This is a genomic window from Streptomyces sp. NPDC000229, from assembly GCF_040300825.1.
Lineage (GTDB): Bacteria > Actinomycetota > Actinomycetes > Streptomycetales > Streptomycetaceae > Streptomyces.
Genome location: NZ_JBEPEL010000024.1, coordinates 1 through 56,687, shown reverse-complemented (window position 1 = coordinate 56,687; position 56,687 = coordinate 1). Strand labels below are relative to the sequence as shown.

Sequence of the window (56,687 nt, the reverse complement as noted above, 5' to 3'; positions counted from 1 at the left end):
ACGGCTGGGTCGAGGCGCTGCGCCGCGACGCCGCGCTCGCCAAGGGCCTCAACACCCATGACGGCAAGGTCGTCTACAAGGAGGTCGCCGAGGCCCACGGCCTGGAGCACGTCGAGCTGAGCTCGCTCATCGGCTGACCCACCGGCTGACCGTCAACGGTTGCCGTCAACCTCACACATCCGGCCGGACCTCGTACGACGAGGTCCGGCCGGACGTGTGTCCGCCGAGCCCCTGACCGTCGCTCAAGTCGTCTCGAACGTAACCCTTTAACCGTTTCGCACACCCGGGAAACGTGTCGATGGACGGCCGCGCGCCCTTGACACGGGACTGTTTCTTTGCCGACACATCGGCCTGCGTCCGGGCGATTGTGTTGCTGCGGAGCGGTGACACGCCATAGAGTCGCAAACCGTCGGCATGGTGCCACGCTGACCTATCGATAAGTTTCCTGGTCACATCCAAGGAGGTAAGACGACTTGTGAATGAGTCGACATTTACTCCTGGGGGTGGTCAGTCAGGAACGGTCGGCGATGCCGGCTCGGTCGCTGTCCGAACCTTCGCGGCCGGCCAGCAGCACAGGACGACAGCCCACACGATGAAGATGATGGACGGCCAACACGTGAACGCCATGGCCGGCAACGAGAGTGGCCGAGAGTCCACCCACTTCGCCGCCTACGAGGAAGTCCCCGAGGGGCACTTCTACGACCCTGACGCCGAGTACGAGCCCGATCCGGAGTACGCGGCCACCCTCGCCCCCGACGCTGCCCGCCAGCGCCGTGAGCGGATCGGCCCCACCGGACGGCCCCTGCCGTACTTCCCGATCCCGGGACCCCTGACCGACCACGGTCCCGCGAAGATCATCGCGATGTGCAACCAGAAGGGCGGCGTGGGCAAGACGACGTCGACCATCAACCTGGGCGCCGCGCTCGCGGAGTACGGACGACGGGTGCTGCTCGTCGACTTCGACCCGCAGGGAGCCCTGTCGGTCGGCCTCGGCGTGAACCCGATGGAGCTCGACCTCACCGTCTACAACCTGCTCATGGAGCGGGGCATGTCGGCGGACGAGGTCCTGCTGAAGACCGCCGTGCCCAACATGGACCTGCTGCCCAGCAATATCGATTTGTCAGCCGCTGAAGTGCAGTTGGTCAGCGAGGTCGCGCGCGAGTCCACGCTGCAGCGGGCACTCAAGCCGCTGCTGAACGACTACGACTACATCGTGATCGACTGTCAGCCCTCGCTCGGTCTGCTGACCGTGAACGCGCTGACCGCCGCTCACAAGGTGATAGTGCCGCTGGAGTGCGAGTTCTTCGCGCTGCGTGGCGTCGCGCTGCTCACCGAGACCATCGAGAAGGTCCAGGAGCGGCTCAACCCGGAGCTGGAGCTCGACGGCATCCTCGCCACGATGTACGACTCGCGCACGGTGCACAGCCGTGAGGTGCTCGCCCGTGTCGTCGAGGCCTTCGACGACCACGTGTACCACACGGTGATCGGCCGGACCGTGCGCTTCCCGGAGACCACGGTCGCGGGTGAGCCGATCACCACGTACGCCTCGAACTCGGTCGGTGCCGCCGCCTACCGCCAGCTCGCCAGGGAGGTGCTCGCCCGGTGTCACGCCGAGTGAGTCTGCCCGGTGCCGACGAGTTGTTCCGTACGACAGGGGGCATGGCGCTGCAGTCGTCCACCCCGCGGCGGCAGAACGGCGAGCCGCGGGTGCCGGCGCCGGCGGGCGAGAGCGACCCGGCGGCGTCCGCCCCGGCCTCCGCGTCCGCCCCCGCCCCGGCTCCCGAGGAGCACGCGGCCGCCGAGGCGGACGCCGCGGAGCCCCGCAGCCGTGAGGCGGAGCCGCCCGCGAAGGCTGCCCCGGCCCGGCGCCGTGGCCGCTCGGCGAACCGGCGGCCCAGCGGGCGTGAACGGCACGACGAGAAGATCACGGTGTACGTCTCCGCCGAGGAACTCATGGACCTGGAGCACGCGCGCCTGGTCCTGCGCGGCGAGCACGGCCTGGCCGTCGACCGCGGGCGCATCGTCCGCGAGGCGGTCGCCGTGGTGCTGGCCGATCTGGAGTCGCGGGGCGACGCGAGCATCCTCGTGCGGCGCCTGCGCGGGCGCTGACGGTAGCCTGCGCGGGCCGCCGCCCGTTCTCGCTTCGCCCCAGGACCAGGATGCCCCCGACCGACGCTCCCACCCCCCGCCGCCGCGCCCTCGGCCGCGGCCCGGGGGTTTCCCGGCCGGAGGGCCCCCCTGCCGCGGCGCCTCCCGTTCCGGTGCCGGACGGCCCCGCCGCCCCGGACACCGCCCCCGAGCCGGCACCCTCCGGCGCGCCGGACGAAGCCCCCGAGCCGGCCGCCGCCGCCGTTCCGGAACCCGCTCCAGGGCCCGTCCCGGAGCCAGTCCCCGACCCCGGCCCGGCCGCGTCCGACGCGCCGGCCGCGGCCGGTGACGGCGGCGGGCGGTTCACCGTCCGGCTGGCGAACTTCGAGGGGCCGTTCGACCTGCTGCTCCAGCTGATCTCCAAACACAAGCTGGACGTCACCGAGGTCGCCCTGTCCAAGGTCACCGACGAGTTCATGGCGCACATCCGCGCCATGGGGCCCGACTGGGACCTGGACCAGACCACCGAGTTCCTCGTCGTCGCCGCGACGCTGCTCGACCTCAAGGCCGCCCGGCTGCTGCCCGCCGCCGAGGTGGAGGACGAGGCGGACCTCGCGCTGCTGGAGGCGCGGGACCTGCTGTTCGCGCGGCTGCTCCAGTACCGCGCGTACAAGCGGGTCGCCGAGATCTTCAGCGAGCGGCTGGAGAGTGAGGGGCGGCGTTATCCCCGTACGGTCGGGCTGGAGCCGCACCACGCCGAGCTGCTGCCCGACGTCGTCATCAGCATCGGCGCCGAGGGGTTCGCCAAGCTGGCGATCAAGGCCATGCAGCCCAAGGCCAAGCCACAGGTGTACGTCGAGCACATCCACGCCCCGCTGGTCAGTGTCCGCGAGCAGGCCGAGGTGGTCATGGCCCGGCTGCGGGAACGCGGCGAGGCCAGCTTCCGGGAGCTGGCCGAGGACGCCCCGGACACCCTCACCGTCGTCGCCCGCTTCCTGGCCCTGCTGGAGCTGTACCGGGAGAAGGCCGTCGCCCTGGACCAGGACGAGGCCCTGGGGGAGCTCACCGTGAGATGGACGGGCGGGGAGAGTATCGCCGTGACGGACGAGTTCGACCAGGAGGATTCGTGATGGAGCTGAAGCCGGCCCTGGAGGCGGTCCTCATGGTCGTCGACGAGCCGGCCACCGAGGAGCACCTCGCCAAGGTGCTGGAGCGTCCGCGCCGCGAGGTCGCCGACGCGCTGCGGGAGCTGGCCGACGAGTACGACGTACAGCGCCGGGGGTTCGAACTGCGGCTGGTCGCCGGGGGGTGGCGGTTCTACACCCGGGCCGAGTACGCACCGGCCGTCGAGAGCTTCGTCCTGGACGGCCAGCAGGCCCGGCTCACCCAGGCCGCGCTGGAGACCCTCGCGGTCGTCGCGTACCGCCAGCCGGTGAGCCGGTCGAGGGTCTCGGCAGTGCGCGGAGTGAACTGCGACGGGGTCATGCGCACCCTCCTCCAGAGGGGTCTGGTGGAGGAGGCGGGCGCGGAACCCGAAACAGGTGCGATCCTGTACAGGACGACGAACTACTTCCTGGAGCGGATGGGCCTTCGCGGCCTGGACGAGCTCCCCGAGCTCGCGCCCTTCCTCCCCGAGGCGGACGCGATCGAGGCCGAGACGCAGGAAGGGGTCCCGTCGTTCGATCCGGACGCTCCGGATTCCGAGCACGCAGACGACAAGACGGAACTTTGATGCGAAGCAGCAGCGGCAGGAACAGCAGCGGAAACAACGGCGGGAGCCGTGGTGGCAACAGCGGCGGCCGCGGCAGCAGCGGCGGCCGTGGCAATTACCGGGGTGCCGGTAACAGCCGCGACGACCGAAGCAAGGGCGCGAGCAACCCGCGCCGCCCCCGCCCCGAGGAGCGCAGCTACGACGTGGGCGCCCCCGGCGAGGCCGGCCCCAAGCGCGGGCGCGGCGCGGCGGCCCGTGGCGGCGCCAAGGGCGGCCCCCGCCAGTCACCCCAGCGCGGCGGCGGGCGTACGACCCCGGCACGCCCGCGTGAGCTCGACGCCCGGATCGAGGAGCGCAACCGCGAGCGGTACGCGAACAAGCCCGAGATCAAGACGCCCAAGACGTTCGGCGACCAGGAGGGCGAGCGGCTCCAGAAGGTGCTCGCCCGCGCCGGCATGGGCTCGCGACGCGCCTGCGAGGAGATGATCGACGCCGGCCGGGTCGAGGTCAACGGCAAGATCGTCATCGAGCAGGGCACGCGCGTCGACCCGGAGAAGGACGAGATCAAGGTCGACGGCCTGACCGTGGCGACCCAGTCGTACCTCTTCTTCGCGCTGAACAAGCCCGCCGGTGTGGTCTCCACGATGGAGGACCCGGACGGCCGCCAGTGCCTCGGCGACTACGTCACCAACCGTGAGACCCGGCTGTTCCACGTCGGGCGGCTCGACACCGAGACCGAGGGCATCATCCTGCTCACCAACCACGGTGAGCTGGCCCACCGCCTCACGCACCCCAAGTACGGCGTGAAGAAGACCTACCTGGCGGCCATCACGGGCCCGCTCCCGCGCGAGGTGGGCAAGCGGCTCAAGGAGGGCATCCAGCTGGAGGACGGCTATGCCCGCGCCGACCACTTCCGGGTGGTCGAGCAGACCGGCAAGAACTACCTGGTCGAGGTGCAGCTCCACGAGGGCCGCAAGCACATCGTGCGCCGGATGCTCGCCGAGGCGGGCTTCCCGGTCGAGAAGCTGGTGCGGACCGCGTTCGGTCCGATCCAGCTCGGCGACCAGAAGTCGGGCTGGCTGCGGCGTCTGACGAACACGGAGGTCGGCATGCTGATGAAGGAAGTCGGCCTGTAGGAGCCCATATCCGTACGAAAGCCCGTGGCCTGCGCAAGGCCGCGGGCTTTCGTGCTTGTGGGGAACCCTCGCCCGCCTTTATAGTCAAGGTGACTCTTAAGGGGGCGGTGTGCGCACCACCGAGAAGACCGTCTTCATCACCTCCGCCGCGTGCGGCCGGTGGACCTGGACCCACGGGGGTGGCTCAGGCTCCGACGCCCGCGCGGCGGGGGTGGTGAGGACCCGCACGGCACGTGGGGCGGAGGAGCCGGCATGACCACCGCCCGCCGCCCCGAGGGCTACGACCCGTACGCCTTCGAGCCCTTCGCCGTCACCGTCGACCTCGCCGTCTTCACGGTCCGCGACGAACGGCTCCAGGTGCTGCTCGTCGAACGCGGTCAGGAGCCCTACCAGGGCTGCTGGGCCCTGCCCGGGGGCTTCGTCCTGCCCCGCGAGTCCGCCGGACAGGCCGCCCGCCGCGAACTGGCGGAGGAGACCGGCCTGTCCGACACCACGGTCGCCCACCTCCACCTGGAGCAGCTGCGCACCTACAGCGAACCCGACCGCGACCCCCGGATGCGGGTCGTGTCGGTCGCGTACACCGCCCTCGTACCGGACCTGCCCGAGCCGCGCGGCGGCGGGGACGCGGCGCACGCCCAGTGGCTGCCCTACGGGTCGTACGGGCCCCTCGCCTTCGACCACGACACGATCCTCGCCGACGCGCACGAGCGCGTGGGCGCCAAGCTCGAGTACACCTGCCTGGCCACCGCCTTCTGCCCGCCCGAGTTCACCCTCGGCGAGCTGCGCCAGGTGTACGAGACGGTGTGGGGCGTCGAACTCGACCGCCCCAACTTCCGGCGCAAGGTCCTCACCACACCCGGCTTCGTCCAGGCCGTGGAAGGACCGCCGCGCCTCACCGGCGGACGGGGGAAACCGGCCGCTCTCTACCGGGCGGGGCAGGCCACGTCCCTGCACCCGCCACTGCTGCGACCGGAAGGAAGGCAGGAATGATCACCGCCAGGACCACCACCAAGCAGGCGGCCACCGGCTCGCTCATCGGGCTCGCACTCGGCGACGCGCTGGGCTTCCCGACCGAGTTCAACGACGTGCCGTCCATCCTCGCGAAATGCGGCCCGTGGCGGGAGATGGCCCTGGCCAGGCCCGCCATCGTCACCGACGACACCCAGATGACCCTCGCGGTCGCCCGTGCCGTGCGCACGGCCCTCGCTCGCGGCGTGCTCGCCCCGCAGCGGCTGGTCCGCCCGCTGCGCGACGAGTTCGTCGACTGGTACCACTCGCCGGAGAACAACCGGGCGCCCGGCCGCACCTGCCTGGTCGCCTGCCAGAAGCTCGACGGCGACCGGCCCTGGCAGCAGGCCAGCCAGATCGGCTCCAAGGGCTGCGGCGCCAACATGCGGGTCGCGCCGATCGGGCTCGTCCCCGGACTCAGCCAGGAACAGCGGGCCGGCGCCGCCCAGCTCCAGGCCGCCCTCACCCACGGCCACCCCACCGCGCTGGCCGCCTCCGACCTCACCGCCCGGGCCGTGCACCTGCTGTCGCAGGGCGCCGAGCCGCTCGGCCTGGTCGGGCAGCTGCGCTCGTACGCGTACGAGAACCGCTCCCGGTACCGCGAGCAGTGGCTCGGCGACCTGTGGACGTACTCCCACGACCGGACGCCGCAGGCGTTCATCGAGCGCGGCTGGGACGAGTGCCTCGACGCCCTCAAGATCCTCGAGTCCGCGCTGCGCACGGCCGACCCGGAGACCGATCCGTGCCTGCTGACGGGCGAGGGCTGGATCGCCGAGGAGGCGCTGACCACCGCGCTGCTCTGCTTCCTGCAGTTCCCGGAGGAGCCGCTCACCGCCCTGCGCCGCGCCGCCTGCACCAAGGGCGACTCCGACTCCATCGCCTGCCTCACCGGAGCCTTCGCCGGGGCCCATCTGGGGGCCGGGGCGTGGCCGAGGGAGTGGGCGGACCGCATCGAGTACGGCAGCGAGCTGCTGACGCTGGGGGCGCTCTGGGACGCTTAGGCCCATGACCGAACTCCTGGCCCTTCCCGACCTGGCCTCCGTCGTCGCCGAGCAGCCCGACCGGCTGCTGTTCGCCACCGTCTCCGGCGCCCACCTGTACGGCTTCCCGTCCCGCGACTCGGACGTGGACGTACGAGGCGTGCACCTGCTGCCGGTGGACGCGCTGATCGGGCTGCGCGAGCCGGAGGAGACCCGCTCCCGCATGTGGGAGCGGGACGGGGTCGAGATGGACCTGGTCACGCACGACCTGCGCAAGTTCGTACGGCTGATGCTCCGGCGCAACGGATACGTCCTGGAACAGCTGCTGTCCCCGTTGGTCGCCCACACCACCGACGCACATACGGAGCTGGCCGACCTCGCGCCCGGTGTGCTCACCACCCACCACGCCCACCACTACCGTGGGTTCGCCGCCACCCAGTGGCGGCTCTTCGAGAAGAGCGGCGAGCTCAAGCCGCTGCTCTACACCTTCCGGGTCCTCCTCACCGGCATCCACCTGATGCGTACGGGAGAAGTGGTGGCCCACCTGCCGACCCTGCTCGGGTCGGTGCCGGCGCCCGAGTACGTGGCCGAGCTCATCGCGGCCAAGGCGGACGCCGAGCACGGGGCGGCCACCGGGGTGGACACCGAGCGGGTGCGGGCCGACGTCGAGGCGCTGCACACCGTCCTCGACGAGGCACAGGCCGCGTCGGCGCTACCGGACGCCCCGGCCCCCGCCACGTACGACGCCCTGAACGACTTCGTCGTACGGGCCCGCCTGGAGGGCTGACGCCCGGCGCGTACGGAACAGGAAGTCCTCGACCGCCCGCCGGTCCGGCTCCGGCGGGAGCGGCGAGCGGGGAGCCGCCTCGTCGGCCTCGTAGGCGAGGCGGGCCATCCACGACTCGACCTCCGGCCACGTCACCGCGCCCCGCTTGACCGCCAGCAGCCGCTCCCGGTCGTCGCCCACGTCGATCACCAGCTCGCCGGTGCGCAGCAGGTCGCGGCAGCTCGCCAGCAGCCGCAGCAGGTGCATGGCGTGCTTCCAGCGGGGAGCGCCGTACTGGCGGACGTCCGCGTCGAGCTTCTTGCGCTGACCGGTCGCGTACCGGACGAAGGTCTGGTGGGCCCGGCGGGAGAGGAACGCGGAGCGCAGGGCCAGCAGTTCGCGGCCGGTGTCGTCGACGCGCTCGACGATCGGGGAGTGCAGGCACTCCAGGATGTTGGGGTTGGCGCGCAGGGCCAGCTCGCAGAACCGCTCCAGCTCCCAGCTGAACTGCTCGTCCGCCGGGCCCTCTATGTGGGTGGGGGGCTTGTCGAAACGCCACTGGAGCGGGGTGGGGGCCAGGAACACACCACGCCGGTCGGTGTCGCTGCCGTCCGTGGCCAGCCCGAAGGCGCGCGAACCCATGACACAGGAGTAGACGGTGTGGTCGCGCACCAGTTCATCGGGGGTCGGCATGCGCCAGAGACTATGTCAGGCGGATGCTGTCCCCCTCCACGGTGATCTGCTCGGCAGGCAGCGGCCGGGTCGCCGGGCCCCGGGCGACCGAGCCGTCCGCGATACGGAACCGGCTGCCGTGGCAGGCGCAGTTGATCGTGCCGTCCTCCACCGTCGCGACGATGCAGCCCTGGTGGGTGCAGACCGCGGAGAACGCCTTGAACTCGCCCTCCTGCGGCTGCGTCACCACGACCTTCCGCTCCTTGAGGATCCGGCCTCCGCCGGAGGGGACGTCGGCCGTCCGGGCCAGCTCGCCGTCCGGCGGCTCCACCGTCGGACTGGGGCTCGGGCTGGGGCTGGAGGGAGGCGTGGGGCCGGCTGGGGACGTGGGACCGACGGTGGCCGCCGGGGCGTCGCCTCCGTCGTCACCGCAGCCGGCCGCGCACACGACGGTGGCGGTGGCGGCGGCCCTGAGGACGGTACGGCGGGGGGTGGGGGGTGGACTCATGGGGGGCATCCTGGCCCCGCAGAGCCCCGGGGCGAAGCACCCGCGCGGACGCTTACGCCCAGGGGGCGAGCCCCGTGACACGGCCGGCCGCATCGCGGCGGATCTCCCGCACGCCCGTCACGGCGGCGCGGTCGACCGGACCGTACACATGCGGGAAGAGCCGGTCGCCCGTGCCCTCCCGGCGGACCTCCGCGGTCAGCAGCGCCTCGTCGAGCGTCAGCAGCAGCAGCGGGCCCGGCACGTCCCGGTAATGGGCGCCGGCGACGGCCAGCGCCGTCTCCTCGTCGCCCGAGCAGTGCACAAAACCCTCGCGGGCGAGGGAGGCCGGGCGGTACGGGTTCTCGGCACCGGCAGACCATTCCGGCTCCGGCACGACGTGAAGCAGCATGCCGACAGTTCTACATGCCGGACAGATCCGGCGCGGTTCCCCGGGCTGACTAGGCTGAACGACAGCACTCGCGTCGAGCGGCAAGGTGAAGGAGCGGGACGTGGCGGTACGAGCGGTCCGAGGGGCCGTCCAGCTGGAGCGGGACGACGCCGGACACATGCGGGACCAGGTCGGCGAGCTGCTCACCGCCGTACTGGAGCGCAACAGCCTGGCCCCCGACGACCTCATCAGCATCTGGTTCACCGCCACACCCGACCTGCACAGCGACTTCCCCGCCGTGGCGGCGCGCGAGCTGGGCATCGTGGACGTACCGCTGATCTGCGCGCAGGAGCTGGACATCGCCGGTGCGATGCCGCGCGTCGTGCGCCTGCTCGCCCATGTCGAGACCGACCTGCCCAAATCCGCCGTCGCGCACGTCTACCTCGGCGCCGCGGCCGCCCTCCGCAAGGACATCGCCCAGTGAGAACCGCCGTCGTCATCGGAACCGGGCTGATCGGCACCTCGGCCGCCCTCGCGCTCACCGGGCGCGGTGTCACCGTCCACCTCGTCGACCACGACCCCTCCCGGGCCCGTACCGCCGCCGCACGCGGCGCGGGCACCGAGGAGCCGCCCGAGGGCCCCGTCGACCTGGCGATCGTCGCGGTGCCGCCGGCGTACGTCGCCACCACCCTCGCCGACGCCATGCGCGGCGGTATCGCCCGTGGCTACCTGGACGTGGCCAGCGTCAAGGGCGGGCCCAAGCGGGAGCTGGAGGCGATGGGCCTCGACCTGTCCTCGTACATCGGTACGCACCCGATGTCCGGCAAGGAGCGCTCCGGTCCGCTGGCCGCGACGGCCGACCTGTTCGAGGGCCGCCCGTGGGTGCTGACCCCGACCCGGGACACCCACACCGAGGTGCTCAACCTCGCCCTGGAGGTGGTCGCGCTGTGCCGGGCGGTGCCGGTCGTCATGGACGCCGACGCCCACGACCGGGCGGTCGCGCTGGTCTCGCACACCCCGCAGCTGGTGTCGTCGATGGTCGCCGCGCGGCTGGCGGAGGCGGACGAGACGGCGGTACGGCTCTGCGGGCAGGGCATCCGCGACGTCACCCGCATCGCGGCCTCGGACCCGCGCATGTGGGTCGAGATCCTGTCGGCCAACCCCGGACCGGTCGCGGACGTCCTCGCCGGGGTGGCCGCGGACCTCGACGAGACGGTCCAGGCCCTGCGGTCCCTGCAGTCCGCCGACGAGGACAAGCGCCGCGACGGCGCCACGGGCGTCGAGGACGTCCTGCGCCGCGGCAACGCCGGCCGCGCCCGCGTCCCCGGCAAGCACGGCGGCGGCCCGGTCGCCTACGAAACGGTCGCCGTCCTGCTCAGCGACCAGCCGGGCGAGCTCGCCCGCATCTTCGCGGACGCGGGCCGGGCGGGCGTCAACATCGAGGACGTCCGCATCGAACACGCCACGGGCCAGCAGGCGGGTCTCATCCAGCTCATGGTGGAGCCCGCCTCGGCCCCGGTGCTGGCCGCGGCACTCCGCGACAGGGGCTGGGCGCTGCGGCAGTAGGGGCGCCGGGGGCCGGCGGGGCGGCCGGGGGAGGGGTGTAGCCCGAATGGGTGCAAGGGGTGGCGGCAGCAGTCGGTAACCTTGTGCAGGGCCCCTTGGCAACCGGCCGGCCCACCCCCGCGTACCAGGAAGGTGTCCGACACCGTGGAATCCGTGATCGTCGCCATCGACGGCCCCTCCGGTACGGGCAAGTCGAGCACCTCCAAGGCGGTCGCCGCCAAGCTGGGGCTCAGCTACCTGGACACCGGCGCGCAGTACCGGGCGATCACCTGGTGGATGATCACCAACGGCGTGGACGTCGACGACGCCGACGCCGTGGCCTGCGCCGCGGGCAAGCCCGTCATCGTCTCCGGCACCGACCCGTCCCACCCGACGATCACCGTCGACGGTGTGGACGCCTCCGGCCCCATCCGTACGCAGGACGTCACCTCCAAGGTCAGCGCCGTCAGCGCCGTGCCCGAGGTGCGCGCCCTGATCACCGACCTCCAGCGGTCCATCGCCGCCAGTGCCGAGCAGGGCATCGTCGTGGAGGGCCGGGACATCGGGACCACCGTCCTGCCCGACGCCGACCTCAAGATCTTCCTGACCGCGTCGCCCGAGGCCCGCGCCGCCCGCCGCTCCGGCGAGCTCAAGGGAGCCGACGTCCACACCACCCGCGAGGCGCTCATCAAGCGGGACGCGGCCGACTCCAGCCGCAAGGCGTCCCCGCTCGCCAAGGCGGACGACGCCGTCGAGGTCGACACCACCGACCTCACCCTCCAGCAGGTCATCGAGTGCGTCGTCACGCTCATCGAGGAGAAGCGGGCCGCCAAGTGACCCCACCCTCCCGGAAGGGCGCCGCGGTCGGCCGGGGCATCGGCATCGGACTGATGTACGGGCTGTGGAAGCCCCGCGTCCTCGGCGCCTGGCGGGTCCCGGCCTCCGGCCCCGTGATCTTCGCCGTCAACCACGCGCACAACCTCGACGGCCCCATGCTGATGGGCACCGCGCCCCGGCCCGTGCACTTCCTGATCAAGAAGGAGGCCTTCAAGGGGCCTCTCGGGCCGTTCCTGGAAGGCATTGGGCAGGTGAAGGTGGACCGCGGCGCACCCGACCGCACCGCCATCACCGGAGCCCTGGAGGTGCTGGCCGACGGCGGTGTGCTGGGCATCTTCCCGGAGGGCACCCGAGGCGAGGGAAACTTCGCCTCGCTCCGGGCCGGCCTCGCCTACTTCGCCCTCCGCAGCGGCGCCCAGATCGTCCCCGTCGCCGTCCTGGGAAGCACCGACCGCCGTGGACGGTTGATAAAGGCGCTGCCCCCACTGCGCAGCCGTGTGGACGTCGTCTTCGGCGACGCCTTCCAAGCGGGGGACGGCTCCGGCCGCCGCACCCGCAAGACGCTGGACGACGCCACCGTACGCATCCAGGACCGGCTCACCGCCCACCTGGAAAACGCCAGGCGCCTCACCGGGCGCTGAGCGAGACTGAGTCTTGAGTAGCGGATCACCTGATCCGCCGATGACGATGATGAACGAGGAACGGACTTCATGAACGACCAGCACGACCACGGGGCACTCGGCGACACCGAGTACACGGAGTTCATGGAGCTCGCCGCCGAAGAGGGCTTCGACATCGAGGACGTCGAAGGCGCCATCGAGGAGGCCGGGCACGGCCCGCTCCCGGTCCTCGCCGTCGTCGGCCGGCCGAATGTCGGCAAGTCGACCCTGGTGAACCGCATCATCGGCCGCCGCGAGGCCGTCGTCGAGGACAAGCCCGGCGTCACCCGCGACCGCGTCACCTACGAGGCCGAGTGGGCCGGGCGCCGCTTCAAGGTCGTCGACACCGGCGGCTGGGAGCAGGACGTCCTCGGTATCGACGCCTCCGTCGCCGCCCAGGCCGAGTACGCCATCGAGGCCGCCGACGCGGTCGTCTTCGTCGTGGACGCCACCGTCGGCGCCACCGACACCGACGAGGCCGTCGTCAAGCTGCTGCGCCGGGCCGGCAAGCCCGTCGTCCTCGCCGCCAACAAGGTCGACGGCCCCTCCGCCGAGGCCGACGCCGCCATGCTCTGGTCGCTGGGCCTCGGCGAGCCGTTCCCCGTCTCCGCCCTCCACGGCCGCGGTACCGGCGACCTCCTCGACGAGGTCCTCAAGGCGCTGCCCGAGGCCCCCGAGCAGACCTTCGGCACCGCCGTCGGCGGCCCGCGCCGCATCGCGCTCATCGGCCGCCCGAACGTCGGCAAGTCGTCCCTGCTCAACAAGGTCGCGGGCGAGGAGCGCGTCGTCGTCAACGAGATGGCCGGCACCACCCGTGACCCGGTCGACGAGCTCATCGAACTCGGCGGCACCACCTGGAAGTTCGTCGACACCGCCGGTATCCGCAAGAAGGTCCACCTCCAGGAGGGCGCGGACTACTACGCCTCGCTGCGTACCGCCGCCGCCGTCGAGAAGGCGGAGGTGGCCGTCGTCCTGATCGACACCACCGAGTCCATCTCCGTGCAGGACCAGCGGATCATCACCATGGCCGTCGAGGCCGGACGCGCACTCGTCATCGCGTACAACAAGTGGGACGAGCTCGACGAGGAGCGCCGCTACTACCTGGAGCGCGAGATCGAGACGGAGATGCAGCAGGTGGCCTGGGCCCCGCGCGTCAACGTCTCCGCCCGCACCGGCCGCCACATGGACAGGCTCGTCCCGGCGATCGAGACCGCGCTGGCCGGCTGGGAGACCCGCGTCCCGACCGGACGGCTGAACGCCTTCCTCGGCGAGCTGGTCGCGGCCCACCCGCACCCCATCCGGGGCGGCAAGCAGCCGCGCATCCTGTTCGGTACGCAGGCGGGCACCAAGCCGCCGCGGTTCGTGCTGTTCGCCTCGGGCTTCCTGGAGCACGGCTACCGGCGGTTCGTCGAGCGCCGGCTGCGTGAGGAGTTCGGCTTCGAGGGCACGCCGATCCACATCTCCGTGCGGGTGCGCGAGAAGCGCGGCCGCAAGAAGTAGAGCGGCGGCAGATCATGACGGCGGGGCCGGAGCGAATCGTTCGCTCCGGCCCCGCCGTCGTCCGCTCACAAACCTCTGCGAGGCGCCGGTGGCAACGCCGCCGGGACGTGGTGATGCCCGGTGCCGCGGCGCACACCGACCTGCTGCCAGCTTCCCGTGTAGCCGCTGCCGTGCTGCGTCTGATACGAACCGCTGCCGCCCGACCCGAACGTACCGAACCCCCGGAAGTCGAGGTCCTCCTCGCCACTGCGGTCGCCCGGCAGCGTCCGGAACGACCTGAGGTACTCGGAGTACAGCGCGTCGTAGATCGGCGTGGCCGACGGGGCGGACAGTCCGTCCTGCGTGGAACGCATCGCGGGAATCTGCTGGTACGGCTGGCGGGAAGGCTCGTATGCGTGCACGTATGAGCCAACGACCTCACCGCTCTTCGGATGCGGCCCGGGGGAGGAAAACGCCGGTCGCGGCGCGGCCGGCGCACGCGCGGGCCGTACGGCGGGGCGTGCGGCCGGGTCCTCCACGGCCCGGCCCTCCGTGGCCCTGGAGTGCATCAGGTACCGGCCAGCGGCATCGCGGCCGCCACCAGCCGGCCGTTCGCCGCCGCCTTCTCCAGTGCGTCACGCAGCAGGTCCTCGCGCGGCTGCTGGCCGATGGAGCCGACCGGGGCCGCGAAGACCAGCACCGTGTGCGACTTGTTCGCCGCGGCGCGCCAGCCCTCGGTCACCTGGAGCGGCTGGTGGGCCTGCCACCAGGCGACGGGGCTGCCACCGCCCGTGCCCGGCTGGAGGATGGCGTGCAGCTGGCCCATGGCGAGCAGCACCGACCAGCCGGCGATCGGGCCCGGCCTCCGGTTCACGTCGCCGACCGGCTGGAAGCCCTGCTCCATCAGCAGCGGCAGGAACTCGTCGCCGCCGCCCGTCGAACCGGGACGGGCGATGGGCGCGGTCGGCTCGACGACGAGCGCCGGGTGCAGCTCGTTGTCGATCAGTACGAGGCCGCTGGTGACGCCCAGGACGGCCTGGTCACCGGCGGGCACGGGGGCCGCGGGGGCGGCGGGGGCCGCCTGCGCCTCCGTACCGGTGATGGACCGGACGGCGCCCTGGAGCTGCTCCTCGGCGACCTTGACGACCTGGGAGGGGATGCAGGTGGCGTGGGCGAACGCGAGGACGGCGGTCTCCTCGCCCACGAACAGGACGGTGCTGGTGCGCTCCTGCTCGGAGTCGCCCGGGGTGCGGCAGGAGGTGCAGTCGTAGCTGCCCGGGGCGTTCTCGCCGGCGAGTAGCCGGTCGGCTTCCTCGTCGCCGATCTCGGCGCGTACGTCCTCGCTGACGTCGAGCATGCGGGGCACGGGTGGCTCCTCGGACTCGTTGCGTGCGATGCCGGGCGGATCCCGGCTCGTCTCATGAAGAGTTCAACGGGTGATCTGCGGCCGGAGTCACGGGTCGGCTGCCGTCTCGGCGCGTCGGCCGACCGGGTGGGTCTCGCCGCAGCCCCGCGCGGCGGCGGCGAGGAGCGGCACGACGCCCCCTAGCGTGGGCCGATGCCGAAGATCCGCTTGTGGCCGGCCGTACTGCCCGCCGTGCTTCTGTCCGTGGCCGGAACGACGAGCGCGGGCGCGGCGCCGGACGCGCGCGGCGCCCACCCGCCACCGCCCGCGCCCGGCCCCGGGGCCCAGCCCTTGCCCGCCGCGGGCTGCGCCGGCGACCAGTGGCCGTGGGGCTGCGTCGCGGAGTGCGAGAGCGGCGGCCGCTGGAACCTGAACACCGGCAACGGCTTCTACGGCGGACTGCAGTTCAAGCAGTCCACCTGGGAGACGTACGGCGGCCTCACCCACGCCCGCCGCGCCGACCTGGCGACCCGGGCGCAGCAGATCTCGGTCGCCCAGGAGGTGCTGCGCTGGCACGGCTGGGCGGCCTGGCCCACCTGCTCCAAGAAGTACGGGCTCTCCGGCCGCGCCCATACCGTCCAGCACCACGACACCCTGACCTCGGTGGCGCGGCGGTTCAAGGTGCCGGGCGGCTGGAAGGCGCTGTACAAGGCCAACCGGAAGGTCGTCGGGGCCGACCCGAACCTGATCCGGCCGGGGAAGATGCTGTCCCTCCCGGGCCTCAAGCCCGCCCCGAAGGCGGCTTTTGTGTCGCCGGAGCGCGGGAAGTGAGCTCGGCCAGCTCGCCGCTGAAGGACAGGGTGCCGCGCCGCAGTTCATGAGCCAGGGTCCCGCGCGGGAGACCGGCCGGCGGGCGCTGCTCGGCCACCACGACCGCCGCGCCCCGTTCGCACAGGCCGCTCAGCAGCCGGTAGGTACGGGCCGCGACGGCGGGCGACATGCCGAGGGCCGGCTCGTCGACGAGGACGACGGGCGCGGGTGCGAGCAGGGCGCGGGAGAGCGCGAGCATCCGCTGCTCGCCGCCGGAGAGCGTGCCGGCGCGGCGGGCCAGCAGCGGACGGAGCTCGGGGTACGCGTCGATGGCGGGTGCGAAGTCCCGGGTCGGGGCGGCCAGCCCCAGGTTCTCGGCGACCGTGAGCGTGGCGTACACGGCACGCCGGTCCGGGACGAAGCACAGGCCGCGGCGCGCCCGGTGGTGGGCGTGCAGCCGCGTCACGTCGGCGTCCCGCCACAGGACGTGCCCGGCGCTGAGCGGCACCGTGCCGGCGAGGGCGCGCAGCACGGTCGTGCGCCCCGAGCCGTTGCGGCCGAGCAGCACGGTGACCGTGCCGGACGGGACGGGCAGGTCGACGCCGTGCAGGGCCTCCAGGGGGCCGTAACGCACGTGGGCGGCGCGCAGTGCGATCTCGACGCTCATGACACGATCCGCCCCGCCTCCATGACGTGGACGGTGTGCGCGATGTCCGCGACCAGGTCGAGGTCGTGCTCGACGACGAACACGGCCGTCCCGTCCGCGGCGAGCGCCTTGAGCACGCGGGCGAGGGCGGCGGTCTCGTCGGCGTCCAGCCCGGCGGCGGGCTCGTCGAGCAGGAGCGTGTGCGGCTGCCCCGCCAGGGCGCGGGCGACCTCGACGCGGCGGAGGGCGCCCGTGGACAGCCCCGCGGCGGGCAGGTGGCGGGTGCCGGTGAGGCCGAGGAGGCGCAGGGCCCGCTCGACCGCGTACGGATCGTCGCGTACGCGGCCCTGCTCGCCGCCGATGCGGACGTTCTCCTCGACGGTCAGGGACGGGAACACGGCCAGCTCCTGGAACGTCCGGGCGATCCCCATCCGGGTACGGGCGTGCGCGGGGCGCGCGGTGATGTCGGTCCGGTCCAGGCTGACCCGGCCGGAGGTGGGGCGGGTGGTGCCGGCCAGGCAGTGGAACAGGCTGCTCTTCCCGGCGCCGTTGGGCCCGACGAGGGCGGTGACCCTGCCGGGTTCGACGAGGAGGTCGACGCGGTCGAGGGCGGTGAAGCCGGCGTAGCGGAGGGTGAGGCGGTGGGCCGCGAGGCCGTGCGTGGGGGAGGGGTGCGGTGCGGGTGCGGTCGTGGTCCGGCGGGGATGCGTCCGGCGTCGGGGCGGGCCGGAGTCCCCACCCGCGCGGGTGGGGCGGCCGGGTGCGGGTCCCGCCGCGGGGGGCGGGGCGCCGTCGGCGGCCGTGGGTGGGGTTTCGTCTCCCGCCCGGCCGGAGCCACGCGCGTGTGCCGGGGGCCGCGGGTGGGGCGGAGGGGCCGTACGGAGCCAGGGGCGACCGGTGGACGGCAGCAGTGACGTCAGCGGGGGGACGCGGGCCGTGAAGGCGGCCAGGAGACCGATCACCGCGGCAGCCGCGCCACCGCGGGCGCCCGCGTCGAGGCCGACCAGGAGGGCCGCGGCCGCCAGCGGGGACAGCAGGCTGTCCGCGCCCAGGACCAGGACCGCGGCGAACCACAGCAGGCCGCGCACCGGGTCGTACGCCGCCGGGTCGAAGGCCTGGACACCCATGCCGAGCAGGCCGCCCCCGAGCGCCGCCAGGGCCGCGCCCGCCACGAACGCGACGACCTTCAGGGCCGGGACGGGCACGCCCGCCGCCTCCGCGCCCGCCTCGTGGTCGCGCAGCGCGGCCAGCGCCCGGCCCGTGCGGCCCCGGCGGAGGGCCGCCACGCACAGCAGGGCGCACGCCAGGACGGCGAGCTCCACCGCGTAGTACGCCCGGTCCGACACCAGGCCGGCCGGGCGGGACAGCGACAGTCCCGCCGTCGCGTACGGCTGGGCGAAGACGAACCGGCTCACCGCCACCCCCACCGCCAGCGTCGCCAGCGCCAGGGCCAGGCCGTGGCGGCGGATCGCCGGCCAGCCGGTCAGCAGGCCGAGCGGGGCGACCAGCACGACGGCCACCAGGAGAGCGGTGAGTTCCGGGAGCCGGGGCAGGCCCGGGAACCGGCCGGCCGCCAGCAGCGCCGTGAACAGGGCGCCCAGGCCCGCGTACGCCGCCTGCCCCAGCGAGATCTGGCCGCCCCGGCCGGTGACCACGACCAGGGACAGCAGGACGACGGCGAGCGCCGGGACCTGGACCGCCGTCTGGAGGTCGCCCCCGGCGAAGCCGAGCGGCAGCAGGAACAGCACCCCCGCCGCCACCCACAGCCCGGCGGGGACGCGCGCCCCCGCCGTCGAGGTGCGCGGCAGGGCGTCCCGAGCCCCCACACCCGGCAGCACCAGCGCGGCGACCAGCAGGGCGACGACGAACAGGTTCGTGGCGACCGCCTGGACCAGCGGGCCCGCCCAGCCCTCCGGGTGGAAGCGGGTCAGCTGAGCCTGGGCGACCCCGATGACCAGCGCCGTCGCCACCGCCACCGGCAGGCTCCGCATCCGGGCGGCCACCGCCACCGCGATCACCTCGACGACCAGCAGCGGCAGCCCGTACGGGTCGAGCCGTACGTACGGCGCCAGCAGCACACCCGTCAGCCCCGCCGTGAACGAGCCGAACGCCCAGCCCACCGCCGACACCCGGTCCGCGTCGATCCCGCCGAGCACCGCCAGCTCCCGGTTGTCCACCACCGCCCGCAACTGACGCCCCAGCCGGGTCCACCGGGTCACCGCCCCCACCGCGCCGCCCACCAGCAGCACCGCGGCCAGCTGCACCCAGGGGTCGTCGCCCAGCAGCACCGGCGCGTCCGCCCGCGCACCACCGCCCCACAGCAGCGCGGCACCCCCGACGAGCAGCACGAACACGCCGATCGAGGCCACCAGCGTCCGCGCCGGGTCCAGGTCGAGCACCGCCGCCGGCCGGAACACCGCCCGGTCCAGCACCAGCCCGATGCCGGGCGCCACCCCCAGCAGCGTCACGCACGCGGCGAGCGGCAGCGGCCAGCCCCACTCCACGACCAGGTGCCGCAGCACGTACGCGCAGACCATGGCGATCGCGCCGTGCGCGAGGTTCAGCACGCCCGTCGCCCGGTACGTGACGATCAGTCCGATCCCGGTGAGGGCGGCCGCGCTGCCCACCGCGAGCCCGGCCAGGACGAGTTCGTACGTCAGCGAGGACACCGGGGCGTCAGCTCCCGGGCTCGCACACCGGGCACGGGTCCAGCGCCGCGTCGCCGACCGGCACCGCGTCCGCCTTGCCCGCCACCAGCGGGCAGTCCGGGCGGTGCGCCAGCGTCCCGCCCGGCACCCGCACCGGCGGGGCGTCGGACGAGGGCCGGTCCGCCACGGCGGCGGGCCCCTCGGGCCGGTCCCCGGCGGGGCGCCGCAGTGGCACCCCGGACAGCAGGACCGCCCCCGCGACCATCAGCGCCGCGCCGGGCACCGTGCAGGACGCCAGGTACGGAATCTGCCGTTCCGCGAAGCGCTCGCCGGACACCCCGTACCAGCCCAGCACGCACAGCACCGCCCCGGTGGCGGCGGCCACGATCCCGCTCCACCACAGCACCCGCGATGTCGGCATCCCGAATCCTCCGGCTGGCGATGTGCCTCGATTCCTTGCACTATGCCCAAGAAGGCCCAATAAGGCACAGACCCCGGAACCCGGTGGTGAGCCAGATGGTCCACAAGCCTCTTCGCAAGCATCCCCGCACGGCTGCGCTGGCGGCCGCGGCGATCCTCGTCGTCGCACCGACCGCCGCGGGCTGCGGCGACGACAACGGCGGCGGGGCACAGCAGTCCCCGACCGCGACCGCCCCCACCGCGCAGAACCAGCCCTCCGACCCGGCCGCGGCCCGGCAGGAGGTCCAGAAGAACTGGGTCGCCTTCTTCGACCCCAAGACCCCGGTCGAGGAGAAGACCCGGCTGCTGGAGAACGGCGACCGCATGCGGCCCGTCCTCCAGGCGTTCTCCGGCAACCCGCAGGCCGCGCAGACCTCCGTGAAGGTCAAGAACGTGGCCTTCACCTCGCCCACCCAGGCCGACGTCACCTACGACCTGCTGGTCGGCGGCCAACCGGCCCTGCCCGACTCCAAGGGCACCGCCGTGCACCAGCAGGACACCTGGAAGGTGTCCGTGAAGACGATGTGCGCGCTGGTCGAGCTCAGCCCCAATGCGACGACCGTGCCGGGCTGCTGAAACCCTCCTGCTCGCGGCGCTCCTCACCCTGAGCGCCGCCTGCGGCAGCCGTCTCCCGGAGAGCGACTTCACATCGCGGCCCCCAGCCCCGACGACCGGCGGCCGCGAGCCGATCAGGGTCGGCGTCATCACCGGAGCCACCAGCCCCGTCGGCGGCGGCGCCCTCACCGGCCCGCGCGACGGGGCGCTGGCGTACTTCGCCGCCCTCAACGCCCGGGGCGGCATCGACGGCCGCCGGGTCGAGGTCGCCACCTGCGACGACGGCGGCAGCGGCATCGGCAACAACCAGTGCGTGCACGAGCTCGTCGACAACAAGCACGTCTTCGCCCTGGTCGCCACCACCGCCCTCGACTACGCGGGCGCCGCGCGGGTGTCCCGGGCGGGCGTCCCCGACATCGGCGGCCAGCCGCTCGGCCCCGCGTACGACACGTACCCGCATCTGTACGGGATCTACGGCAGCTCCGCCCCGCGCACCGGCGACGAGCCCGGCTGGGACGGCGTCCTCACCGGCGGCACCGAGGTCTACCGCTGGTTCAAGCGGGAGCACGGCGCCCGTACGGCGGCCGTCGTCGCCTACAACCAGGCGGCGTCCGCCGCGTACGCCCGCCTCGTGACCGACGGCCTGAAGGCGGAGGGCTACCGGGTCGTCACCGAACAGGTCGACTTCGCCCTCCCCAACTACCGCGCCGTCGCCGCCGACCTCCGTCGGCAGGGCGTCGACGTCGTCTTCGACGCCCTGGACACGCACGGCAACGCCCGGCTGTGCGCGGCGATGGACGACGCCGGCGTGACCGTCACCGCCAAGGTCACCAACGTCCAGAACTGGAACCAGGCCGTCCCCCGCGACTTCAAGGACGCACCGCGCTGCCGCAACGCCCTGTGGGTGACCGGCGCCAGCCGCAACCACGACGAGACGGATCACCCCGCCGTCCGGGAGTTCCGCGACGCGATGGAGGCCCACATGAAGGGCGAGCCGCTCTCCCAGTGGGCGCTGGAGGGCTGGGCGGCCGCCATGTGGTTCACGGACGCCGCCACGTCCTGCACCACGGCCGGACTCACGCGCGCGTGCGTCGAACGGTTCGTCAACCGCACCGAGCCGTACACCGCCCGGGGCCTGCTGCTGCCCGTCCGCTTCGAGCGGCTCCCCGAACCACCGAAGACCCGTCACACCTGCCTGTCCGTGGCCCGTTGGCAGGACGGCCGGGGCTGGGTCACCCAGGGCGGCGACATGTACGAGAACTGCGCCACCGTCCCCCAGCTGCCCTACCGGCCCTGACCAGCCCTGCCACGGAAAGCCAAGTAGAGTCCACCTTCGACGACCATCCAGACACCAGCGGACGACACCACGGAACGTCCGGACCAGGGGGACGCGGCGACGCGATGCACATCTCTTTCCTGCTGCACAACGCGTACGGCATCGGCGGCACGATCCGTACGACGTTCAACCTCGCTCAGACCCTGGCCGAGCGGCACGATGTCGAGATCGTGTCCGTCTTCCGCCACCGCGAGGAGCCCACCCTCGGCGCCCCCGCCGGCGTGACCATGAAGCACCTGGTCGACCTGCGCAAGAACAGCCCCACCTACGACGGCGCACACCCCGACTACAAGAAGCCCGCCAAGGTCTTCCCGCGCGGCGACGGACGCTGGAAGCAGTACAGCCGGCTCACCGACGACCGGATCGCCGCCCATCTGAAGAGCCTTCAGGCCGACGTCGTGGTCGGCACGCGCCCCGGCCTCAACGTCCACATCGCCCGCCAGGCCCGCCGGGGCCCCGTCCGCGTCGGGCAGGAGCACCTGACGCTGGACAGCCACGGCTACCGGCTGCGCCGTGAGATCGGCCACCGCTACGCCCTCCTCGACGCCATCACCACCGTCACCGAGGCCGACGCCCGCTCGTACCGCGCCAAGCTCAAGCTGCCCGGCGTGCGCATCGACTCCGTGCCCAACAGCGTGCCGGCCCCGACCGTCGCGCCCGCGGACACAGCCGCCAAGTGGGTCGTCGCGGCCGGCCGGCTGACCCGGGTCAAACGCTACGACCTGCTGGTCGAGGCGTTCGCGAAGGTGGTCGCCGCCCGCCCCGACTGGCGGCTGCGGATCTACGGCTCCGGCGACGCGACCGGCAACGAGCGGAACGCGCTGCGCGCTCTCATCGAGGCGCGCGGACTGCACAACCACGTCTTCCTGATGGGCACGGCCAACCCGCTGGAGCCCGAGTGGGTCAAGGGCTCCATCGCCGCCGTCACCTCCCGCCTGGAATCCTTCGGCATGACGATCGTGGAGGCGATGCGCTGCGGCCTGCCGGTGGTCTCCACCGACTGCCCGCACGGGCCGGGCGAGATCATCGAGGACGGCGTCGACGGACGGCTGGTGCCGGTCGGTGACGTGGACGCGATCGCCGAAGCGCTGCTCGCCCTCATCCAGGACGACGACCTCAGGCGCCGCACCGGACAGGCCGCGCTCGCGGCGTCGCAGCGCTTCGACCCGGTCCGGATCGCCGAGCGCCACGAGGCCCTCTTCACCGAGCTGGTCGCGCAGGGGGCCAACGGCCGCTCGCGCGGCCGGGCCCGTGACACCCTGCACCGCACGCGCGGGGCAGTCCTCGACGCCGCGTACTCCGTGCGGTACAAGGCCGCCGATGTGCTCCGGAAGGGAAAGCCCGCATGAGCGACGCCACGACCCCGGACCCCGTGCACGGTGTGCCGCCGCGTGCGGACTGCGTCGCGGACTCCGCCGGCGGCATCACCTTCGACCTGGTGGTCGTCGACACGGCCGAGCCGGTGCTGGTACTGCGCCGGCGCGGTGGCTCCGGCGGCCCGTCCGACGAGACCCGGCTGCCGCTCACCCCGGCGAGCGAGGGCCATATGCGGGCGGTGCTGCCCAGCACGATGGAGCTCGCCGAGGGCCGCTGGGACGTGTACCTCGACGGGCGGGCGGTCGAGCCGGGCATCCGGGACCTGCGGGCGCTCGTCGACCGGGTCCCCGACGAGGAGGGCGGGGTCGCCGTGCGCGTGCCCTACCCCACGGCGGACGGCCGGCTCGCCGTGCGCAGCTGGGTACGCCTGCCGCACGCCGAGGCCGGTGACCTCGTCTTCGGCGAGGGCGTCTGCACTGTCGAAGGGACGCTGTACGGGGCCGAGGCCGGTGCCGGCGCGGTGGCCGAGGCGCGGCTGGGCGGGAAGGTCCACCGGGTCCCCGCCGACGGCGAGAAGGGGACGTTCGCCTTCACCGTCGCGTACGACGCGCTCGCCGAGCCGCCGGTCGGGGCGGAGCAGCTGTGGGAGCTGTGGCTGCGGCCGGACGCGGGCGCGGAGCCGGTGCGGGTCTCGCGCATCCTGGACGACGTCTGGGACCGGAAGAACGTCTTCGTCTACCCGCCGCACCAGGGGGAGGGCTACAAGGCGGCGCCCTGCTACACGACCGACAACGACCTCTGCGTACGGATCACCCCGTAACGCCATCGCGGACCCTGGCCGTCCGTGGCAGTCCCCCCCTACGCCCCCTTGGGCGTAGGGGGACGGTGGCAGACTCGCCCGCATGTTGGAGACCTCGGCACGACTGCTGCGCCTGCTGTCCCTGCTCCAGGCGCACCGCGAATGGTCCGGCGCCGACCTCGCGCAGCGGCTCGGCGTCACCCCGCGCACGGTACGGCGTGACGTCGACCGGCTGCGCGAGCTCGGTTACCCCGTCAACGCCAGCCCCGGCACGGGCGGCGGCTACCAGCTCGGCGCGGGCGCCGCGCTGCCTCCGCTGCTGCTGGACGACGACGAGGCGGTCGCGGTCGCCGTGGGCTTGCGCACCGCGGCGGGCAGCGGCATCGAGGGCGTGGGCGAGACGTCGGTGGGCGCGCTGGCCAAGCTGGAGCAGGTGCTGCCCGACCGGCTGCGCCGCCGTGTCAGCGCGCTGACCACCTTCACGGTGCCGATGCTGCGGGAGGCCGAGTCCCGGGTGGACCCGTCGGTGCTCACCGAGCTCGCGACCGCCTGCCGGGACGGCGAAAGGCTGCGCTTCGAGTACCGCGACCACAGCGGCTCGGCCACCCGCCGCACGGTCGAGCCGCACCGCCTGGTGTGCACCGAGCGCCGCTGGTACCTGGTCGCCTGGGACGTGGACCGGTCCGACTGGCGTACCTTCCGGGCGGACCGGATCGTCCCCAAGCCGCCGCACGGTCCGCGTTTCCCGCCCCGTACACCGCCCGCCGACGACCTGGCGGCCTATGTGTCCGAGGGTGTGGCCAGCAGGGCGTACGCGGCGAAGGCGGTCATCCGGCTCCACGTCCCGGTCGCCGAGGCCGAGCGGGTGGTGGGGCCGATGGACGGCACCCTGGAAGCCGAGGGGGAGTCGACGTGCCTGGTGCGCACGGGCGCCACGAGCCTCGGCGTCCTGGTGATCCACGTGGCCCTCATGGGGCTGGAGTTCGAGGTGGTCGAGCCGCGCGAGCTGGACGACCGCATCAGGGTGATCCGAGACCGCTTCACCCGGGCGCTGGACCGGTCCGCGCAGCCCGGCCGGCAGTGTGGGAATTCTGCGGGCAACGCGTGAATACGCTGTGGCGCACCCATTATCGTGACGATATGCCGAAGCGTTTTTCGGTGCCCCGGGGAATTCGTCCGTACAGCGGTGCGAGAAGGGAGTGCCGCCCCTCTGGAATTCCGGTGGCAACCGCCCTCGGAGCCGTGCCGGACGGTCCTGCGAGTGAAGAGGGCCTTACTGAACACATGTCGTGATCCTGTGACACAAGCGTGACCGCCGGGGTACGTGAGGATGGTGGGGTGATGTGCTCCGCCCGCCTTCCGTCACCGTGCGCAGCACCCTACGGTGAATGACATGGCACCGATTCCGAGCTCCCCCGAACAGCCCGACGACAGCCCCGAGTCCTACGTCGGCCTCGACGAACGCGACGCGGAGCAGCTGGCCCGCTCCCGTGGCTGGACCACGGTGCGGTCACTGCCCCCCGGCTCGATCATCACGCTCGAGTTCATGGCGGGCCGGCTCAATTTCGAGGTCGACGACGCCACCGTCACCCGCTGTTGGGTCGGCTGACCCCCACGTACGACGCGAAGGCCCCGGCTTCAGCAGCCGGGGCCTCGTCTCTGCGTCCGGGGCGGCCTCAGCCGCCCGTCACCGGCCGTGAACGCGGTGGCCGGCAGCTGCCCGCCGGCGTGACGGGCGTCCGCTCCGAACGCACAACCGCGTGCGGCCGCGGCTGGGTGAGCGTGGTCCTGGCCGTCGAGGGACGGCCGACGCCGCCCGCCGCGGAGACCGGCTCGCGCGCCGGCTCGTCGTCCGCGCCGACCGGCCGCTGCTGGTATATCGCCGGCCTGGGTCCGCCGGCCGCCACGGGCAGCGACGGAACCTGGCGGCGTCGCGCCCGCAGCTGCTCCCGCAGCCGCTCCCGCACCGCGAGGATCATCGCCTCGGCGCGGGCGATCAGCGGCTCGCACCAGGGCAGCCCGAGCAGGATCAGCAGGCCGGCGGCCCAGCCGAGCAGCACATCGCTCAGCCAGTGCGTACCGAGGTAGACGGTGGTCAGCCCGACGCCGAGCGCGACCACGGCGGACAGGGCCGACAGGTAGCGCCTGGCCCGGGGCGTGGTGGCGAGATACGCCAGAATGCCCCAGGTCACCACCGCGTTGGCGGTATGCCCGGAAGGAAATATATCGCCGCCCGCGAACATCTCGGCCGAGCCGATCTGCGTCGCGTAGTGGGGGCCGAGCCGGCCCAGACCGAGCTTGACCGCGCCCACCGTGACGTTGAGCAGCAGCAGCGCGGCGCCCAGCGCCAGCAGCGGGCGGAGCGTGTGCTGCCGCCAGGAGCGCCAGCCGAGCCAGGCCGCCACCATCACGGCCGTCGGGCCGCGCTGGCCCAGCACCACGAAGTAGTCCAGCGTCGCGTGCAGCTCCGGCCACTGCTGATACGGCCGGAAGAGCATGACCTTCCAGTCGAGGGTCACCAGCCACGACGAGACGAGCACGGCCACCACGATGGCGAGGTAGAACGCCGACGTCCCGCCGAAGAGGGCGAGACGGGTGCGGCTCATCCGCGGGATCTCAATCTTCGGCGGTTCCGGCTCCCGGTCCAGACGGGCAAAGATGTCGGTACGCACCCAATCGACGTTACAGCGAGTGAGTGTCGGCCCACGCCCATCCGCTCTCTTCGTGATGACGATGTGATGTGGAGTGTGTCTCAGCCGGATGTTTATTCCTTGCTTATCCATAAACCTCGGGGGCCGTGGGCCCTATTGCCACAGGGCCGCTGGGGGAAGCGGGTTTGTCTCCCACGGGAAAAGGGTGGGGGGCGGATGAGGCCGGAATTGCCCTCCTCCCCGTCGTCGGTCGTCGCCCTCTGGTACGCGGCCCGGCCCGGCCGCTGACGGGCCGTTCGGAGTGGCGTACGCCACACTCGCGCGCCTGCCCCGTGAGAGGTGGGCCACGCGCCACCGGCCCGGACTCGCGTACGCTGGCGGCTCACTCGCCCGTCGATGCCGGGCCCCCCGGAAGTCGTCCCCCTCCGGCCGGTGCCCACCGAGCGCGAGGGATTCATCTGTGGTCTGTGGGAGGTACGTACATGTCCGTGACGACCACGGCCGGAGCGCGGCTGCGTGCCACCGGTGGCGGTGCCAACCGCTGGGTCGTCCTCGTCGTCCTCTGCGTCAGCCTGCTGCTGGTCGCGCTCGACGCCACCGTCCTCCATGTCGCCGTCCCGGCCGTCACCGAGGACCTCCGCCCCAGCTCCACGGCGCTGCTGTGGATCGTCGACGCCTACCCGCTGGTCTGCGCCTCACTGCTGATCCTCTTCGGCACTCTCGGCGACCGGGTCGGGCGCCGACGGGTCCTGCTGGCCGGGTACGGACTGTTCGGCGCGGCCTCCGCGGTCGCGGCCTTCGCCGACACCCCCGCCGTGCTGATCGCCGCCCGCGCGCTGCTCGGCGTCGGCGGCGCGATGATCATGCCCGCCACCCTGTCGATCCTCCGCGCCGTCTTCCCCGACCGGCGTGAGCGCGCCACCGCGATCGGCATCTGGACGGCCGTCGCGGCCGTCGGCGCCGCGACCGGCCCCGTCCTCGGCGGCTTCCTGGTCGAGCACTTCTGGTGGGGCTCGGTCTTCCTCATAAACATCCCCCTGATGGCGCTGATCCTGCCCCTGGGCCGCTGGCTGCTGCCCGAGTCCAAGGGCAGCGGCAACGGCCCCTGGGACGTGCTCGGCGCGCTCATGGCGGCGGCCGGTGTGCTGGGCGTGGTGCTCGGCGTCAAGCGGGCCGGCGCCGGCGGCTCCGTGCTGAGCGTGGAGACCACCGCACCGCTGCTGCTCGGCGCGGCCCTCCTGGTCCTCTTCGTACGGCGGCAGAAGCACCGCGCGCACCCGCTGATCGACATGCGGATGTTCGCCCGGGCGGCCTTCACCACCTCCGTCGGCTGCATCGTCCTCGCCATGCTCGCGCTGGTCGGCCTGGAGCTGATCGCCGTCCAGTACCTCCAGCTCGTCCTGGAACTGACTCCGCTGGAGACCGGGCTGCGGCTGCTCCCGCTCACCTTCGCCGCCATGGCCGCGGGCGCCACCGGCTCGTACACGCTGCGGCGCGTCGGCCCGCGCCGGATGGTCGGCTGGGGCTTCGTCCTCACCGCCGGAGCGGTCCTGCTGCTGCTCCTGATGGGCCAGCACGACCGGCCGCTGCTGCTCACCGTCGGCTTCGTCCTGCTCGGCTTCGGGCTCCAGACCACGCTGTTCGGGGCGTACGAGTCGATGCTCAGCGAGGCCCCCGCGCACAGTGCGGGCGGTGCCGCCGCGATCGGTGAGACCTCCTACCAACTGGGCGCCGGCATGGGCATCGCGCTGCTCGGCAGCGTGATGAACGCCGCGTACGCGCCCGGCCTCGCCCAGGTGCCGGGCGTGCCCGCGCCCGCCGGTTCGGCCGCCGCCAACTCGCTGGGCGAGGCCTACCAGGTCGCGGACCGGCTGGGCGGCCCGGCGGGCGAGGCGCTGCGCACGGCGGCGCGGCACGCGTTCGTGCACGGCCTGCACGTCACGCTGGCCGTCAGCGCGGGGCTGCTGCTGCTCGGCGCGCTGATGGCGGCGCGGCTGCCGCGCGTGATGGATTGCCGGCCGGACCTCGACGCCCGTCTGGGCGCCGCCGACTCCTGGCCGGAGGAGCGGGCGGAGGGCGGCACCGCCACGGACGCGGTGCCGGCGGTCCGTGTGCCCGCCCGGCGCGAGCCGGTGGAGCCGGCCAGGTCGGGGCGTACCACGCGTTGACCGCGGCCGCCGCCGCGCGGTGCGGCACACTGCCGGTGTGGCGCCCGCCACCGGGTCTGGACGTGCGGTGGAGCCTCGCCGTAACGTCGGCGGCGCAGCGTGACTAACACCGCTAGTTTTAGTGTCGCCCCGTGCCGCTCGGAGGTCCCGCCATGTCCGCACCCGCGAAGCTCCCGCCGTTCGACGCCGTTGATCCCCTCGGCATCGACGACCTGCTCGGTCCCGAGGACCTCGCCATCCGCGACACCGTCCGCACCTGGGCCGCCGACCGGGTCCTCCCGCACATCGCCGAGTGGTACGAGAAGGGCGAGCTGCCGGGCATCCGGGAGCTGGCCCGCGAGCTCGGTTCGATCGGGGCGCTGGGCATGTCCCTGGAGGGCTACGGCTGCGCGGGCGCGAGCGCCGTCCAGTACGGCCTGGCCTGCCTGGAGCTGGAGGCCGCCGACTCCGGCATCCGCTCCCTGGTCTCCGTCCAGGGCTCCCTCGCCATGTACGCGATCCACCGGTTCGGCTCCGAGGAGCAGAAGCAGCGCTGGCTGCCGTCCATGGCCGCGGGCGAGACCATCGGCTGCTTCGGCCTGACCGAGCCGGACATCGGCTCGGACCCGGCCGCGATGCGGACGTACGCCAAGAAGGACGGCACCGACTGGGTGCTGAACGGCCGCAAGATGTGGATCACCAACGGCTCGGTGGCCGGGGTCGCCGTCGTGTGGGCGCAGACGGACGACGGCATCCGCGGCTTTGCCGTTCCGACCGATACCCCCGGTTTCTCGGCGCCCGAGATCAAGCACAAGTGGTCGCTGCGCGCCAGCGTCACCAGCGAGCTCGTCATGGACGACGTACGGCTGCCGGCCGACGCCGTGCTGCCCGGCGTCACCGGCCTGAAGGGGCCGCTCAGCTGCCTGAGCCACGCTCGCTACGGAATCGTCTGGGGCGCCATGGGCGCCGCGCGCTCGTCGTTCGAGGCGGCGCTCCAGTACGCGAAGACGCGCGAGCAGTTCGGCAGGCCGATCGGCGGCTTCCAGCTCACCCAGGCCAAGCTCGCCGACATGGCGCTGGAGCTGCACAAGGGCATCCTGCTCGCCCACCACCTCGGGCGGCGGCTCGACGCCGGAAAACTCCGCCCCGAGCAGGTCAGCTTCGGCAAGCTCAACAACGTGCGCGAGGCCATCGAGATCTGCCGCACCTCGCGGACGATCCTCGGCGCCAACGGGATCTCGCTGGAGTACCCCGTCATGCGGCACGCCACCAACCTGGAGTCGGTGCTCACCTACGAGGGCACCGTGGAGATGCACCAGCTGGTGCTGGGCAAGGCGCTCACCGGCCTCGACGCGTTCCGGTAGGCGGCCTCGCCCGTCAGCTCTGGTTGAAGAAGCCGTCCTGGGTGTGCGTCCCGGGCTCCCCGTTGACGATCTGCGTGTCCGCGGGCGTCAGGAGGAAGACCCGGGTCGCCACGCGCTCGATCGAGCCGCGCAGCCCGAAGGTCAGGCCGGCCGCGAAGTCGACCACGCGCTTGGCGTCGGCGGGCTCCATGGACGTGAGGTTCATGATGACCGGGACGCCGTCCCGGAAGAGCTCGCCGATGCTCCGGGCGTCCCGGAACCCGTCGGGGGACACCGTGGCGATCCGGCGGCCCTCCTCCTGGGCGGTCTCGGAGGCGACGCGCACCCGCGGGTCGGTCACCCAGGCGTCGCTGTTGCGGTCACCCTCGGCGTACTCGTCGTCGTAGTAGCGCTCGTCGTTGTCCTCGACGAGGCCGAGCCATGCACTCGCCTTGCGCACCGATCCCATGGACGCCTCCTTTCACGCGGTCACTTGTGGTTCCGCTATCCCTATGGTCGTCCATCATGCGGATCGCGCGCCAAGTGGACAGTCACCGCGCGAGCGATTCGTGACGGTACTGGTGCAGAAGATGTGGCGATTCGTCAAGGTTCCACGGGCGTACGGGCCCTGAGAAGGGGCCTGCGTAACTCAAATATGAAATTCGGGCCGTACGGGTGAGCGTGCGGACGTACGGGTGAACGAACGGGGCCCGGTACGATGCCCGCCGCGAGTTCGCGTCAGTCACGGGGGAGCACCATGTTCGGAATTGTCAGGCCCTGCACCCATCGGCTCACCGATGGCCTGAAAACGGAGTGGATGGCCCATCTGTGCGGGCTCTGCCTGGCACTTCGGGCCGACCACGGGCAGTTCGCCCGGATCGCCACCAACTACGACGGCCTGATCGTCTCGGTTCTGACGGAGGCTCAGACCGAGCGCACCGCAGAGGCGCGGCGCACGGCGGGGCCCTGCCCGCTGCGCGCCATGCGGACCGCGCCCGTCGCCCGGGGCGAGGGCGCACGGCTCGCCGCCGCCGTCTCGCTGGTCCTGGCCTCGGCGAAGGTGCGGGACCATGTCGCCGACCGGGACGGGCTGCTGGCGCGCCGTCCGATGGCCGCCGCCGCGCGCCGGGTCGCCCTCGGCTGGGACCGCGCGGGCGCCAGGACCGGGCGCGAGCTGGGCTTCGACACGGCCGTCCTGGTCGACGCGGTGGACCGGCAGACCGGCATCGAGGCGCTGGCCGGGCCGGGCACGCCCCTGCTGCACATCACCGAGCCCACCGAGACGGCCACCGCCGCGGCCTTCGCGCACACCGCGATCCTGGCCGGCAAGCCGCAGAACGTGGCGCCGCTCGCCGAGGCGGGGCGGCTCTTCGGCCGGCTGGCACACCTGCTGGACGCGGTCGAGGACCGGGAGGCCGACGCCATGTCGGGGGCCTGGAACCCGCTGACCGCGACCGGTACGTCGCTCGCGGAGGCGCGCCGTCTCGCGGACGACGCGCTGCACGGGATACGGCTCGCCCTGCGCGACGCGCAATTCGTGGACGACACGCTGCTGCACGTGCTGCTCGCGCACGAGCTGCGGCAGTCGGTGGACCGGGCGTTCGGCACGACGACCTGCTCGCACCAGGGCTACGGCGGCGCCCAGGCCGGTGGCCCCCACCAGGGCGGCGGCTACGGCCCGTACGGCGGGCAGAACCCCTATGGCGGGCAGAACCCCTACGGCGGGCAGCCGGGCGGCCCGGCGGGTCCCGGTGGTCACGGTGGTCATGGCGGCGGCTACGGCGGCTCCGGCGGCGGGATGCCGCCCGGCTTCGGCGGGCCCGGCGGCGGTGGGCCCTCCCGGCCCAAGCCCCGCGGCTTCCTGGCCGGCTGCGCCGCCTTCACCTGGCTGTTCTGCACGTGCCAGATCTGCTGCGCCAAGGAGTACGAGGGCCCCTGGTCCCGCAAGAAGCGCGAGGGCTGCTGCCGCGACTGCGACTGCAACCCCGGTAGCTGCGACTGCTGCTGCCCCTGTGACGGCTGCTGACGGACCGTGAGGTGGCGCGCCGCCTCCTCCCGGCCCCCTGCGGCCCCTCTCCCTCACCGGTACGTCCCCCCGGACTCCGTCCGGGGGGGGACCCTCGGCTCTCCGACTTCCCGGAAGGGCGAATTCCGGCCGTCGCCGGAACCCGGGGCGAAGACGACGACCAGGTCCTCGGTCCTCCTGAGCGCCACCGCCGCCGACGGCATCGTCGCCGACGGCAGGCCCCCTGACCGGCGACGTCCGTCCGACCGCCGACCACGCGCCGATCCCGCGGTCGCGCGTCGCGGCGGGGGAGCGGCGCCTGGTCGTCGTGCCGCGCCGTGAAGGGCTCCGGGCGGTAAGCGGCTTCCCCCGGCGCCCGCCGCGCCGCGCCTTCAGGGGCCTCGCGGTCGCCCGGTACGGCGAAGGCCGGGTGGCGCCCGGGACCTACCGGTCGTGCGCGGCCGAGCACGGCGTCCGGTCGAGAACGCCGACGGGCGCGAGCGCGGGCTCGGTCTCTCGGGTGAGCCGGCAACACCCTCCCGGTGCTGTCCCGGCGGCGGAGCGGAACGTACTGAGCCGCTGATACGTCACAGGGGCGGACCCCGGCGGAGGACCACACCCGCCGGGCGCCTTCCGATGCCCACGACTCGGCTCGGCCGAAACCAGCCCTTGTGCCGGTGGTTGATCCCTGCGAATACTCCCGAAGCAGCGCTTGTCAGGGGCACGGCGTGTCCGAAAACCGAACACCACCCCTGACTGCGCCTCACGGGCCCGACACCCCCACGGCGGGCCCCCGATTCCCCTCGGGAGGAACGAGAAGTGAGGATCAAGCGCACCACCCCCCGCAGCGGCACAGCCAGACGGACCCGTCTGCTCGCCGTCTCCACCGGTCTCGCCGCCGCCGCCACCCTCGCGGTCCCCGCCGCGAACGCCGAATCACCACGGCCCTTCAGCGCCGCCCAGCTGTCCGCCGCCGGCTCGGCCGTCCTGGAGGCGGACGTACCGGGCACCGCCTGGCACGTCGACCCGGCGACCGACAAGCTGGTCGTCACCGTCGACTCGACCGTCTCCCAGGCCGAGATAGCCAAGATCAAGCGCCAGGCGGGAGCCAACGCCGGCGCCCTGAGGATCGAGCGCACCCCCGGCAAGTTCACCAAGCTCATATCCGGCGGCGACGCCATCTACGCCAGCAGCTGGCGCTGCTCGCTCGGGTTCAACGTCCGCGACAGCGCGGGCACCACGTACTTCCTCACCGCCGGTCACTGCACCGACGGCGCGGGCACCTGGTACGCCAATTCCGGCCGGACCACCGTCCTCGGCCCGACCACCGGCTCCAGCTTCCCGAACAACGACTACGGGATCGTCCGCTACTCCAACACCTCCATCGCCAAGCCCGGCACCGTCGGCAACGTCGACATCACCAGCGCCGCCAACGCCACCGTCGGCATGTCCGTCACCCGCCGAGGCTCCACCACCGGCACCCACAGCGGCTCGGTCACCGGCCTGAACGCCACGGTCAACTACGGCGGCGGCGACGTCGTCTACGGCATGATCCGCACGAACGTGTGCGCCGAGCCCGGCGACAGCGGCGGCCCGCTCTATTCCGGCAGCCGCGCCATCGGCCTCACCTCCGGCGGCAGCGGCAACTGCTCCTCCGGCGGCACCACCTTCTTCCAGCCGGTCACCGAGGCCCTGAACGCCTACCGCGTCAGCGTCTACTGACCGCACAGCGCACAGCGCACACCGCACAGCGCCACGAGCCCCCGGCCGGATCCCCGGCCGGGGGCTCGACGCCCTGCCCGGAAGCGCCCACATTTGAGAGCATGTGACGGCGCTCGGGCACAGGGCGACTTCGGAGAGCGGGGGCGGATGAGGCGCATCGGAGTGACCGGGCACAGGGACATCCCCGACGAGCTCGACGCCCATGTGCGCGCCGCGATCCGCACCGCCATCCATGCCGCGCTCCGGGGCCACGAGGGACCGCTGGAGGCGCTGTCCAGCCTGGCGGCCGGGGCGGACCAGCTCTTCGCGGACATCGCCCTGGACTGCGGCGCCGAGCTGACCGTCGTCATCCCCAGCGGGGACTACGAGGACGGCTTCGCCGACCCCGACGAGCTGGCGCGCTACCAGGCCTTCCGCAAGCGCGCCACCCGCGAGGTCCGGATGGATTACCCCCGCTCCACGGACGAGGCGTACTACGCGGCCGGGACCTACATCGCCGACCACTGCGACCGGCTGCTCGCCGTCTGGGACGGCCGCCCCGCCCGCGGACTCGGCGGCACCGGCGACATCGTCCGCTACGCCCGAGCCCGTGGGAAGCCGGTGACCGTCATCTGGCGCACGGGCGTCGAGCGGCCCTGACGGTCAGCGCCGGTGCTGGACCAGCCAGTCGGTGTGCTGGGGCGAGACGATGCGCTCGGTCTCGTACACCGCCGCCGCCCACCGGTCCTCGCCGATCACCGTCTCCATGGCGGTGTGCATCGCCGCCAGGTCCTCCTCCACCAGGGAGTGCGCCGCGATCAGCGGCTGGTGGCGGCGGATCTCGCTCCAGGCCACGCACGCGGCCGCCGCGGCCGAAAGGAGCCCGGCCATCACGGCCGAGCCGCCGGCCGAGAACGTCCGCAACACGCCCAGGAACAGCGCCAGGACGGTGAGCACGGAGATGGTCGCGGACCACAGCGTGGTGGCCCGGCGCGACACCACCGTCTTCCTGTGGTACCAGTTCCGCTGCTCGATCAGACGGTCCCTGACGTACGTCTCCTTGCGTACCCGGAAGGGCTTGTCGCGCAGCATCCGCATGGCCGGGGTGATGAGCTCCGCCCGGTCGTCGGCCCTCGCCGAGGCGCGGGGGTCGACCCACCCCACTTTGCGCAGCTCGCCCAGCCCCGCCTCCAGCCGGGACAGGAACTCCCCGTCCGGGTCGGGGAAATCGGCGTCGAAGGGTGCGCCGTGGACGGCGTACCGCCAGCACATGGACTTGATGAACTCGGCGGCGGAGCGGTTCAGTTGCCAATGCGATTTCGCGCGGCGCCTGGAGGCGCGATACATGGCCAGGAGTACGCCCGCGTACGCCAACGCGCTGAGCGCCCCCGCCAGTTGGAACGTATCGCCGATGCGCCAGCCGCCGGGCACCGCCGCCAGACAGGCACCCAGGACGAGCAACCACAGCTGTAAGCGGGTGTCCTGCACCGCTTCCCGCTGCCGGGTGATGGCGATCTCGTCCGCCCGGTGGAACAGCACAGGCAGATCTGCGTTTCGGAAGACCATGCTCTGAAGTGGGCCCTGAAACCCGGTCATGCGCACCCCCGTCTGCGGTTTTGTCTTCACTCTTTCGGTGGAATGGCTCGTTCCGGGTCGGTCGGGGAATACTGGCGCAACGCTTTTGTTTCAAGCCCTTGCGCTGATTTGCTGTAGGTGGGCATGAGAGTAAAGTCGTGCCGCCGACACTGCAACGGTGCGGTTATCCCCAACCGACCCACTCCCCTAGGACGGCCGTCGTGAGCTTTCAGCCCTCAGTAACCTTCGCGGTCGCGAAGAAGAGTCGTGTGCCTCTCGCCGAGATCGATGTGCGAGGAGCGGCAGCCGCCAAGAAGCTCAGCCGCGTTCTGCCCTCGGTGACCGACCGTACCGAGCGCGTCTCGACGTTCAACTCCGCGCTCTAAACTGGCGGAATGACTGGACCCCTGGTCCCATTCCGCGAGATCGTCCTCAAGGTCCACAGCAGGTGTGATCTTGCATGTGACCACTGCTATATCTACGAACACGCTGATCAGAGCTGGCGTACCCGCCCCAAGGCAATCTCTGACCAGGCCATTTCCTGGACAGCTCTGCGACTGGCCGAGCATGCCAAGAAACATGCCCTGCCCTCCGTGTCAGTGATCCTGCACGGAGGGGAGCCTCTGCTGGCAGGGCCCGCGCGCCTCAGGCGCGTCTGCCAGGAGCTGACCACCGCCCTCGCCCCGGTCACCGACCTGGACCTCCGGATCCACACCAACGGCCTCCAGCTCAGCCCCCGCTACCTCGATCTCTTCGACGAGTACGGCGTGAAAGTGGGCATCTCCCTCGACGGCGACAGGACGGCCAACGACCGCCACCGCCGCTTCGCCGACGGCCGCAGCAGCCACCCCCTCGTGCTCAAGGCCGTCGACCTGCTGCACCAGGAGCGCTACCGCCACCTCGACCTCGGCCTGCTCTGCACCATCGACGTGGCCAACGATCCCGTCGCCGTGTACGACGCGCTCACCGCGCTCGCGCCCCCGCGCATCGACTTCCTGCTGCCGCACGCCACCTGGGAAGAGCCCCCGCCGCGCCCGGACGGCTCGCCCACCGCGTACGCCGAGTGGATCCTCGCCGTCTTCGACCGGTGGAACGCCCAGGGCAGGCCCGTGCCCGTACGGCTCTTCGAGTCCGTGCTGTCCACCCTGAACGGCGGCCCCAGCCTCACCGAGTCCCTGGGTCTGGCCCCCACCGACCTCGTGGTCGTGGAGACCGACGGCACCCTCGAACAGGTCGACTCGCTCAAGAGCGCCTATGAAGGCGCCGCCGCCACCGGATTCGACGTATTCGGGCACTCCTTCGACGACGTCGCCGCCCACCCCGGCGTCCGGGCCCGCCAGCTCGGCCTCGACGGCGTGAGCGAGACCTGCCGCCGGTGCCCCGTCGTCCGCTCCTGCGGCGGCGGCCTCTACACCCACCGCTACCGGGCCGAGAACGCCTTCGACAACCCGTCCGTCTACTGTGCCGACCTCGAAGCGCTCGTCCGGGGCATCGAGGACCGCACCGCTGCCGCCACCGCCGCGCCCGCGGTCGCCGACTCCGGCGCGCTCGCCGTCGAACAGCACGACCTGACCCGCGTCCTCCTCGCCGAACTCCACAGCGAGCTCGACGGGCGCGGGGGTGAGCGGTGGGCCGAGGCCTGGGAGTTGGCCGGCACCGTCGAGCAGCGCTCCGACGGGCTCGACGAGGTGCTCGCCCACCCCTACGCGCGCACCTGGCTCCTCGACTGCCTGGACGCGCTGCGGGAAGGGCGCGCCGGGGCGACGGACCTCGCGGGGGAGCTCGCGCGGTACGTGGCCGCGGCCGCCGTACGGGGCCGGGTCGACGTTCCGGTCCGCATCGCCCACCGGGGCGGTGCGCTGCACCTGCCGACCCTCGGGACGGCCGAGGTGGCCGGTCCGGTGGAGGTGCGGGTGACCGGGGACGGGTTCCTGGTGCGGGCGGCCGGGGGCGCCGAGCTGCGCGTGGCACGGCTCCAGGAGGAGAGCGACGGGTGGCGGCCGGTACGGCGGGGGACGAACGGCGTCGCGCTCGACGACCTCGATCCGTACCGGGACCGCTTCGCGGCGCCCGCCACCGGCCGACTCACGCCCGGCGAGGCGGGTGCCTGGAACGGGCGGCTGGAGAGCGCCTGGGCGCTGCTGCGGGACGCCGTACCGGAGCAGGCCGCCGAGGCCGCCGCGAGCCTGACCACCCTGACGCCGGTCACCGGGACCGAACCGTGCGTGGGCCGGCACGGGTACGGGGCGCTCGGACTCCCGCTCCACGAGGAGGAGGGCGCACTCGCCCGGGCCCTGCTGCGCGGTTTCCGGCGGGCCAGGCTGCGGGCGCTGCTCGACGTCGCGGACCTCTACGCGCTGGACGGCTCCTGGACCCACCCCGCGCCCTGGCAGGACGCGCCGGTGCCGGCCTCCGCCCTGCTCGCCGGGGCGTACGAGCGGGCCGGTCTCTCCGGGTACGAGGAAGGGCACGCCGATCATGCGGAAAGGGCGCTCGACCTGCTGGAGAACGCCGCCGAACTCACCGTGAGCGGCAAACTCCTGGTGGCGGAAGTACGCAAGGAACTGTGCCGATCAAGGGAACGGTCCATCATGCTGTCGCGGAGATGACCGAAAAGCAGCGTTGAATGACTGAACGCCGTGGGGGTCGAGCAAAGCCTGCTCCGGAATGATTAATCAGCTCGTATCCTTCTCATCCCGGATGCGAGTGATCACATAGGACGGGGGTCGTGTGCAGGCGTCATCGCAAGCGCGAGCGGCGGACCATCGGCCGTACTTCTTCCTGAGTTATGCGCACACGCCCAGGTACGGAGCGGGCGGCCCCGATCCCGACATGTGGGTCGAGCGGCTCTACCGCGATCTGTGCGGCCATGTGATGGCCATGACCGATCTCCCCGCCGGAGCCTCCGCCGGGTTCATGGACCGGGAGATACGATCCGGTGAGGGCTGGTCGGAACGACTGGGAGAAGTCCTGGCCACCTGTCGGGTCTTCGTCCCCCTCTTCTCGCCCCGTTACTTCGCCAGCGAGATGTGCGGCAAGGAGTGGTACGCCTTCGCCACCCGGGCGATCTACCACCACGCCAAACACAACAAGCCCGCCGAAGCGATCGTGCCCGCCCTGTGGGTACCGGTCCCGCCCGAACAACTCCCCGGCCCCGCCGAGCGGTTGCAGTTCAACCACCGCGACTTCGGCGACCGCTACGTCACCGACGGGCTCTACGGCCTGATCAAACTCCGGATATTCGCCGAGGAATACGAACGGGCCGTATACGAACTCGCCAAACGCATCGTCGCCGTCGCCGACACCGCGGCCATCAGCCCCGGCAGACCCGTCGACTACCGCGCCGCACCCAGCGCCTTCGGCATCCCCGGCCGCGGCCCGAGGCCCCTCCAGGTCACCGTCGCCGCCCCCACCCGCCACGACCTGCCCGAGGGCCGCGACCCCGAGTACTACGGCGACATGCCGCAGGACTGGAACCCGTACCACCCCGACGCCGCCCGGCCGCTCGCCTACGTCACCGAGGACCTGGTCCGCTCGCTCAACTACCAGGCCACCGTCACCTCCTTCGACCACGACGCCGGCCCGCCCGACGCCAAGCAGCCCCCCAGCCGCCCCGAGATCCTGCTCCTCGACCGCTGGGCGCTGAAGGACGAGGAGCGCCGCCAACGGCTCGCCGCCTTCGACGCGGAACACCGCCCCTGGGTGAGCGTCGTCGTCCCCCGCAACCAGATGGACCACCAGACCAGGGCCGCCGACGCCGAGCTGAACCGGACCCTCGAAGAGACCATGCCCATCAAGATGGGCCAGGGCCGCGTCGCGAGCCGCGCCGCCGCCAGAGGCGTACCGAGCATGGAGGCGTTCGGCCAGATCCTGCCCCAGGTGGTGGAAGCGGCAGCACAGCAGTACCTGCGGCACGCCGCCGTCTACCCGCCCGCGGGCGGCCGCCACACCGAGCGGCCACGGCTGCGCGGCCCGATGGCGGGCGAACTTGGCACCACGCACTACATACCCGAGACGCACGAGATCGCGCCCGATGCGGAGGACCTGGATGACAGCCAGTCGTGACGGACGCATCGTCACCTTCTACTCCTACAAGGGTGGTACGGGACGGACGATGGCCCTGGCCAACACGGCCTGGATTCTCGCCGCGAACGGCAAGCGGGTCCTGGCCGTCGACTGGGACCTGGAGGCACCCGGCCTGCACCGCTTCTTCCACCCCTTCCTCGACCCGTCCACCCTCGGCGCCACCACCGGCGTCATCGACCTGATCACCGAGTACGCCTGGGCCGCCACCAGCCCCGTTCAGCGGCCCGACGACTGGCACCGCGACTACGCGCGGATCCAGCCGCACGCCGTCTCCCTCACCCCCGAGGCGCTCGGCTGGGAGTTCCCCGACGGCGGCACCCTCGACTTCGTCTCGGCGGGCAAGCAGAACCGCGAGTACTCGGCGACCGTCTCCACCTTCGACTGGGACAACTTCTACGACCGGCTCGGCGGCGGGCACTTCTTCGACGCGCTGCGCGACGACATGAAGGCCAACTACGACTACGTCCTCATCGACAGCCGCACCGGCCTGAGCGACATCGCCGACATCTGCACCGTCCACCTGCCCGACGCGCTGGTCGACTGCTTCACCCTCAGCGACCAGTCCATGGACGGCGCCGCCGCGGTCGCCCGCCAGATCGACGAGCGGTACGGCGGCCGGGGCATCCGGATCTTTCCCGTACCGATGCGGATCGACGAGGGCGAGAAGGAGAAGGCCGACGCGGGCCGGGCGCTGGCCCGGCTGAAGTTCGACGGCTTCCCCAGCGGTATGACGGGGGAGGAGCTGGCCTCCTACTGGGGGGCCGTGGAGATCCCGTACCGGCCCTACTACGCCTACGAGGAGACCCTCGCGACCTTCGGCGACGACGCCGGGATCGCCAACTCGCTGCTCTCCGCCTTCGAGCGGCTGACCGCCGTCGTCACCGACGGGGACGTCACCGCCATGCCGGCGGTGAACGAGGAGGTACGGCTGCGGATCCGCGACGCCTTCACCCGGCGCCGCCCCGCGCTGCCCGCCGACCTGTTCCTGTCTTACGTCGCCGAGAACCGCATGTGGGCCGACTGGATCGAGTCCGTCCTCACCCGGGCCGGCTTCCGCGTCGTCCCGCGCGACGTCTCCGCCGACCCCGCGACGAGCGGCAGCGACGTGCTCCACGCCGCCGAGAACGCCGCCCGCACCGTCGTCCTGCTGTCCAGCGCCTACCTCAAGTCGGCCCGCGCGGTGGAGGTGTGGGAGCGCGCCGCCGCGGAGGACCCGGGCGGCGGGCGGCGCCACCTGCTGCCGCTGCGCGTCGGGGACGTCCGGCTGACCACCCCGTACATCGACCGCAACCCGGTCGACCTGTTCCGGCTCGACGAGGTGAACGCCACGGCCGCGCTGCTGCGCGCCCTGGACCGGCCCGTCAAGCTCAACGAGGGCGTGCCGCCCGGACCGCGCTTCCCCGGGACCGTGCCGAAGATCTGGAACGCGCCGCCCCGCAACCCCGGCTTCACCGGCCGCTCGATGGTCCTGGAGCGGATGCGCGACCAGCTCGGCGGCGGGATGGCCGTCGTCCTGCCCCAGCCGCAGACCCTGTACGGCCTCGGCGGCGTCGGCAAGACGCAGGTCGCGCTGGAGTACGTGCACCGCTTCATGGCCGACTACGACCTGGTGTGGTGGATGTCCGCCGAGCAGACCGACGACGTGATCGCCGGCCTCGCCGAGCTCGCCGTCCGCCTCGGCGCGCAAGGAGGCGACGACATGGCCACCGCCTGCCAGGAGGCCATCGACCTGCTGCGGCGCGGCGTGCCGACCAACCGCTGGCTGCTCGTCTTCGACAACGCCGACGACCCCGACGCGCTGAAGCGGTTCTTCCCCACCGGCGGGCACATCCTGGTCACCTCCAGGAACCAGACCTGGTCGCAGTACGGCGACGCGCTGCCGGTCGACGTGTTCCTGCGCGAGGAGTCCATCGAGCACCTCCAGCGCCGCGCCAAGGGCCTGAGGACCGAGGACGCCGACAAGGTCGCCGAAGCGGTCGGTGACCTGCCGCTCGCCGTCGAACAGGCGGCGGCCTGGATCGCGGAGACGGCCACCCCGGTCGGCGCCTACCTGGAACAGCTCCAGGAGGCCGCCGCGCGCACCCTCGCGCTCAACCAGCCGGCCGGCTACCCCGAGCCGGTCGCCGCGACCTGGAACGTCTCCATCGCACGGCTCAAGGAACGCTCACCGGCCGCCGTGCGGCTGCTCCAGCTGTGCGCGTTCTTCGCACCCGAACCCATCCACGCCAACCTGCTCTACAGCAAGGAGATGATCGAGGCCCTCAAGCCGTACGACGCCTCCCTCCAGGAGAAGCTGGTGCTGGGCCGGGTGATCCGGGAGATCGGACGGTTCGCCCTGGCCAAGGTCGACCAGGTGTCCAACTCCATCCAGGTGCACCGGCTGGTGCAGGCCGTCATCCGGGCCCAGCTGTCCGAGCAGGAGCAGCGGGACGCCCGGCACGCCGTCCACCGGATCCTCGCCGGGGCCCGGCCGGACGACGACGAGCCCATCGACAACCCCGAGACCTGGCCCCGGTTCGCCACCATCTGGCCGCACCTGGGCACCTCCGAGGCCCGCTACTGCAAGGAGCCGGAGACCCGCCGGCTGCTCATCGACCGCGTCCGCTACCTCTGGAAGCGCGGCGACTGGCAGACCGCCGGCGCGCTGGCGGAGGACCTGCGCGACGCCTGGCGCGAGATGCTCGGCAACGACGACCTCCAGTACCTCTACCTGCGCTTCCACCTCTCCAACATCCTCCGCTCCCAGGGCCGTTACGTGGAGGCGCGGGAGCTGGACGAGGTCACCCTGGAGCGGCAGCGCGCCGTCCTCGGCCGGTCCCACCCGCACACGTACATGACCACCTCCAGCCTCGCCATGGACCTCGGCGCGCTCGGCCAGTACGGCAGGGCGATGGAGCTGGCCACCGAGGCCCACGAGGGCTTCAGCCAGATCTTCCACGACTCCCACCCCCGCACCCTGGCCGCCGCGAACAACCTGGCGCTCAACCTCCGCATGGTCGGCCAGTACTCCCGGGCCCGCGAGATCGACCAGGAGGTCTTCGACCGGCGCACCGAAGTGCTCGGCCCCGAGCACCCGTACACCCTCTCCTCGGCCACCTCACTCGCCCGCGACCTGCGCGAGGTCGGACGGTACGAGGACTCCGTGACGCTGCTCTCCCGTACGTACGACAGTTACAAGGAGACCCTGGGCCGGGCCTTCCCCGGCACCCTCGCCGCGGGCAAGAGCCTCGCCGTGTCGCTGCGGAGGGCGGGCAGAATGGAGGACGCGCGGCGGCTGACCACGGCCACCCGCAACCGGTACCGCGCCAAGTACACGTACGCGCACCCCGACTCGCTGGCCTGCGACCTGAACCTGGCGGCCGACCTGTTCGCGGCCGGGGAGCCGGTGGCCGCCCGCGACCTGGCGCAGGAGGTCGTCGACCAGTACCGGGAGGTGCCGGGGGAGCGGCACCCCTACACGCTGGCCGCCCTCAACAACCTGGGCATCTACCAGTGGGGCTGCGGGGCGCCCGAGACCGCCGAGCAGCTGCTCCAGGCCGCCCTCACGGTCATGCGGGAGGTCCTGGGCGAGCGGCATCCGCACGCCCTGTTCTGCACGGTGAACCTCGCCAACGCCAAGGCCGACCTGGGCGAGCTGGACGAGGCGCTGCGGATCGAGCAGCGCACCGTGCGGGCGCTGCGCGAGGTGCTGGGCGGCCACCACCCGGAGGTGCTGGGCGTCGCCTCCAACCTGGCGGTCACGCTCGGCGCGCTGGGCCGCAAGGACGAGGCGGCCCAGCTGCGGACGGAGACCGCCGACGAACTCGCCCGGCAACTGGGCGACGACCACGCGCTCGCCCGCCTGGCGCGGGACGAGCGCAGGGTGCACCGGGACCTGGAGCCGCTCGCGGTGTGACGGCCCGGCCGAAGGGTCAGTCCGTGTCCAGCAGCCAGGTGAGCACGCGGGGCAGGGCGTGCAGGGCGTCGAAGTGCGCGGCGGCCGGTTCCAGGACGGCCGTCGCGCCCGGGATGCGCTCGGCGAGCCACCGCGAGTGGCCGACCGGCGAGAAGACGTCCTGCTCGCCGTGCCACAGCAGCACCTCGCCCGGGATGTCGGCCGGATCGAACCCCCAGGGGCTGCAGAAGGCCAGCGCGTCGTCGATCCAGCCGTACGCCGAGGTGCGCAGCGCCTCCTGGTAGTTGCGCAACAGCATGGACCGTACGCCCGCGTCCGAGACGACCATCCGGTCCGAGGCGGTCAGCTCCCGGCGCAGGTCGTCCAGGAGCCGGACCGGGTCCTTGCGGATCGCGTCGGCGCGGGGCGTGAGGCGGGCGGCGACGCCGTCGGGGTCGAGGGTCGCGTGGGTGTACTCCGTGACGTTCGAGGCGGCCATGCCCTCGAACCAGTCCAGTCCGTCCGCGTCCCTGGGCGCCAGCGTCACCAGCGCGGCGGTACGGGTCACCCGGTGCGGCAGCAGGGCCGCACAGGCCAGCGCGTGCGGGGCGCCGCCGGAGCGGCCCACCACCGCGAACCGCTCCAGGCCGAGCGCGTCCGCGATGTCCGCCACGTCCGCGGCCACATCGGCGACGCTGCGCCCCGCCAGACGGTCCGAACCGCCGTAGCCGGGACGGTCGTACGCGATCAGTTGCATGCCGCGCTGGTAGAGCACCATGCCCCGCGGGGCCGGTCCCAGTCTGCTGCCGGGCGTGCCGTGCAGCAGGAAGACCGGACGGCCCTGTGGGTCCCCCAGGCGTTCCACCATCAGATGCCGGCCGTCCGCCGCGCGCACCCGACGTCGCAAGCCCCCCGCCTCCTTCACCGTGTCCGTCGATGATTACCCATCAGGGTGCCTTTACGGGGTGTCTTTGTCGCCTGTAGGGACACGGTCGGTATTCGCAAACGGAACCGGCGCGCGGGGGCGGGAGTAGTGGGAGCGCCGGGGGCGCGGAGTGAAGGTCGCGTGCGCGTCCTGAAGTCGACCTTGTGTGCTACCGGTTGGTATCGGGATAGTGGGCTGACCATCCTCCGCGTCAGGGCGCCCCACGTGCCCGGATGCGGCCCCCCACAGGAGAGGTCGACGTTGTGAAGCACCGACGCATACCCAAAAGGCGTGCGGCGATCGCCGGTGGAGCCGCTGTCGCTCTGCTCGGAGCGGGAGTCACCTTCCAGACTGCGAACGCCAGTGAGGAAGCACCCCGGTTCACCGTGAAGACCCTGTCGGCGCCCGCGGCGGGAACCCTCGCCGCGACGCTCGACAAGGCACTCGGCGGTGACGCGGCAGGCTCGTACTACGACGCGAAGTCCAAGGCCCTCGTGGTCAACGTGGTGGACGAGGCGGCGGCCGAGTCCGTACGCGAGGCCGGCGGAAAGGCCAGACTCGTCGAACACACGCTGGCGGAGCTGACGGGCGCCCGGCAGACGCTGAAGAGCCGGGCGACCATACCCGGCACGTCCTGGGCCGTCGACCCGGTGAGCAACAAGGTCGTCGTCACGGCCGACCGCACGGTCGAGGGCGCGAACTGGGAGAAGCTCAACCAGGTCGTGAAGGGGCTCGGTTCCAAGGCGCAACTGAAGCGTACGGCCGGGGAGTTCAAGCCGTTCCTCGCGGGCGGTGACGCCATCCACGCCGGTGGCGGGCGCTGCTCCCTCGGGTTCAACGTGGTCAAGGACGGCCGGCCGCACTTCATCACGGCCGGTCACTGCGGCGAGTCGGGCAGCGAGTGGTCCGGCTCCCAGGGCGGGGCGGCGATCGGCACCATGGTCGACTCGCAGTTCCCCGGCAACGACTTCGCGCTGGTCGAGTACGCCGGTGACACCGCGCACCCGAGCGAGGTGAACCTCTACAACGGAAGCAGCCAGGCGATCACCAAGGCGGCCGAGGCGACCGTCGGTATGAAGGTCACCCGCAGCGGCTCGACCACCCAGGTCCACGAGGGCGAGGTCACCGGCCTGAACGCCACCGTGAACTACGGCAGCGGGCAGGTCGTCGAGGGGCTCATCCAGACCAATGTCTGCGCCGAGCCCGGCGACAGCGGCGGCTCCCTCTTCTCGGGCGACGCGGCGGTCGGCCTGACCTCGGGCGGCAGCGGTGACTGCTCCTCGGGCGGTGAGACGTTCTTCCAGCCGGTCACGGAGGCGCTGAGCACCTTCGGGGCGCAGATCGGCTGACGTACGGCAGGACGCGCGTACGGGCCCCGGGCCGGCGGGACAACCGCCGGCCCGGGGCCCCGGTTCATGTGGCGTCCGCGCCGACCGCCTTGCCGCCGTCCCGGTCCGTCCGCTTGCGGACCGCGGACATCACCAGGGTGAGCACGGCGCCGACGACCGCCCAGACGGCGAGCACCTGCATCGCTCCGGAGAGCGCGTTGCCCTTGAAGTACGCGATCGAACGGGCGGCCCAGGTGCCCGCGCCCGGTGGCAGGGCCGGGCCGATGGCCCGCCAGAAGTCGGGCAGCATCGGGGCGGGGAAGGCGCCGCCCGCGCTCGGGTTGCCCGCGATCACGATCAGCAGGACCGCCAGGCCGATGCCGACGATCCCGGTGAGCGCCTGGAGCGCGAGCGTGACCGCGCCGACCGAGAAGACCACCAGGGCGCCCAGGCCCCACAGGGCGGCCACGCTGCCGGGCAGGGCGCCGAGGACCGGGCCGACGATGACCGCGCCGCCGAGGCCCCCGAGGAGCGCGGAGAGCGCCAGGACGACGAGCCGGATGACGGCGCGCTGCGGGTTGGCGGGCCGGGAGCCCGCGCTGATCGCCAGGATCGAGGCCAGGAGGTAGCCGCCCACGCACCACCCCACCACCAGGTAGAACGCGGACAGCCCGTCGAAGTCCTCGGGGGAGGCGGGGGCCACGTCCACCGTCCGTACCGTGCGGCGCTGCGGCCTCTCGACCTCGGTGGTGATCGCTTCCAGGGCGTTGACGAGGACGGTCCCGCCGCCGGAGGCGACCAGGAGGGTGTCGGTCGTACCCCTGGGGTCGATGATCAGGGCGCCGTCGATCTCCCGGTCCATGATCTGCCGCCGGGCCTCCTCCCGGTCGGCGAGCACCCTCGGGTCGAGCGGGTCGCCGGGCAGTTTCGCCAGCCGGCCGGCGGCCTGGGCGGCGGCCGCCCCGGGTGCCACCACGCCGAAGGGCACGTCCGTGGGTTTCGGTTTGTGCAGCGCGCCCACATAGGAGGCGATGAACAGCAGCTGCAGGGCGAGCACACCGATGACGAGCAGCGCGGCCCGGGGCGTGACGGCGTTCCTGACTTCGGCGGCGAGCTTCATGTCCCCACGCTCCGGGGCGCGCCTCATTCGCGCAGGTGGGGCGGGCCGAATGGCGGATTCGATTCGTGTCGTACGAATGTTCGAAATTGGTCTATGGTGGAAGCGGGGGAGGTGAGACCGGATTGATCCAGGAGGTGCGGGTGCCAGGGTTCACGCATCTGCACACCGTTTCGGGCTTCTCCCTGCGCTATGGGGCCTCGCACCCGGAGCGGCTGGCGGCGCGCGCCGCCGAGCGCGGCATGGACGCCGTCGCCCTGACCGACCGCGACACCGTCGCGGGCGCGGTCCGCTTCGCCGCGGCCTGTGCCAAGGAGGGCGTCCGGCCGGTCTTCGGTGTCGACCTCGCGATCGACGGCCCGGTCCGGGAGGAGGACTCGCGTACCGAGCGGCGCCGTACCCCCGTGCGCGGCGGCGCCTTCGTCGACGAGTCCGCGCCCCGCGCGGTCTTCCTCGCCCGCTCCCGGGAGGGCTGGGCCACCCTGTGCCGGCTGATCACCGCCGCGCACGCGGAAGGAACCGGCCCCACGGCGGAACGAGCCGCCGGGGACGGTGCCGGACGTGTCGCCGAGCAGGTGACCGGACGCGCTGCCGGGCCCGCCTCCCGGCACGGCGCCGGACGCGCCGCCGGGCGGCCCGCCGGACACGGCGCCCGGAACGGCAGCCCCCTGCTCCCCTGGGCGGAGAACCACGGCGACGGCGTGACCGTGCTCCTCGGGCCCGACTCCGAGATCGGCCGCGCCCTCGCCGCCGGCCGCCCCGACCGCGCCGCCCGGCTCCTCGCCCCCTGGTGCGACGCCCACGGCGACGCCCTGCGCCTGGAGGTCGTCCACCACGGGCGCACCGGCACCGGCCCCGGCTCGCTGCGGCACGCCGCCCGCACCCTCGGGTTCGCCGCCGAGCAGGGCGTACGCGCCGTGCTCACCAACGCCGTGCGGTACGCCGACCCCGGCCAGGGCCCGGTCGCCGACGTCCTCGACGCGGCCCGCCGCCTGGTGCCCATCGACCCGCGCAAGGGCCTCGACAGCGGTGAGCGCTGGCTCAAGGACCCGGCCGCGATGGCGGCCACCGCCGAGCTGGTCGCGGACGCCGCCGGGTTCCGCCGCGACACCGCGCACCGGCTCCTCGCCATGACCGAGGAGACCGCCGCCGGGTGCCTGGTCGACCCCGAGGACGACCTGGGCATCGGCTCCGTCCACTTCCCCGAGGCGCACCTGGTCGGCGCCGGCCGGCGCACCGCCGAGCGGGTGCTGCGCTCGCGCTGCGCCGCCGGGATGGTGCTGCGCGGCCACGACCGGAAGCGGGCGTACTGGAACCGGCTGGAGGACGAGCTGCGCACCATCGAACGGCTCGGCTTCGCCTCGTACTTCCTCACCGTCGCCCAGGTCGTCGACGACACCCGCGAGATGGGCATCCGGGTGGCCGCCCGCGGCTCCGGCGCCGGGTCCCTGGTCAACCACCTGCTCGGCATCGCCCACGCCGACCCGGTCGAGCAGGGCCTGCTGATGGAGCGTTTCCTGTCGGTGCGGCGGCCCGTGCTGCCCGACATCGACATCGACGTGGAGTCCGCCCGCCGCCTGGAGGTCTACCGCGCCATCCTCGGCCGCTTCGGCCCCGAGCGCGTGGCCGCCGTCGCCATGCCCGAGACCTACCGGGTGCGCCACGCCGTACGGGACGTGGGCGCCGCCCTGTCGATGGACCCGGCCGACATCGACCGGATCGCCAAGGCCTTCCCCCACATCCGCGCCCGGGACGCCCGCGCCGCGCTGGACGAGCTGCCCGAGCTGCGCGCGCTCGCCGGCGAGAAGGAGAAGTACGGGCGGCTGTGGGAGCTGGTCGAGGCGCTGGACGCGCTGCCGCGCGGCGTCGCCATGCACCCGTGCGGGGTGCTGCTCTCGGACTCCTCGCTGCCACGGCGCACCCCGGTGGTGCCGACCAGCGGCGAGAGCTTCCCGATGTCCCAGTTCGACAAGGACGACGTGGAGGAGCTCGGGCTGCTCAAGCTCGACGTCCTCGGTGTGCGGATGCAGTCGGCGATGGCGCACGCGGTCGCCGAGATCGAGCGGGCGAGCGGCGAGGTGGTCGACATCGACGACCCGCGGCAGGTGCGGCCCGGCGACCCGGCCACGTACCGGCTGATCAAGTCCGCCGAGACGCTCGGCTGCTTCCAGATCGAGTCGCCGGGCCAGCGCGACCTGGTCGGGCGGCTCCAGCCGGCCACCTTCCACGACCTGGTCGTCGACATCTCCCTCTTCCGGCCGGGTCCGGTCGCGGCCGACATGGTGCGGCCGTTCATCGAGGCCCGGCACGGGCGGGCGCCCGTCCGCTACCCGCATCCCGACCTGGAGGACGCGCTGAGGGAGACGTACGGAGTCGTCGTCTTCCACGAGCAGATCATCAAGATCATCGACATCATGACCGGCTGCGGCCGCGAGGAGGCCGACGCGGTGCGGCGCGGGCTGTCCGATCCCGAGTCGCAAGGGCGGATCAAGGCCTGGTTCGCGCAGCATGCGAGGGCGAAGGGGTACGCGGACGACGTGGTCGCCCGGACCTGGGAGATCGTCGAAGCCTTCGGCAGTTACGGTTTCTGCAAGGCGCACGCGGTGGCCTTCGCCGTACCGACGTATCAGTCCGCGTGGCTGAAGGCGCATTACCCGGCCGCCTTCTATGCCGGGTTGCTCACGCATGATCCCGGTATGTACCCCAAGCGACTGCTCCTGGCGGACGCGCGGCGGCGCGGGGTGCCGGTGCTTCCGGTGGATGTGAACCGGTCGGCGGTCGCACACAGGATCGAACTGGTGTCCGGTTCTCTGGGGAAGTGGGGCCTGCGGCTGGCGCTTTCCGACGTGCACGGCATGAGTGAGGCGGAGGCGGCGCGGATCGAGGCCGGCCGGCCGTACGCCTCGCTGCTGGACTTCTGGGAGCGGGCCCGGCCCAGCCGCCCCGTCGCCGAACGGCTCGCCCAGGTAGGGGCGTTGGACGCGTTCGGCGGCAACCGGCGCGACCTGCTGCTGCACCTCGCCGAACTCCACCGCCTCCAGCGGGGCTCCGGCTCGTACGGCGACCAGCTCCCGCTCGCGGGCGGCCGGAAGTCCGCGCCCATCGGCCTGCCGGACCTCAACGAGGCCGAACGGCTCAGCGCCGAGCTGGGCGTGCTGTCCATGGACGCCTCACGCAACCTGATGACCGATCACCACGCCTTCCTCGCCGAGCTCGGCGTGGTTTCCGCGCAGCAACTGCGGGCGGCACCGCACGGACAGACCGTCCTGGTCGCGGGCGCCAAGGCGGCCACCCAGACGCCGCCCGTCCGGTCCGGCAAGCGCGTCATCTTCACCACCCTCGACGACGGCACCGGCCTGGTCGACCTGGCCTTCTTCGACGACAGCCACGAGCGGTGCGCGCACACCGTCTTCCACTCCTGGCTGCTGCTCGTACGGGGTGTGGTGCAGCGGCGCGGCCCGCGCAGCCTCAGCGTGGTCGGTTCGGCAGCCTGGAACCTCGCCGAACTGGTGGAACTGCGGCGCGAGGGCGGCCTGGACGCGGTGGCGGCGCGGCTGGCCGAGCCGACGGCCGGTTCGCCGTCCGACAGCGGGCGGCGGATCACGATGCCCACCGGGTACGAGATGAACCCCTGGGCGGACCTGCGCCCGGCGGGTGAAGGAACGACGGTACCGAAGAAGCTGTGGCACCAGAGTCAGGGGAGCGCGGGATGATCCTCTACGTACGATTCCGGCTGGAGCCGATGTTCGAGGCTCTGCTTCCGCAACTGGTGGGCATGCTCGGCCAGTTCACGCCCGTCGTCGAGGCGGCCCAACCCGACGCCGCGCTCGCCGATGTGCGCGGCGCCGTGCGGTACTTCGGGCGCGGCCCCGCCGAACTGGCCGCCGTGATCCGGGTCCGGGCGCTCGCCCTGTACGGCGTGGACTGCGTCATCGGGGCCGGCCCCAACCCGATGCTCGCCCGTATGGCGGCGCGGGACGCGGCTCCGGGGACGACCCTGGTGGTGGAGGACACGGAGGCGTTCCTGCGGGACAAGCCGGTCGCCGCTCTGTACGGGGTCGGCCCGGCCACCGCCCGGACGCTCTGCTCGTACGGGCTCGACTCCATCGGGCGCGTCGCCGCCGCGCCGCTCTCCGTGCTCCAGCGGATCGTGGGCGCGCGGGCGGGCCGCGAGCTGTGGGAGCGGGCGCGGGGCATCGACCGTACGGCGGTCGTCCCCAACGCCGCGTCCCGGTCGGTCGCCGCCGAACGGGCCTTCGACCGCGACGAGCTGGACCGGGACCGGCACCGGCGGGCCCTGCTGTCGCTCGCCGGGGAGCTGGGCGCGCGGATGCGCGGCGAGGAGCAGGTGTGCCGCTCGCTGACGCTGACCGTGCGGTACGCCGACCGGACCGCCACCCTCCGCACCCGCACCCTGCGTGAGCCGACCGCCCACACGGCCGCGCTGGCCGACACCGCGTACGCGATGCACGAGGCGCTCGGACTCCAGCGCGCCCGGGTGCGCTCCATCGGGCTGCGTGCCGAGGGCCTGATGCCCGCCGAGAAGGCCGCGCACCAGCTCTCCCTCGACCCGGCCGACGACAAGGCGCGGCGGATCGAGGCGGTGGCGGACCAGGCGCGGGCGAGGTTCGGGCCGGGCGCGATCGTGCCGGGGTCGCTGGCCGCCTAGGGGCCCTAGAGGCCGGCCTTGGCGAAGTAGTGGTCGAGGTGCGCCGGGTCCTGGGTGGCCAGGCCGATGTGGCCGTCGGGGCGGACCAGGAACAGTCCCGCGCCGAGTGCCTCCGCCGCCGAGCCGCCGGTCACCCGGTGCGTGACCACGGCCGGCGGTACCCGGGGCGGTGTGCGGTCCACCGCCAGCAGGGTGAAGTGCGGGCCCCGCAGCAGCTCGTGGAGCCGCCGTGAGCCGTTGTTCTCCGTGACGCACGGCAGGTCGGGGGCGCGGTCACCGGCCTGGACGGCCGTGTCGGACAGCCGCTCCCGGGTCTCGGTGCTCAGGGGGCTGTCGCGGTAGTGGACCGACAGCAGGTGGGTGAGGCGGCCGCGGTGACGCGCCTTCTCGCTGCCTCCTTCCGGACTGCGGCCCGTCCGGTAGAGCCGGGAGCTGACTTCCAGGACGTGGGCGGCGGCGGGGCGGCGCTCGGCCTCGTAGCTGTCGAGCAGGGCGTCCGGGGCGTGGTGGCGTACGACCTGTCCCAGCTTCCAGCCCAGGTTGTAGGCGTCCTGGACACTGATGTTCAGTCCCTGCCCGCCGCCCGGCGGGTGGGCGTGCGCGGCATCCCCCGCGAGGAAGACCCGGCCGTCGCGGAACCGCTCGGCCAGCGCGGTACGGGGCTCGTAGTACGAATGCCACAGCACGTCGGTGACGGCGTCGGCGGGCAGATGGGTCCGGGTGGCAAGCAGCGTCCGCACCGCTTCCGGTGTGAGGTCACGCTCCTCGCCGTCGGCGCGGGCGTTCAGCTGGAACTCGTCCGTGCCCGGCAGCGGGCACAGCAGCAGGCTGCCCACGCCCCGGTGGTCCGGGTCGTCCAGCCAGATGTGCCAGTGGTCGCGGTCCAGGCCCCGGACGCGTACGTCCGCGACCACGGCCGGGTGCAGATCGCCCTCCTCGCCCTTCATGGCGATGCCCAGCGCCTCGCGCACGGTGCTGTGCCCGCCGTCGCACCCGACCAGGTACGGCACGGTCAGCGTCCGGCGGCTGCCGTCGGCGTGCGCCAGCTCGGCCAGCACGTGCCGGTCCGTCTGGTGCAGGGACGCGAGCCGGGTTCCGCACTCCACGGCCCCGCCCAGGGCCAGGAGCCGGTCGCGGAGGATCTCCTGCGTACGCCACTGGGGGACCAGCCACGGCTCCGGGTACCGGGACGCCGGGGCCTCGGGGTCCTGTTCCAGGAGCCGCCACGTGCCCTCCCGCCGGCCGTCCCGCCAGGTCTGCATGGGCGGGAACGGCCCTCCCTCCGCCCGGAGGGCGTCCATGACGCCGAGGTCGTCGAGAGCCTCCTGGGTGCGCGGCTGGAGGCTCTTGCCGCGCGAGCCGCCGAAGAGCTGCTCACCCGCCTCGATGACGTGGGTGCGTACGCCACGGCGGGCCAGGTCGCAGGCGAGGGCGAGCCCGGTCGGGCCGGCGCCGACGACCAGGACGTCCACGGCGCCGTGAACCGGTGCTCCTCGATACGCGTCGGCGGGCATCTCTCACCGCTTTCTGCCGTCGGTCACGGCTCTGGAGTGCAAGGAACGATCACCTGCCGCAAGATGCGGCATATGCGTAATATGCCCATGAAACGTGCGGTCTCTTCGCCGGAGCGCCCACATCCCCCCACATGGCCGGACACCGTGACCTGCCCCTTCGACTTCAGCGACGCCCTGGACTTCGATCCGCTGCTCGCCGACCTCATGGCGAAGGGCCCGGTGAGCCGGATCCGGCTGCCCTACGGCGATGCGGAGGCCTGGCTGGTCACGAGCTTCGACGGCGTACGGCAGGTGACCACCGACCCGAGGTTCAGCCGCGCGGCCATCGTCGGCCGGGACTATCCGCGGCTGACACCGGAGCCGATCGTCTCGCCGGAGTCGGTCAATGTGCTGGACCCGCCGCACAGCGGCCGCCTGCGCCGCGCCGCCGCGCGGGCGTTCACCACGAAGCGGGTGCGGCGCATGACGCCGGCCATCGAGCGGGTCGCCCGTCAACTGCTGGACGAGATGGCCGAACACGGCCCGCCGGCGGACCTGGCCCACCACCTGTCCACCCGGCTGCCGCACCACACCATCTGCGAACTGCTGGGCGTCGCCCCGGCCGACCGGCCCGTACTGCTGCGCCGTACGCACGAGATGCTGGCCACGGCGCCCGAGGCGCGGCGGACGGCGGCCGACGCCAAGCGGTACTTGCGCGACTACTTCGCCGGCCTGGTCGTGGAGCGGCGGCGGGCGCCGGGGGACGACCTCGTCAGCGCCATGGCCACCGCCGCCGCCGATGACGGCGAGAAGCCGTTGAGCGACGAGGAGTTGGCGGTACTCGCGGTGACGCTCATCCTGAGCGGGAACGACACCGCGACCTGCCAGATCAGCAACATCGTCTACACCCTGCTCACCCGCCCCGGCCAGTGGGCCGCGCTGGTGCGCGATCCGGGCCGGCTGTCCGGGGTGCTGGACGAGCTGCTGCGCTTCATCCCGTTCCGCAAGGGCGTCGGCATCCCGCGCATCGCGCTGGAGGACGTGGACGTGCAGGGGGTCACCATCGGCGCGGGCGACTTCGTCCATGTGTCGTACCTGGCGGCCAACCGGGACCCCGCGGTCTTCCGCGACCCCCATGTGCTGGACCCGGACCGGCCGGCCCACCCCCATATGACCTTCGGCTGGGGCGGCCACCACTGCGTCGCCGCGCCCCTGGCGCTGGCGGAGCTGCGCGTGGCCGTCGGCACCCTGCTCGCACGCTTCCCCGGGCTGCGGCTGGCGGTGCCGGCACGGGAGGTGGTGTGGGACACCGAGACGATCCGGCGCTTTCCACTGCGGCTGCCGGTGCGGTGGTAGGCCGTCACTTTTTGCCGACGCTTTTTACCGACGCGTAACTTCCCTGCTGCGCCTACCCGTGCGTAGCTTGGCATGAGCACGGCATACCTGTCGTGCACCCCCACCAGTGGTCCGGGCCACAGGGCGTACCGCCACCGCCCCATCCCCATTCCTTGAGCCGCAAGGAGACCACTCGATGCTGCCCTTACGTATACGGCGTGCGCTCAGAGCGTCGGCCGTCCTGCTGCTGGCCGTCGCCGCCACCCTCGCCCCCGCCTCCGCCGCCCAGGCCCAGGGCCCCAGCAGCGGCTGGAACGACTACACCTGCAGGCCGTCCTCCGCCCATCCCCGCCCGGTCGTCCTCGTCCACGGCACCTTCGGCAACTCCGTCGACAACTGGCTCGCCCTCGCCCCCTACCTGGTCAAGCGGGGCTACTGCGTCTTCTCCCTCGACTACGGCCAGTTGCCCGGCGTGCCCTTCTTCCACGGCCTCGGCCCTGTCGAGAAGTCCGCCGAACAGCTCGACGCGTACGTCGACAAGGTCCTCGCCGCCACCGGAGCGGCCGAGGCCGACCTCGTCGGCCACTCGCAGGGCGGCATGATGCCCCGCCACTACCTGAAGTTCCTCGGTGGCGCCGACAAGGTGAACGCCCTCGTCGGCCTCGCCCCCGACAACCACGGCACCACGCTCCTCGGCCTCACCAAGCTGCTGCCGTACTTCCCCGGCGCGGCCGACCTGCTGAACGAGAAGACCCCGGGACTCGCCGACCAGGTCGCCGGCTCCCCGTTCCTCACCAAGCTCAACGAGGGCGGCGACACCGTCCCGGGTGTCCGCTACACCGTCATCGCCACCAAGTACGACGAGGTCGTCACCCCGTACCGCTCCCAGTTCCTCGACGGACCGAATGTCCGCAACGTGCTCCTCCAGGACCTGTGCCCGGTGGACTTCTCCGCCCACGTGGCGATAGGCCTGCTCGACCGGATCGCGTACCACGAGGTCGTGAACGCGCTCGACCCGGCGCACGCGACGCCCACCACGTGCGCGTCGGTCGTCCCCTGACACGAGCGGGGGCCCGCCGCACAGGCGGGCCCCCGCTCGTGGGATGTCAGCGGGTGGACTTGCGGCGCGTGGTGGCGAACAGCACCGCCGCACCGGTCGCCAGGACCGCCGCGCCACCGACCGCGAGGTACGGGGTGGTGCCACTTCCGCCGGTCTCGGCCAGGTTCTCCTCACTCGCAGCGGCGACGGGCGACGGGGTGCCGGCACCGTTGGCCTGGAGGGTGTCGGCCTCCGCGGCCGTGGGAGCCGGCGCGGAGGGCGAGGCAGGAGCGGAAGCCGAAGAGGGACCGGACGGCTCCGCGGAGGTGCCGTGGCCGGCATCGTCGCCGTGGTCGTCGCCACCGTGTCCGCCGTGGTCGACCGTCGACTGGTCCGCGCCCTGCTCGATCTGCTCGTCGGAGGGCGCCGACGCGGTCGGGGCCGGGGCGCCGCCCGCCTGGCCGTCGTCCTCGCCGAACACCACGTCGGAGCAGGTGTAGAACGCCTCGGGCGAGTCGGAGCGCTGCCAGATCGAATACACCAGGTGGCGGCCGGACTTGGCCGGGACGGTGCCGTCGAAGACGTACGCGCCGTTCTCCAGGCGGGGGTTGGTGACCTTGGCGAAGGGCTTCGCCTCCAGGTCGGACCACTTCAGCGGCTTGGACGGGTCGTAGCCGTCCTTGGTGATGTACAGCTCGAAGGAGCCCTTGTGCGGGGCGGTCGCCTTGTAGCGGAAGGTGTGCTTGCCGGCGGCCAGCTCGGACGACGGCCAGTCACCGCGGGGCAGGTCGAGCCCCTTGTACTTGTCGCGGTTCGCGCTGCACAGCTTGCCGTCCGGGATCAGCCGCTTGTGGTTGCCGGCCGCGTTGGCGATGTTGACCTCGTTCCAGTCGTAGAACGCCTGCGGCCCGCTCGCCGCGAGCGCCGCCTTGCACGCCGCCGAGTCCGGGCTCTCCGGCCCCTCCGCGTAGCAGGCGGACACCCGGCTGACCGGATCGGTCATCGTGCCGTGCGCGGCGGCGGGTGACGCGGCCAGCCCGGCGAGCGCGAGCGGCGCGATGCCCAGGGCGACGGCGGCGGCTGCCGTGCTGCGGCGGCGAGAAGTCATGGTGGCGTTCTCCTTCGACGGGAAAGCGGCGTGTGGGGGGTTACGGGGCCGGAACCCGGACGGGCGGCGCAGCCCCCCGGCTTCGGCACCGACGGTCCGGACCAGCCCCGGTGATCAGCAAGCTAGCCCCTCCAAGGGCCGAAATCGCCTGCTGGGAGCGGCTGATGACGATCCTTATGCTCCGCTTAAGGCGACGCTAAGAGGAGGCTCAGGTAGATGCTCTTCGTGGGGTCGCCCGCCCCTGGCAGCACGGTGTTCGCCGTCCGCCGTAGTCCGCCGGCGTCCGCCAGATGCCGTGGTTGGTGGCTCCCTGCATGGCCCCCATGGGGAGCCACCAACCGGTTCTGCCTGACTCCTTGGAGCGACCTGACACGCACGTGCCGTCCGCGTGCGGTCGACACGTGTTGTGTAAGTTCGCCCGGACAGCCAGTGCAAACGACCGGGTACTTCCTGCCGTGCCGCCTGAGACCGCCCGCGTCCTCCTGGTTGGTATCAGCCGTGGATGTCAGCCGCCGGTCACCACCAGGACCGCTTCTTCTTCCGAAGCTCCTGCTTCTTCGCCTCGGCTTCCTTCCGGGTCAGCCGCACCGGCGGCGTCGACTCCACCGACGGACAGGCCA

General features: G+C 72.7%; 51 protein-coding genes (1 of these 51 running past the window's edge). 36 read left to right on the top strand and 15 right to left on the bottom strand.

Going from position 1 to position 56,687, the window contains the following annotated elements:
- From ald to ABT360_RS15065, 9 genes are all read left to right on the top strand, one after another.
- Window positions 1-137: the 3' portion of an alanine dehydrogenase gene (gene ald, locus ABT360_RS15105; RefSeq protein ID WP_351815256.1), read on the top strand. Its footprint begins 979 nt before the window's first position; the window shows 137 of its 1,116 coding nt (coding positions 980-1,116); its start codon lies beyond the left edge, outside the window; it ends in the stop codon at window positions 135-137.
- A 455-nt stretch (window positions 138-592) separates the two neighbouring features.
- Window positions 593-1,618, top strand: coding sequence for a ParA family protein (locus ABT360_RS15100; protein WP_351815198.1), 1,026 nt, complete (start codon window positions 593-595; stop codon window positions 1,616-1,618).
- Window positions 1,603-2,109 carry a hypothetical protein gene (locus ABT360_RS15095; RefSeq protein ID WP_351815195.1) on the top strand — a complete coding sequence of 169 codons (507 nt, stop codon included), beginning with the start codon at window positions 1,603-1,605 and terminating at the stop codon, window positions 2,107-2,109. The genes ABT360_RS15100 and ABT360_RS15095 overlap by 16 nt, the downstream gene beginning before the upstream one ends.
- 50 nt (window positions 2,110-2,159) lie before the next feature.
- Window positions 2,160-3,218 (top strand): segregation and condensation protein A, encoded by a 1,059-nt coding sequence (locus ABT360_RS15090; protein WP_351815192.1) that lies wholly within the window; start codon window positions 2,160-2,162, stop codon window positions 3,216-3,218.
- Complete coding sequence (gene scpB / locus ABT360_RS15085) at window positions 3,218-3,820, top strand: SMC-Scp complex subunit ScpB (RefSeq protein ID WP_351815189.1); 603 nt, start codon at window positions 3,218-3,220, stop codon at window positions 3,818-3,820. Before ABT360_RS15090 ends, scpB begins: the two co-directional genes overlap by 1 nt.
- The gene (locus ABT360_RS15080) at window positions 3,820-4,935 is read left to right on the top strand and encodes a pseudouridine synthase (RefSeq protein ID WP_351815186.1); all 1,116 of its coding nucleotides are present in this window, start codon (window positions 3,820-3,822) and stop codon (window positions 4,933-4,935) included. Before scpB ends, ABT360_RS15080 begins: the two co-directional genes overlap by 1 nt.
- Before the next feature lie 252 nt (window positions 4,936-5,187).
- Window positions 5,188-5,925, top strand: coding sequence for an NUDIX hydrolase (locus tag ABT360_RS15075; RefSeq protein WP_351815183.1), 738 nt, complete (start codon window positions 5,188-5,190; stop codon window positions 5,923-5,925).
- Entirely contained in the window at window positions 5,922-6,944 is a 1,023-nt protein-coding gene (locus tag ABT360_RS15070) for an ADP-ribosylglycohydrolase family protein (RefSeq protein WP_351815180.1), read from the top strand. The genes ABT360_RS15075 and ABT360_RS15070 overlap by 4 nt, the downstream gene beginning before the upstream one ends.
- Window positions 6,945-6,948: 4 nt before the next feature.
- The gene (locus ABT360_RS15065) at window positions 6,949-7,710 is read left to right on the top strand and encodes a nucleotidyltransferase domain-containing protein (protein ID WP_351815177.1); all 762 of its coding nucleotides are present in this window, start codon (window positions 6,949-6,951) and stop codon (window positions 7,708-7,710) included.
- On the opposite strand, the gene ABT360_RS15060 is transcribed toward ABT360_RS15065, so the two are convergent.
- From ABT360_RS15060 to ABT360_RS15050, 3 genes are read right to left on the bottom strand one after another with little or no spacing between them, the layout of a single operon-like run.
- A complete protein-coding gene (locus ABT360_RS15060) occupies window positions 7,636-8,382 on the bottom strand; it encodes a nucleotidyltransferase domain-containing protein (protein ID WP_351815174.1) in 747 nt (248 codons plus the stop codon). The two genes, ABT360_RS15065 and ABT360_RS15060, sit on opposite strands and share 75 nt — an antisense overlap.
- 10 nt (window positions 8,383-8,392) lie before the next feature.
- Window positions 8,393-8,869 (bottom strand): Rieske (2Fe-2S) protein, encoded by a 477-nt coding sequence (locus tag ABT360_RS15055; RefSeq protein ID WP_351815171.1) that lies wholly within the window; start codon window positions 8,867-8,869, stop codon window positions 8,393-8,395.
- 52 nt (window positions 8,870-8,921) lie between these two features.
- Complete coding sequence (locus ABT360_RS15050) at window positions 8,922-9,257, bottom strand: DUF952 domain-containing protein (RefSeq protein ID WP_351815169.1); 336 nt, start codon at window positions 9,255-9,257, stop codon at window positions 8,922-8,924.
- 100 nt (window positions 9,258-9,357) lie between these two features.
- Between ABT360_RS15050 and aroH the strand changes: the two genes are divergently transcribed.
- From aroH to der, 5 genes are all read left to right on the top strand, one after another.
- A complete protein-coding gene (aroH, locus tag ABT360_RS15045) occupies window positions 9,358-9,720 on the top strand; it encodes a chorismate mutase (RefSeq protein ID WP_351815166.1) in 363 nt (120 codons plus the stop codon).
- Window positions 9,717-10,802, top strand: coding sequence for a prephenate dehydrogenase (locus ABT360_RS15040; protein WP_351815163.1), 1,086 nt, complete (start codon window positions 9,717-9,719; stop codon window positions 10,800-10,802). Before aroH ends, ABT360_RS15040 begins: the two co-directional genes overlap by 4 nt.
- 153 nt (window positions 10,803-10,955) lie before the next feature.
- Window positions 10,956-11,618 carry a (d)CMP kinase gene (cmk, locus tag ABT360_RS15035; protein WP_351815253.1) on the top strand — a complete coding sequence of 221 codons (663 nt, stop codon included), beginning with the start codon at window positions 10,956-10,958 and terminating at the stop codon, window positions 11,616-11,618.
- Window positions 11,615-12,259 carry a lysophospholipid acyltransferase family protein gene (locus ABT360_RS15030; RefSeq protein WP_351815160.1) on the top strand — a complete coding sequence of 215 codons (645 nt, stop codon included), beginning with the start codon at window positions 11,615-11,617 and terminating at the stop codon, window positions 12,257-12,259. Before cmk ends, ABT360_RS15030 begins: the two co-directional genes overlap by 4 nt.
- A 69-nt stretch (window positions 12,260-12,328) precedes the next feature.
- Window positions 12,329-13,777: a ribosome biogenesis GTPase Der gene (der, locus tag ABT360_RS15025; RefSeq protein ID WP_084897670.1), complete on the top strand. Its 1,449-nt coding sequence runs from the start codon at window positions 12,329-12,331 to the stop codon at window positions 13,775-13,777.
- 65 nt (window positions 13,778-13,842) lie between these two features.
- On the opposite strand, the gene ABT360_RS15020 is transcribed toward der, so the two are convergent.
- Together ABT360_RS15020 and ABT360_RS15015 are read right to left on the bottom strand one after the other, a co-directional pair.
- Window positions 13,843-14,178, bottom strand: coding sequence for a hypothetical protein (locus ABT360_RS15020; protein ID WP_351815156.1), 336 nt, complete (start codon window positions 14,176-14,178; stop codon window positions 13,843-13,845).
- 146 nt (window positions 14,179-14,324) lie between these two features.
- Entirely contained in the window at window positions 14,325-15,122 is a 798-nt protein-coding gene (locus tag ABT360_RS15015; RefSeq protein WP_351815155.1) for a hypothetical protein, read from the bottom strand.
- A gap of 54 nt (window positions 15,123-15,176) precedes the next feature.
- On the opposite strand from ABT360_RS15015, the gene ABT360_RS15010 reads away from it, so the two are divergent.
- Together ABT360_RS15010 and ABT360_RS15005 are read left to right on the top strand one after the other, a co-directional pair.
- Window positions 15,177-15,305, top strand: coding sequence for a hypothetical protein (locus ABT360_RS15010; protein ID WP_351815152.1), 129 nt, complete (start codon window positions 15,177-15,179; stop codon window positions 15,303-15,305).
- A gap of 9 nt (window positions 15,306-15,314) precedes the next feature.
- Window positions 15,315-15,932 (top strand): transglycosylase family protein, encoded by a 618-nt coding sequence (locus ABT360_RS15005; protein WP_351815149.1) that lies wholly within the window; start codon window positions 15,315-15,317, stop codon window positions 15,930-15,932.
- On the opposite strand, the gene ABT360_RS15000 is transcribed toward ABT360_RS15005, so the two are convergent.
- From ABT360_RS15000 to ABT360_RS14990, 3 genes are read right to left on the bottom strand one after another with little or no spacing between them, the layout of a single operon-like run.
- Window positions 15,883-16,578 carry an ABC transporter ATP-binding protein gene (locus tag ABT360_RS15000; RefSeq protein ID WP_351815147.1) on the bottom strand — a complete coding sequence of 232 codons (696 nt, stop codon included), beginning with the start codon at window positions 16,576-16,578 and terminating at the stop codon, window positions 15,883-15,885. The two genes, ABT360_RS15005 and ABT360_RS15000, sit on opposite strands and share 50 nt — an antisense overlap.
- Window positions 16,575-19,226 (bottom strand): ABC transporter permease subunit, encoded by a 2,652-nt coding sequence (locus tag ABT360_RS14995; protein ID WP_351815144.1) that lies wholly within the window; start codon window positions 19,224-19,226, stop codon window positions 16,575-16,577. The genes ABT360_RS15000 and ABT360_RS14995 overlap by 4 nt, the downstream gene beginning before the upstream one ends.
- 7 nt (window positions 19,227-19,233) lie before the next feature.
- Window positions 19,234-19,626: a hypothetical protein gene (locus ABT360_RS14990; protein WP_351815141.1), complete on the bottom strand. Its 393-nt coding sequence runs from the start codon at window positions 19,624-19,626 to the stop codon at window positions 19,234-19,236.
- Window positions 19,627-19,721: 95 nt separating this feature from the next.
- Here ABT360_RS14990 and ABT360_RS14985 point away from each other — a divergent pair, with 95 nt between their 5' ends.
- The 6 genes from ABT360_RS14985 to ABT360_RS14960 all read left to right on the top strand — a co-directional run bounded on the left by ABT360_RS14985 (window position 19,722) and on the right by ABT360_RS14960 (window position 25,280).
- On the top strand, window positions 19,722-20,240 hold the full coding sequence (locus ABT360_RS14985) for a hypothetical protein (RefSeq protein WP_351815250.1): 519 nt from the start codon (window positions 19,722-19,724) through the stop codon (window positions 20,238-20,240).
- Window positions 20,215-21,516: an ABC transporter substrate-binding protein gene (locus ABT360_RS14980; protein ID WP_351815138.1), complete on the top strand. Its 1,302-nt coding sequence runs from the start codon at window positions 20,215-20,217 to the stop codon at window positions 21,514-21,516. Before ABT360_RS14985 ends, ABT360_RS14980 begins: the two co-directional genes overlap by 26 nt.
- 104 nt (window positions 21,517-21,620) lie before the next feature.
- Entirely contained in the window at window positions 21,621-22,904 is a 1,284-nt protein-coding gene (locus ABT360_RS14975; RefSeq protein WP_351815135.1) for a glycosyltransferase family 4 protein, read from the top strand.
- The gene (locus tag ABT360_RS14970; RefSeq protein WP_351815132.1) at window positions 22,901-23,692 is read left to right on the top strand and encodes a hypothetical protein; all 792 of its coding nucleotides are present in this window, start codon (window positions 22,901-22,903) and stop codon (window positions 23,690-23,692) included. The genes ABT360_RS14975 and ABT360_RS14970 overlap by 4 nt, the downstream gene beginning before the upstream one ends.
- 82 nt (window positions 23,693-23,774) lie before the next feature.
- Complete coding sequence (locus ABT360_RS14965; RefSeq protein ID WP_351815129.1) at window positions 23,775-24,779, top strand: helix-turn-helix transcriptional regulator; 1,005 nt, start codon at window positions 23,775-23,777, stop codon at window positions 24,777-24,779.
- A gap of 285 nt (window positions 24,780-25,064) precedes the next feature.
- Window positions 25,065-25,280 (top strand): I78 family peptidase inhibitor, encoded by a 216-nt coding sequence (locus tag ABT360_RS14960; RefSeq protein WP_351815127.1) that lies wholly within the window; start codon window positions 25,065-25,067, stop codon window positions 25,278-25,280.
- 67 nt (window positions 25,281-25,347) lie between these two features.
- Here the strand turns inward: ABT360_RS14960 and ABT360_RS14955 are convergent, their stop codons facing one another.
- Window positions 25,348-26,343: a phosphatase PAP2 family protein gene (locus tag ABT360_RS14955; RefSeq protein WP_351815124.1), complete on the bottom strand. Its 996-nt coding sequence runs from the start codon at window positions 26,341-26,343 to the stop codon at window positions 25,348-25,350.
- Between the two features lie 461 nt (window positions 26,344-26,804).
- Between ABT360_RS14955 and ABT360_RS14950 the strand changes: the two genes are divergently transcribed.
- Window positions 26,805-28,490: an MFS transporter gene (locus ABT360_RS14950; protein ID WP_351815122.1), complete on the top strand. Its 1,686-nt coding sequence runs from the start codon at window positions 26,805-26,807 to the stop codon at window positions 28,488-28,490.
- Between the two features lie 152 nt (window positions 28,491-28,642).
- Window positions 28,643-29,833, top strand: coding sequence for an acyl-CoA dehydrogenase family protein (locus ABT360_RS14945; RefSeq protein WP_351815119.1), 1,191 nt, complete (start codon window positions 28,643-28,645; stop codon window positions 29,831-29,833).
- A 13-nt stretch (window positions 29,834-29,846) separates the two neighbouring features.
- On the opposite strand, the gene ABT360_RS14940 is transcribed toward ABT360_RS14945, so the two are convergent.
- Entirely contained in the window at window positions 29,847-30,281 is a 435-nt protein-coding gene (locus ABT360_RS14940) for a cell division protein SepF (protein ID WP_351815116.1), read from the bottom strand.
- A gap of 288 nt (window positions 30,282-30,569) precedes the next feature.
- Between ABT360_RS14940 and ABT360_RS14935 the strand changes: the two genes are divergently transcribed.
- The 3 genes from ABT360_RS14935 to ABT360_RS14925 all read left to right on the top strand — a co-directional run bounded on the left by ABT360_RS14935 (window position 30,570) and on the right by ABT360_RS14925 (window position 34,178).
- Window positions 30,570-31,838, top strand: a complete 1,269-nt coding sequence (locus ABT360_RS14935) for a DUF5685 family protein (RefSeq protein WP_351815113.1) — start codon at window positions 30,570-30,572, stop codon at window positions 31,836-31,838.
- Between the two features lie 798 nt (window positions 31,839-32,636).
- Entirely contained in the window at window positions 32,637-33,539 is a 903-nt protein-coding gene (locus tag ABT360_RS14930) for a S1 family peptidase (protein ID WP_351815110.1), read from the top strand.
- A gap of 147 nt (window positions 33,540-33,686) precedes the next feature.
- Window positions 33,687-34,178, top strand: coding sequence for a hypothetical protein (locus tag ABT360_RS14925; protein WP_351815108.1), 492 nt, complete (start codon window positions 33,687-33,689; stop codon window positions 34,176-34,178).
- A gap of 3 nt (window positions 34,179-34,181) precedes the next feature.
- Here ABT360_RS14925 and ABT360_RS14920 read toward each other — a convergent pair whose 3' ends face one another.
- Window positions 34,182-35,084, bottom strand: a complete 903-nt coding sequence (locus tag ABT360_RS14920; RefSeq protein ID WP_351815105.1) for a DUF4231 domain-containing protein — start codon at window positions 35,082-35,084, stop codon at window positions 34,182-34,184.
- A gap of 278 nt (window positions 35,085-35,362) precedes the next feature.
- On the opposite strand from ABT360_RS14920, the gene fxsA reads away from it, so the two are divergent.
- From fxsA to fxsT, 4 genes are all read left to right on the top strand, one after another.
- The gene (fxsA, locus tag ABT360_RS14915; protein ID WP_351815102.1) at window positions 35,363-35,479 is read left to right on the top strand and encodes an FxSxx-COOH cyclophane-containing RiPP peptide; all 117 of its coding nucleotides are present in this window, start codon (window positions 35,363-35,365) and stop codon (window positions 35,477-35,479) included.
- Window positions 35,480-35,488: 9 nt separating this feature from the next.
- Complete coding sequence (gene fxsBH, locus ABT360_RS14910; protein ID WP_351815099.1) at window positions 35,489-37,702, top strand: radical SAM/SPASM protein FxsBH, inactivated beta-hydroxylase extension form; 2,214 nt, start codon at window positions 35,489-35,491, stop codon at window positions 37,700-37,702.
- 121 nt (window positions 37,703-37,823) lie between these two features.
- Window positions 37,824-39,158 carry a TIR-like protein FxsC gene (locus tag ABT360_RS14905; RefSeq protein ID WP_351815096.1) on the top strand — a complete coding sequence of 445 codons (1,335 nt, stop codon included), beginning with the start codon at window positions 37,824-37,826 and terminating at the stop codon, window positions 39,156-39,158.
- The gene (fxsT, locus tag ABT360_RS14900; protein ID WP_351815093.1) at window positions 39,142-43,074 is read left to right on the top strand and encodes an FxSxx-COOH system tetratricopeptide repeat protein; all 3,933 of its coding nucleotides are present in this window, start codon (window positions 39,142-39,144) and stop codon (window positions 43,072-43,074) included. Before ABT360_RS14905 ends, fxsT begins: the two co-directional genes overlap by 17 nt.
- Window positions 43,075-43,090: 16 nt before the next feature.
- On the opposite strand, the gene ABT360_RS14895 is transcribed toward fxsT, so the two are convergent.
- Window positions 43,091-43,960, bottom strand: a complete 870-nt coding sequence (locus ABT360_RS14895; protein WP_351815090.1) for an alpha/beta fold hydrolase — start codon at window positions 43,958-43,960, stop codon at window positions 43,091-43,093.
- A gap of 281 nt (window positions 43,961-44,241) precedes the next feature.
- On the opposite strand from ABT360_RS14895, the gene ABT360_RS14890 reads away from it, so the two are divergent.
- On the top strand, window positions 44,242-45,327 hold the full coding sequence (locus ABT360_RS14890; RefSeq protein ID WP_351815087.1) for a S1 family peptidase: 1,086 nt from the start codon (window positions 44,242-44,244) through the stop codon (window positions 45,325-45,327).
- Between the two features lie 64 nt (window positions 45,328-45,391).
- Here the strand turns inward: ABT360_RS14890 and ABT360_RS14885 are convergent, their stop codons facing one another.
- On the bottom strand, window positions 45,392-46,426 hold the full coding sequence (locus tag ABT360_RS14885) for a DUF3533 domain-containing protein (RefSeq protein ID WP_351815084.1): 1,035 nt from the start codon (window positions 46,424-46,426) through the stop codon (window positions 45,392-45,394).
- Between the two features lie 140 nt (window positions 46,427-46,566).
- Here ABT360_RS14885 and ABT360_RS14880 point away from each other — a divergent pair, with 140 nt between their 5' ends.
- Both ABT360_RS14880 and ABT360_RS14875 read left to right on the top strand, forming a co-directional pair.
- A complete protein-coding gene (locus tag ABT360_RS14880; protein WP_351815082.1) occupies window positions 46,567-50,136 on the top strand; it encodes a DNA polymerase III subunit alpha in 3,570 nt (1,189 codons plus the stop codon).
- On the top strand, window positions 50,133-51,092 hold the full coding sequence (locus ABT360_RS14875; RefSeq protein ID WP_351815079.1) for a DNA polymerase Y family protein: 960 nt from the start codon (window positions 50,133-50,135) through the stop codon (window positions 51,090-51,092). Before ABT360_RS14880 ends, ABT360_RS14875 begins: the two co-directional genes overlap by 4 nt.
- 5 nt (window positions 51,093-51,097) lie before the next feature.
- On the opposite strand, the gene ABT360_RS14870 is transcribed toward ABT360_RS14875, so the two are convergent.
- Entirely contained in the window at window positions 51,098-52,606 is a 1,509-nt protein-coding gene (locus ABT360_RS14870; protein WP_351815077.1) for an FAD-dependent oxidoreductase, read from the bottom strand.
- An 87-nt stretch (window positions 52,607-52,693) separates the two neighbouring features.
- Here ABT360_RS14870 and ABT360_RS14865 point away from each other — a divergent pair, with 87 nt between their 5' ends.
- Window positions 52,694-53,941: a cytochrome P450 gene (locus tag ABT360_RS14865; protein WP_351815074.1), complete on the top strand. Its 1,248-nt coding sequence runs from the start codon at window positions 52,694-52,696 to the stop codon at window positions 53,939-53,941.
- A gap of 175 nt (window positions 53,942-54,116) precedes the next feature.
- Window positions 54,117-54,980, top strand: a complete 864-nt coding sequence (locus tag ABT360_RS14860; RefSeq protein ID WP_351815071.1) for an esterase/lipase family protein — start codon at window positions 54,117-54,119, stop codon at window positions 54,978-54,980.
- A 46-nt stretch (window positions 54,981-55,026) separates the two neighbouring features.
- On the opposite strand, the gene ABT360_RS14855 is transcribed toward ABT360_RS14860, so the two are convergent.
- Complete coding sequence (locus tag ABT360_RS14855; protein WP_351815068.1) at window positions 55,027-56,067, bottom strand: lytic polysaccharide monooxygenase; 1,041 nt, start codon at window positions 56,065-56,067, stop codon at window positions 55,027-55,029.
- Between the last annotated feature and the right edge of the window lie 620 nt (window positions 56,068-56,687).

Bases quoted from the DNA above. Each gene is read 5' to 3' on its own strand.
- ABT360_RS15100 (WP_351815198.1), top strand. From the start codon at position 593: ATGAAGATGATGGACGGCCAACACGTGAACGCCATGGCCGGCAACGAG.
- ABT360_RS15090 (WP_351815192.1), top strand. From the start codon at position 2,160: ATGCCCCCGACCGACGCTCCCACCCCCCGCCGCCGCGCCCTCGGCCGC.
- scpB (WP_351815189.1), top strand. From the start codon at position 3,218: ATGGAGCTGAAGCCGGCCCTGGAGGCGGTCCTCATGGTCGTCGACGAG.
- ABT360_RS15080 (WP_351815186.1), top strand. From the start codon at position 3,820: ATGCGAAGCAGCAGCGGCAGGAACAGCAGCGGAAACAACGGCGGGAGC.
- ABT360_RS15075 (WP_351815183.1), top strand. From the start codon at position 5,188: ATGACCACCGCCCGCCGCCCCGAGGGCTACGACCCGTACGCCTTCGAG.
- ABT360_RS15070 (WP_351815180.1), top strand. From the start codon at position 5,922: ATGATCACCGCCAGGACCACCACCAAGCAGGCGGCCACCGGCTCGCTC.
- ABT360_RS15065 (WP_351815177.1), top strand. From the start codon at position 6,949: ATGACCGAACTCCTGGCCCTTCCCGACCTGGCCTCCGTCGTCGCCGAG.
- ABT360_RS15060 (WP_351815174.1), bottom strand. From the start codon at position 8,382: ATGCCGACCCCCGATGAACTGGTGCGCGACCACACCGTCTACTCCTGT.
- ABT360_RS15055 (WP_351815171.1), bottom strand. From the start codon at position 8,869: ATGAGTCCACCCCCCACCCCCCGCCGTACCGTCCTCAGGGCCGCCGCC.
- ABT360_RS15050 (WP_351815169.1), bottom strand. From the start codon at position 9,257: ATGCTGCTTCACGTCGTGCCGGAGCCGGAATGGTCTGCCGGTGCCGAG.
- der (WP_084897670.1), top strand. From the start codon at position 12,329: ATGAACGACCAGCACGACCACGGGGCACTCGGCGACACCGAGTACACG.
- ABT360_RS15010 (WP_351815152.1), top strand. From the start codon at position 15,177: ATGAAGAGTTCAACGGGTGATCTGCGGCCGGAGTCACGGGTCGGCTGC.
- ABT360_RS15005 (WP_351815149.1), top strand. From the start codon at position 15,315: ATGCCGAAGATCCGCTTGTGGCCGGCCGTACTGCCCGCCGTGCTTCTG.
- ABT360_RS15000 (WP_351815147.1), bottom strand. From the start codon at position 16,578: ATGAGCGTCGAGATCGCACTGCGCGCCGCCCACGTGCGTTACGGCCCC.
- ABT360_RS14990 (WP_351815141.1), bottom strand. From the start codon at position 19,626: ATGCCGACATCGCGGGTGCTGTGGTGGAGCGGGATCGTGGCCGCCGCC.
- ABT360_RS14985 (WP_351815250.1), top strand. From the start codon at position 19,722: ATGGTCCACAAGCCTCTTCGCAAGCATCCCCGCACGGCTGCGCTGGCG.
- ABT360_RS14980 (WP_351815138.1), top strand. From the start codon at position 20,215: ATGCGACGACCGTGCCGGGCTGCTGAAACCCTCCTGCTCGCGGCGCTC.
- ABT360_RS14975 (WP_351815135.1), top strand. From the start codon at position 21,621: ATGCACATCTCTTTCCTGCTGCACAACGCGTACGGCATCGGCGGCACG.
- ABT360_RS14970 (WP_351815132.1), top strand. From the start codon at position 22,901: ATGAGCGACGCCACGACCCCGGACCCCGTGCACGGTGTGCCGCCGCGT.
- ABT360_RS14965 (WP_351815129.1), top strand. From the start codon at position 23,775: ATGTTGGAGACCTCGGCACGACTGCTGCGCCTGCTGTCCCTGCTCCAG.
- ABT360_RS14960 (WP_351815127.1), top strand. From the start codon at position 25,065: ATGGCACCGATTCCGAGCTCCCCCGAACAGCCCGACGACAGCCCCGAG.
- ABT360_RS14950 (WP_351815122.1), top strand. From the start codon at position 26,805: ATGTCCGTGACGACCACGGCCGGAGCGCGGCTGCGTGCCACCGGTGGC.
- ABT360_RS14945 (WP_351815119.1), top strand. From the start codon at position 28,643: ATGTCCGCACCCGCGAAGCTCCCGCCGTTCGACGCCGTTGATCCCCTC.
- ABT360_RS14940 (WP_351815116.1), bottom strand. From the start codon at position 30,281: ATGGGATCGGTGCGCAAGGCGAGTGCATGGCTCGGCCTCGTCGAGGAC.
- ABT360_RS14935 (WP_351815113.1), top strand. From the start codon at position 30,570: ATGTTCGGAATTGTCAGGCCCTGCACCCATCGGCTCACCGATGGCCTG.
- ABT360_RS14925 (WP_351815108.1), top strand. From the start codon at position 33,687: ATGAGGCGCATCGGAGTGACCGGGCACAGGGACATCCCCGACGAGCTC.
- ABT360_RS14920 (WP_351815105.1), bottom strand. From the start codon at position 35,084: ATGGTCTTCCGAAACGCAGATCTGCCTGTGCTGTTCCACCGGGCGGAC.
- fxsBH (WP_351815099.1), top strand. From the start codon at position 35,489: ATGACTGGACCCCTGGTCCCATTCCGCGAGATCGTCCTCAAGGTCCAC.
- fxsT (WP_351815093.1), top strand. From the start codon at position 39,142: ATGACAGCCAGTCGTGACGGACGCATCGTCACCTTCTACTCCTACAAG.
- ABT360_RS14885 (WP_351815084.1), bottom strand. From the start codon at position 46,426: ATGAAGCTCGCCGCCGAAGTCAGGAACGCCGTCACGCCCCGGGCCGCG.
- ABT360_RS14875 (WP_351815079.1), top strand. From the start codon at position 50,133: ATGATCCTCTACGTACGATTCCGGCTGGAGCCGATGTTCGAGGCTCTG.
- ABT360_RS14870 (WP_351815077.1), bottom strand. From the start codon at position 52,606: ATGCCCGCCGACGCGTATCGAGGAGCACCGGTTCACGGCGCCGTGGAC.
- ABT360_RS14865 (WP_351815074.1), top strand. From the start codon at position 52,694: ATGAAACGTGCGGTCTCTTCGCCGGAGCGCCCACATCCCCCCACATGG.
- ABT360_RS14860 (WP_351815071.1), top strand. From the start codon at position 54,117: ATGCTGCCCTTACGTATACGGCGTGCGCTCAGAGCGTCGGCCGTCCTG.
- ABT360_RS14855 (WP_351815068.1), bottom strand. From the start codon at position 56,067: ATGACTTCTCGCCGCCGCAGCACGGCAGCCGCCGCCGTCGCCCTGGGC.